The 56,693-nt window shown below is 72.4% G+C and carries 53 protein-coding genes and 1 tRNA gene (2 of these 54 running past the window's edge); 27 read left to right on the forward strand and 27 right to left on the reverse strand.

The window, feature by feature from the left end:
- Positions 1-363 carry the 5' portion of a cyclic-phosphate processing receiver domain-containing protein gene (locus GA0070610_RS18815; RefSeq protein ID WP_231925736.1) on the reverse strand. 6 nt of this gene lie to the left of the window's left edge, so only the first 363 of its 369 coding nucleotides appear in the window; its start codon is at positions 361-363; its stop codon lies beyond the left edge, outside the window.
- 564 nt (positions 364-927) lie between these two features.
- On the opposite strand from GA0070610_RS18815, the gene GA0070610_RS18820 reads away from it, so the two are divergent.
- Genes GA0070610_RS18820 through GA0070610_RS18830 form a run of 3 tightly spaced genes read left to right on the forward strand, consistent with a single transcriptional unit; the run spans position 928 to position 3,913 of the window.
- Complete coding sequence (locus tag GA0070610_RS18820) at positions 928-2,499, forward strand: replication initiator (protein ID WP_089001261.1); 1,572 nt, start codon at positions 928-930, stop codon at positions 2,497-2,499.
- A complete protein-coding gene (locus tag GA0070610_RS18825; RefSeq protein WP_089001262.1) occupies positions 2,496-2,693 on the forward strand; it encodes an excisionase family DNA-binding protein in 198 nt (65 codons plus the stop codon). The genes GA0070610_RS18820 and GA0070610_RS18825 overlap by 4 nt, the downstream gene beginning before the upstream one ends.
- Positions 2,693-3,913 carry a tyrosine-type recombinase/integrase gene (locus tag GA0070610_RS18830; RefSeq protein ID WP_089001263.1) on the forward strand — a complete coding sequence of 407 codons (1,221 nt, stop codon included), beginning with the start codon at positions 2,693-2,695 and terminating at the stop codon, positions 3,911-3,913. Before GA0070610_RS18825 ends, GA0070610_RS18830 begins: the two co-directional genes overlap by 1 nt.
- A gap of 77 nt (positions 3,914-3,990) precedes the next feature.
- Here GA0070610_RS18830 and GA0070610_RS18835 read toward each other — a convergent pair.
- Positions 3,991-4,062: transfer RNA gene (locus GA0070610_RS18835), tRNA-Val, on the reverse strand.
- Positions 4,063-4,166: 104 nt separating this feature from the next.
- The gene (locus GA0070610_RS18840; RefSeq protein WP_089003600.1) at positions 4,167-4,712 is read right to left on the reverse strand and encodes a TIGR02611 family protein; all 546 of its coding nucleotides are present in this window, start codon (positions 4,710-4,712) and stop codon (positions 4,167-4,169) included.
- Positions 4,713-5,015: 303 nt separating this feature from the next.
- On the opposite strand from GA0070610_RS18840, the gene GA0070610_RS18845 reads away from it, so the two are divergent.
- Positions 5,016-5,447 carry an SsgA family sporulation/cell division regulator gene (locus GA0070610_RS18845; protein WP_067311359.1) on the forward strand — a complete coding sequence of 144 codons (432 nt, stop codon included), beginning with the start codon at positions 5,016-5,018 and terminating at the stop codon, positions 5,445-5,447.
- A gap of 103 nt (positions 5,448-5,550) precedes the next feature.
- Here GA0070610_RS18845 and GA0070610_RS18850 read toward each other — a convergent pair whose 3' ends face one another.
- On the reverse strand, positions 5,551-6,327 hold the full coding sequence (locus tag GA0070610_RS18850; RefSeq protein ID WP_089003601.1) for a glucose 1-dehydrogenase: 777 nt from the start codon (positions 6,325-6,327) through the stop codon (positions 5,551-5,553).
- Between the two features lie 256 nt (positions 6,328-6,583).
- Between GA0070610_RS18850 and GA0070610_RS18855 the strand changes: the two genes are divergently transcribed.
- The 3 genes from GA0070610_RS18855 to GA0070610_RS18865 are packed head-to-tail and all read left to right on the forward strand — an operon-like array spanning position 6,584 to position 8,461.
- Positions 6,584-7,486, forward strand: coding sequence for a helix-turn-helix domain-containing protein (locus GA0070610_RS18855; protein ID WP_089001264.1), 903 nt, complete (start codon positions 6,584-6,586; stop codon positions 7,484-7,486).
- 7 nt (positions 7,487-7,493) lie between these two features.
- Positions 7,494-7,949: an RrF2 family transcriptional regulator gene (locus GA0070610_RS18860; protein ID WP_089001265.1), complete on the forward strand. Its 456-nt coding sequence runs from the start codon at positions 7,494-7,496 to the stop codon at positions 7,947-7,949.
- Complete coding sequence (locus GA0070610_RS18865) at positions 7,949-8,461, forward strand: GNAT family N-acetyltransferase (protein ID WP_089001266.1); 513 nt, start codon at positions 7,949-7,951, stop codon at positions 8,459-8,461. The genes GA0070610_RS18860 and GA0070610_RS18865 overlap by 1 nt, the downstream gene beginning before the upstream one ends.
- Positions 8,462-8,556: 95 nt before the next feature.
- On the opposite strand, the gene GA0070610_RS18870 is transcribed toward GA0070610_RS18865, so the two are convergent.
- On the reverse strand, positions 8,557-9,129 hold the full coding sequence (locus tag GA0070610_RS18870) for a flavin reductase family protein (RefSeq protein WP_089001267.1): 573 nt from the start codon (positions 9,127-9,129) through the stop codon (positions 8,557-8,559).
- A 325-nt stretch (positions 9,130-9,454) separates the two neighbouring features.
- On the opposite strand from GA0070610_RS18870, the gene GA0070610_RS18875 reads away from it, so the two are divergent.
- A complete protein-coding gene (locus GA0070610_RS18875; protein WP_007075522.1) occupies positions 9,455-9,634 on the forward strand; it encodes a DUF4236 domain-containing protein in 180 nt (59 codons plus the stop codon).
- A gap of 56 nt (positions 9,635-9,690) precedes the next feature.
- Here the strand turns inward: GA0070610_RS18875 and GA0070610_RS18880 are convergent, their stop codons facing one another.
- Both GA0070610_RS18880 and GA0070610_RS18885 read right to left on the reverse strand, forming a co-directional pair.
- Positions 9,691-10,581: a hypothetical protein gene (locus GA0070610_RS18880; protein ID WP_089001268.1), complete on the reverse strand. Its 891-nt coding sequence runs from the start codon at positions 10,579-10,581 to the stop codon at positions 9,691-9,693.
- 134 nt (positions 10,582-10,715) lie between these two features.
- Positions 10,716-11,237 carry a VOC family protein gene (locus tag GA0070610_RS18885; RefSeq protein WP_089001269.1) on the reverse strand — a complete coding sequence of 174 codons (522 nt, stop codon included), beginning with the start codon at positions 11,235-11,237 and terminating at the stop codon, positions 10,716-10,718.
- 50 nt (positions 11,238-11,287) lie between these two features.
- On the opposite strand from GA0070610_RS18885, the gene GA0070610_RS18890 reads away from it, so the two are divergent.
- Both GA0070610_RS18890 and GA0070610_RS18895 read left to right on the forward strand, forming a co-directional pair.
- Positions 11,288-11,749, forward strand: a complete 462-nt coding sequence (locus tag GA0070610_RS18890) for a MarR family winged helix-turn-helix transcriptional regulator (RefSeq protein WP_089003602.1) — start codon at positions 11,288-11,290, stop codon at positions 11,747-11,749.
- Positions 11,750-11,806: 57 nt separating this feature from the next.
- On the forward strand, positions 11,807-13,393 hold the full coding sequence (locus GA0070610_RS18895) for a tetratricopeptide repeat protein (RefSeq protein WP_089001270.1): 1,587 nt from the start codon (positions 11,807-11,809) through the stop codon (positions 13,391-13,393).
- Between the two features lie 141 nt (positions 13,394-13,534).
- Here the strand turns inward: GA0070610_RS18895 and GA0070610_RS18900 are convergent, their stop codons facing one another.
- Complete coding sequence (locus tag GA0070610_RS18900; RefSeq protein ID WP_089003603.1) at positions 13,535-15,001, reverse strand: sensor histidine kinase; 1,467 nt, start codon at positions 14,999-15,001, stop codon at positions 13,535-13,537.
- A 53-nt stretch (positions 15,002-15,054) separates the two neighbouring features.
- Complete coding sequence (locus GA0070610_RS18905) at positions 15,055-15,711, reverse strand: response regulator transcription factor (protein WP_089001271.1); 657 nt, start codon at positions 15,709-15,711, stop codon at positions 15,055-15,057.
- 96 nt (positions 15,712-15,807) lie between these two features.
- Here GA0070610_RS18905 and GA0070610_RS18910 point away from each other — a divergent pair, with 96 nt between their 5' ends.
- Positions 15,808-16,920, forward strand: coding sequence for a LolA family protein (locus tag GA0070610_RS18910; protein WP_089001272.1), 1,113 nt, complete (start codon positions 15,808-15,810; stop codon positions 16,918-16,920).
- A gap of 171 nt (positions 16,921-17,091) precedes the next feature.
- Positions 17,092-19,398 (forward strand): HelD family protein, encoded by a 2,307-nt coding sequence (locus tag GA0070610_RS18915; RefSeq protein WP_089001273.1) that lies wholly within the window; start codon positions 17,092-17,094, stop codon positions 19,396-19,398.
- Between the two features lie 69 nt (positions 19,399-19,467).
- Here GA0070610_RS18915 and GA0070610_RS18920 read toward each other — a convergent pair whose 3' ends face one another.
- A complete protein-coding gene (locus tag GA0070610_RS18920) occupies positions 19,468-19,875 on the reverse strand; it encodes a hypothetical protein (RefSeq protein WP_089003604.1) in 408 nt (135 codons plus the stop codon).
- 269 nt (positions 19,876-20,144) lie between these two features.
- Here GA0070610_RS18920 and GA0070610_RS18930 point away from each other — a divergent pair, with 269 nt between their 5' ends.
- Positions 20,145-20,534, forward strand: coding sequence for a hypothetical protein (locus GA0070610_RS18930; protein ID WP_089001274.1), 390 nt, complete (start codon positions 20,145-20,147; stop codon positions 20,532-20,534).
- Between the two features lie 80 nt (positions 20,535-20,614).
- On the opposite strand, the gene GA0070610_RS18935 is transcribed toward GA0070610_RS18930, so the two are convergent.
- The 3 genes from GA0070610_RS18935 to GA0070610_RS18945 form a co-directional block, all read right to left on the reverse strand.
- Positions 20,615-21,562 carry a sporulation protein gene (locus GA0070610_RS18935; RefSeq protein WP_089001275.1) on the reverse strand — a complete coding sequence of 316 codons (948 nt, stop codon included), beginning with the start codon at positions 21,560-21,562 and terminating at the stop codon, positions 20,615-20,617.
- A 174-nt stretch (positions 21,563-21,736) separates the two neighbouring features.
- Positions 21,737-22,513, reverse strand: coding sequence for a DeoR/GlpR family DNA-binding transcription regulator (locus GA0070610_RS18940; RefSeq protein ID WP_089001276.1), 777 nt, complete (start codon positions 22,511-22,513; stop codon positions 21,737-21,739).
- 22 nt (positions 22,514-22,535) lie between these two features.
- Positions 22,536-24,542: a beta-galactosidase gene (locus GA0070610_RS18945; protein WP_089001277.1), complete on the reverse strand. Its 2,007-nt coding sequence runs from the start codon at positions 24,540-24,542 to the stop codon at positions 22,536-22,538.
- A 273-nt stretch (positions 24,543-24,815) separates the two neighbouring features.
- On the opposite strand from GA0070610_RS18945, the gene GA0070610_RS18950 reads away from it, so the two are divergent.
- From GA0070610_RS18950 to GA0070610_RS18965, 4 genes are read left to right on the forward strand one after another with little or no spacing between them, the layout of a single operon-like run.
- Entirely contained in the window at positions 24,816-26,141 is a 1,326-nt protein-coding gene (locus tag GA0070610_RS18950) for an ABC transporter substrate-binding protein (protein WP_089001278.1), read from the forward strand.
- 21 nt (positions 26,142-26,162) lie between these two features.
- A complete protein-coding gene (locus GA0070610_RS18955; RefSeq protein ID WP_089001279.1) occupies positions 26,163-27,122 on the forward strand; it encodes a carbohydrate ABC transporter permease in 960 nt (319 codons plus the stop codon).
- The gene (locus GA0070610_RS18960; RefSeq protein ID WP_089001280.1) at positions 27,119-28,030 is read left to right on the forward strand and encodes a carbohydrate ABC transporter permease; all 912 of its coding nucleotides are present in this window, start codon (positions 27,119-27,121) and stop codon (positions 28,028-28,030) included. The genes GA0070610_RS18955 and GA0070610_RS18960 overlap by 4 nt, the downstream gene beginning before the upstream one ends.
- The gene (locus GA0070610_RS18965; protein ID WP_089001281.1) at positions 28,027-30,165 is read left to right on the forward strand and encodes an alpha-galactosidase; all 2,139 of its coding nucleotides are present in this window, start codon (positions 28,027-28,029) and stop codon (positions 30,163-30,165) included. Before GA0070610_RS18960 ends, GA0070610_RS18965 begins: the two co-directional genes overlap by 4 nt.
- A gap of 159 nt (positions 30,166-30,324) precedes the next feature.
- Here GA0070610_RS18965 and GA0070610_RS18970 read toward each other — a convergent pair whose 3' ends face one another.
- Positions 30,325-31,698: a cellulase family glycosylhydrolase gene (locus GA0070610_RS18970; RefSeq protein WP_089001282.1), complete on the reverse strand. Its 1,374-nt coding sequence runs from the start codon at positions 31,696-31,698 to the stop codon at positions 30,325-30,327.
- 239 nt (positions 31,699-31,937) lie between these two features.
- Between GA0070610_RS18970 and GA0070610_RS18975 the strand changes: the two genes are divergently transcribed.
- Positions 31,938-32,900, forward strand: coding sequence for a TIGR03557 family F420-dependent LLM class oxidoreductase (locus GA0070610_RS18975; protein WP_089001283.1), 963 nt, complete (start codon positions 31,938-31,940; stop codon positions 32,898-32,900).
- Positions 32,897-33,754, forward strand: coding sequence for an alpha/beta fold hydrolase (locus tag GA0070610_RS18980; protein WP_089001284.1), 858 nt, complete (start codon positions 32,897-32,899; stop codon positions 33,752-33,754). The genes GA0070610_RS18975 and GA0070610_RS18980 overlap by 4 nt, the downstream gene beginning before the upstream one ends.
- A 247-nt stretch (positions 33,755-34,001) precedes the next feature.
- On the opposite strand, the gene GA0070610_RS18985 is transcribed toward GA0070610_RS18980, so the two are convergent.
- The 11 genes from GA0070610_RS18985 to GA0070610_RS19035 all read right to left on the reverse strand — a co-directional run bounded on the left by GA0070610_RS18985 (position 34,002) and on the right by GA0070610_RS19035 (position 45,439).
- Positions 34,002-34,742, reverse strand: coding sequence for a hypothetical protein (locus GA0070610_RS18985; RefSeq protein WP_089001285.1), 741 nt, complete (start codon positions 34,740-34,742; stop codon positions 34,002-34,004).
- Positions 34,743-34,804: 62 nt separating this feature from the next.
- The gene (locus GA0070610_RS18990) at positions 34,805-35,656 is read right to left on the reverse strand and encodes an endonuclease/exonuclease/phosphatase family protein (protein WP_089001286.1); all 852 of its coding nucleotides are present in this window, start codon (positions 35,654-35,656) and stop codon (positions 34,805-34,807) included.
- 7 nt (positions 35,657-35,663) lie between these two features.
- Entirely contained in the window at positions 35,664-37,154 is a 1,491-nt protein-coding gene (locus tag GA0070610_RS18995) for a phosphatase PAP2 family protein (RefSeq protein ID WP_089001287.1), read from the reverse strand.
- 79 nt (positions 37,155-37,233) lie between these two features.
- On the reverse strand, positions 37,234-38,235 hold the full coding sequence (locus GA0070610_RS19000; protein ID WP_089001288.1) for a YihY/virulence factor BrkB family protein: 1,002 nt from the start codon (positions 38,233-38,235) through the stop codon (positions 37,234-37,236).
- Positions 38,228-39,232: a diacylglycerol/lipid kinase family protein gene (locus tag GA0070610_RS19005; RefSeq protein WP_089003605.1), complete on the reverse strand. Its 1,005-nt coding sequence runs from the start codon at positions 39,230-39,232 to the stop codon at positions 38,228-38,230. The genes GA0070610_RS19000 and GA0070610_RS19005 overlap by 8 nt, the downstream gene beginning before the upstream one ends.
- Before the next feature lie 145 nt (positions 39,233-39,377).
- Positions 39,378-39,956, reverse strand: coding sequence for a Clp protease N-terminal domain-containing protein (locus GA0070610_RS19010; protein WP_089001289.1), 579 nt, complete (start codon positions 39,954-39,956; stop codon positions 39,378-39,380).
- Complete coding sequence (locus tag GA0070610_RS19015) at positions 39,956-40,192, reverse strand: HTH domain-containing protein (protein WP_089001290.1); 237 nt, start codon at positions 40,190-40,192, stop codon at positions 39,956-39,958. The genes GA0070610_RS19010 and GA0070610_RS19015 overlap by 1 nt, the downstream gene beginning before the upstream one ends.
- Before the next feature lie 667 nt (positions 40,193-40,859).
- The gene (locus GA0070610_RS19020) at positions 40,860-43,052 is read right to left on the reverse strand and encodes an FtsX-like permease family protein (RefSeq protein WP_157747187.1); all 2,193 of its coding nucleotides are present in this window, start codon (positions 43,050-43,052) and stop codon (positions 40,860-40,862) included.
- A gap of 20 nt (positions 43,053-43,072) precedes the next feature.
- Entirely contained in the window at positions 43,073-43,798 is a 726-nt protein-coding gene (locus tag GA0070610_RS19025) for an ABC transporter ATP-binding protein (protein ID WP_231925737.1), read from the reverse strand.
- A 59-nt stretch (positions 43,799-43,857) separates the two neighbouring features.
- Complete coding sequence (locus GA0070610_RS19030) at positions 43,858-44,112, reverse strand: hypothetical protein (protein WP_089001292.1); 255 nt, start codon at positions 44,110-44,112, stop codon at positions 43,858-43,860.
- A gap of 85 nt (positions 44,113-44,197) precedes the next feature.
- The gene (locus GA0070610_RS19035; RefSeq protein WP_449288790.1) at positions 44,198-45,439 is read right to left on the reverse strand and encodes an IS256 family transposase; all 1,242 of its coding nucleotides are present in this window, start codon (positions 45,437-45,439) and stop codon (positions 44,198-44,200) included.
- Between GA0070610_RS19035 and GA0070610_RS19040 the strand changes: the two genes are divergently transcribed.
- The 5 genes from GA0070610_RS19040 (at position 45,434) to GA0070610_RS19060 (ending at position 50,390) form a co-directional block, all read left to right on the forward strand.
- Entirely contained in the window at positions 45,434-45,697 is a 264-nt protein-coding gene (locus GA0070610_RS19040; protein WP_089001293.1) for a hypothetical protein, read from the forward strand. The genes GA0070610_RS19035 and GA0070610_RS19040 overlap by 6 nt on opposite strands.
- A 38-nt stretch (positions 45,698-45,735) precedes the next feature.
- Positions 45,736-47,754: a Mu transposase C-terminal domain-containing protein gene (locus GA0070610_RS19045; RefSeq protein WP_231925739.1), complete on the forward strand. Its 2,019-nt coding sequence runs from the start codon at positions 45,736-45,738 to the stop codon at positions 47,752-47,754.
- Positions 47,751-48,839: an ATP-binding protein gene (locus GA0070610_RS19050; protein WP_089001294.1), complete on the forward strand. Its 1,089-nt coding sequence runs from the start codon at positions 47,751-47,753 to the stop codon at positions 48,837-48,839. The genes GA0070610_RS19045 and GA0070610_RS19050 overlap by 4 nt, the downstream gene beginning before the upstream one ends.
- 2 nt (positions 48,840-48,841) lie before the next feature.
- The gene (locus tag GA0070610_RS19055; protein WP_392567259.1) at positions 48,842-49,873 is read left to right on the forward strand and encodes a TniQ family protein; all 1,032 of its coding nucleotides are present in this window, start codon (positions 48,842-48,844) and stop codon (positions 49,871-49,873) included.
- A 64-nt stretch (positions 49,874-49,937) separates the two neighbouring features.
- The gene (locus GA0070610_RS19060; protein ID WP_089001296.1) at positions 49,938-50,390 is read left to right on the forward strand and encodes a VOC family protein; all 453 of its coding nucleotides are present in this window, start codon (positions 49,938-49,940) and stop codon (positions 50,388-50,390) included.
- 17 nt (positions 50,391-50,407) lie between these two features.
- On the opposite strand, the gene GA0070610_RS19065 is transcribed toward GA0070610_RS19060, so the two are convergent.
- Positions 50,408-51,052, reverse strand: coding sequence for an alpha/beta fold hydrolase (locus tag GA0070610_RS19065; RefSeq protein WP_089001297.1), 645 nt, complete (start codon positions 51,050-51,052; stop codon positions 50,408-50,410).
- A gap of 443 nt (positions 51,053-51,495) precedes the next feature.
- Between GA0070610_RS19065 and GA0070610_RS19070 the strand changes: the two genes are divergently transcribed.
- Positions 51,496-53,172 (forward strand): cellulose-binding protein, encoded by a 1,677-nt coding sequence (locus tag GA0070610_RS19070; protein WP_231925740.1) that lies wholly within the window; start codon positions 51,496-51,498, stop codon positions 53,170-53,172.
- A gap of 208 nt (positions 53,173-53,380) precedes the next feature.
- Here the strand turns inward: GA0070610_RS19070 and GA0070610_RS19075 are convergent, their stop codons facing one another.
- A complete protein-coding gene (locus tag GA0070610_RS19075; RefSeq protein WP_089001298.1) occupies positions 53,381-53,980 on the reverse strand; it encodes a hypothetical protein in 600 nt (199 codons plus the stop codon).
- Between the two features lie 1,114 nt (positions 53,981-55,094).
- On the opposite strand from GA0070610_RS19075, the gene GA0070610_RS19080 reads away from it, so the two are divergent.
- Together GA0070610_RS19080 and GA0070610_RS19085 are read left to right on the forward strand one after the other, a co-directional pair.
- Positions 55,095-55,952, forward strand: coding sequence for a universal stress protein (locus GA0070610_RS19080; RefSeq protein ID WP_089001299.1), 858 nt, complete (start codon positions 55,095-55,097; stop codon positions 55,950-55,952).
- A gap of 96 nt (positions 55,953-56,048) precedes the next feature.
- A protein-coding gene (locus tag GA0070610_RS19085) for a phosphoketolase family protein (RefSeq protein WP_089001300.1) crosses the window boundary here: on the forward strand, positions 56,049-56,693 show its beginning. It continues 1,758 nt past the right edge of the window; the window shows 645 of its 2,403 coding nt (coding positions 1-645); the start codon lies at positions 56,049-56,051; the stop codon falls past the right edge of the window.

Genomic DNA, 56,693 nt, shown 5'->3' on the forward strand with positions numbered 1-56,693 from the left:
GGCCTCAGCCAGGTAGCCGACGTACGGTGACCCAGCCGCAGAGCGCACGTTGTAGCCCCAGCGGCGCAACGCCTGCATGATCTTTCTAGCGCCGGCGGGGTTCGCTGAGTGGACGTAAACGACGCCGATATCGAACGGGCGCTCCACAAACGCGGCCCGCTCCAGCACCTCGACGACGGGCCAGATCGTGTCGTCCTCGCCGAGGTCGTGATCCAGCCACAGCTCGTCCAATCGCTGTCCGCAGTGTCGCTCCAGCGCCTCAATGCCGGCCCTGCTGGTACGCGCAACTTGTGCCACCCGGCCATCAACGAACGAGCGCAGGTCGTCAACCAGCACAATTCTTGGCAGCTTCTCGGTATCCACGGCACCATCCTTGGGCCAGCACCGCCGCCATCGCCACCGCTATTGGGGCCCGCACTTCGCACCGGACTACGGCGGGTTGACGTGTCGGTACCCGGTGCTACTCTGGCGCTCGTCGAGCACACCAGCGCGGCCTTCCTGCCGGATCGCTGGACTCGACGTCGGAGATGCTGAGCGGCCTTCCTGCCGCTGACGCGGGCCACGTCCCGCCGGCTCTCGATCGCACCGGCCACCATGCCGGTTCCCGAATCCGCTGAGCGGCCCCAACACGGTCTTCCCTGCCGTCCACGATGGCCCGGATTCGCACTGCTTCACGGTGGGGACAGCCTGCGGCAACCCGCCGGATGCCGACATCCCAGGCTCCCACCCGTGCCGGCCCATTCGGCAGGTTCACGAGCGTGAAAGGACATGACCCATCGGCGGGAAGTGGCATCACCGGCCATCCGCCCTCCGGCGTCAGCCGCCTCTCGGCGGTGCCAGGAGACACGACGAACACCACCAGCGGACCAGGTCCACGGCTGGTGGTGCTTCGTCTCCCGTCCCTGCCACCTCGAAGAGGAGACAGTCGTGTCCACCGCCCCGCTCACCATCTACCGGCCCGGTCTCGCCGTCGGCCGTGACGCCCAGGTCCTGCACCGCGCCGCTACGCCGGAGTTCTCCGGCTGGCTGGAGCACACCCGCCCCGCCGGCGGCTGCTCCCGCCCAATCCGCCTCACCGGCACCATTGCCGCCGTCGACCGGAACACCGGCCGCATCACCAACTGGCTACACACCGACGAGCTGCCCGACCGGGCGCTCTACAAGGCGTGCGGCAACCGCCGCGAATCGCGGTGCCCAGACTGCGCCTGGGTCTACCAGGGCGACGCCTACCAGGTCGTCTGTCGCGGTCTGACCGGCGGCAAGGGCGTCCCCGCATCGGTCGGCCAGCACCCGGTCGTCTTCTCCACCTTCACCGCCCCGTCCTTCGGTCCGGTCCACCACCGCCACGTCTCCCGCCACACCTGCGCCGCCCGGCAGCGCTGCGACTGCCGCCCCGCCCCCTGCCGCGCCCGCAGCACCGCTGGCACCTGCCCCCATGGGCAGCCCGCAGCGTGCTTCGTTCGCCACGACGCCGACGATCCGCGGCTCGGCCAGCCGTTGTGCCTCGACTGTTACGACCACGCCCACCAGGTCGTCTGGAACTACTTCTCAGGCGAGCTGTGGCGGCGTACCAAACAGGCCATCGAGCGACACCTCGCCGCCCTCTGCCGCAAGCGTGGCATCCCGCTCGTCCGGGTCGTCACTGCCTCGGGCAAGGTCCGATGGGTGCCGCCCGTGCGCATGTCCCACGGCAAGGTCGCCGAGATGCAGCGCCGGGCAGCCGTGCACTTCCACGTCCTGCTGCGCCTCGACGGCGTCGACCCGGACGACCCGGACGCTCTCGTGCCGCCACCGGCCGGCATCACCCTTGACGACCTGGAAGACGCGATCCACGTCGCCGCCCGACAGATCACCGTCATCACGCCCGCCCACCCCGACCGGCCGCGAGGTTGGCTGGTCGCCTGGGGTGAGCAGATCGACGTCCGCCGTCTCAACACCGCCAGTGGCGAGCTGACCGACGGCAAGGTCGCCGCCTACCTGGCCAAGTACGCCACCAAAGCCACCGAAGCCACCGGCCACTGCTCCACCCGACTCACTCCCGCCACCATCGATGACTACGCCGATCCCGAAGGCGACCACCTCGCCCGCCTCATCGACGCCTGCTGGCACCTCGGCCGCCTCATCCACACCGACACCAGCAGCGGGGCCGCAGCTGCCAGCGACCGTCAAGACAGCCTTGACGCCAAACCCAACACCTACGGCGGCTTGCGCCGCTGGGCGCACATGCTCGGCTTCGGCGGCCACTTCCTCACCAAAGCCCGCCGCTACTCCGTCACCTTCGGCCAGCTCCGCGACACCCGCGCCACCTACCGCCGCACGGAGGACGACCAACCCGCCGACACCATCACCGTCGGCATCCTCACCTACATCGGGTCCGGCTGGCTCACCGAAGGCGACGCCCTGCTCGCCAACACCGCCGCCCAGCAGCGACGCGAGAGCAGACGCATCGGCCGGGAAGAACTCGCCCACGAAGGCTGGCTCATCGGGGCCGCCGCATGAACCACGACCTCCGCCCCCGCTGGTACTCCCCCGCCGAGGTCGCCGTCCTGCTCGGCTTCGGCATCTCCAAGGTCAAGATGAAGATCGCCACCGGCGAGTTGCGCTCCATCAAGGACGGCAAGTACCGCCGCATCCTCCCCGAATGGGTCGACGACTACATCCGCGAGCAGGTCGAACGCCAGGAGGCCGCCTGATGCCCGCCCGTGCACGAGCCAACGGCGAAGGCTCCATCTTCCCCTACCGCAACGGCTTCGCCGCCTACGTCTGGGTAACCAAGCCGGACGGCCGGCGCACCCGCAAGTACGTCTACGGCAAGACCCGCGAGGCCGTCCACGACAAGTGGATCAAGCTGCACCAGCAGGCCAAGGCCGGACCGGTAGCAACGAGCGTCCCGACGGTCGGCAGCTTCCTCACCTACTGGCTGTCGGAGATCATCGAGCCGAACCGCGCACCGTTGACCTACGCCACCTACGAGACGTTCGTCCGCCGCTACATCGCCCCCGGCCTCGGGTCCAAGCGGCTCGACCGGCTCCAGTCACGCGACGTGCAGACCTGGATCAACCAGGTGGCCCGCACCTGCCAGTGCTGCGCCCAAGGTAAGGACGCCGCCCGGCCGAAGCACAAGCGGCGTTGCTGCGCGGTCGGCCGCTGCTGCCAGACCGTCCCGTCGACCCACACGGTCAGCGACATCCGGGCCGCACTGCGGGCCGCCCTCACCCACGCCCAGGCCGAGGACCTCATCGCCAAGAACCCGGCCGTGCCGGTCACCCTCGCCACCGTCCGTCGCCGCCGTGGCAAGTCGTGGTCGAGCGACGAGGCACGGAAGTTCCTGGAGTCCGCCAAAGAAGACGAGGACCCGCTCTACGCCGCCTACGCCCTGGTCCTCGTCACCGGCCTGCGCAAGGGCGAGGCGCTGGGACTGACGTGGGAGGACGTCGACCTCGACGCCGGCGAGCTGACCATCGGCCGCCAGCTCCAACGCGTGCGCGGGCAGCTCCTTCACCGCGACACCAAGACCCAGGCGTCCGACGCCACCCTCCCCCTCCCCGACATCTGCCTGACCGCTTTCAAGCTCAGACAGCAACAACGCGACGAGGCACGAGCAGCCGCCGGCAACGCCTGGCACGAGAACGACCTCGTATTCACTACCCGCTACGGCACACCCATCGAGCCACGCAACTTCCAGCGCTCCTGGCAGACAAGGTGTGAGAAGGCGAAGGTCACGCCGATCACCGTCCACGACGCCAGAAGAACCTGCGCCACGCTCCTGGCCGATCTCGACGTCCACCCGAGAGTCGCCATGCAGGTGCTTCGGCACGCCCGTTTCTCCGTGACGATGGAGATCTACACCCAGGTATCGACCAAAGCGACCAGAGACGCACTCAAACGCCTCGGTGACTCACTCGGCCGCTGACGGAACTGCTGTACTTCGCTGCTGTACGGGCAGCAGAAAGGCCATCCCCGATGATCGGGAATGGCCTTTGACCTGCGTGGGCGATACTGGGATCGAACCAGTGACCTCTTCGGTGTGAACGAAGCGCTCTCCCGCTGAGCTAATCGCCCTCAGCGCCGCTGACTCTACCTGATCGAGGGACCGGACCGGAAATCCGGGGTCCGCGTGCCGCGCGACGGGCGGTCGCACCGGCGACGTGCCAGGTCAGCCCGGATCAGTGCGTCGCCAGGTAGTGCAGCGCCTCGGCGACCACGTCGATGCCGAAGCTGTACTTGAGCGACAGCCAGACCACCGAGCCGACGAAGACCAGGCCGACGGAGCCGAGCAGGAAGCGTACGCCCAGCGACCGGTCCTTCACCCACTGCGTCCAGTTGTGTACGTGCCGGCGGGTGAAGCCGAGCAGTCGGCGGGCCCAGTGGAACTCGACGGCCCAGACGCCGAGGCCGGCGATCACGAGCAGCCAGCCGGGGCCGGGCAGCGGGATGAGGGCGATGCCGAGGGTGACGACGAGGGCGCCGGCGATGGCGATGAAGATCTTGAGCGCGACCCGTCCGGTGGGGTTGGCCCGGATCAGTTCGAGGGTGGTGCTCAGCCGCTGCCGCCAGCGCGGTCGCTGCCGCCGTTCGGCCAGCATCGTCCGGCCGGCGTCACCCCGGTCGGCTCCCGGCCGGCCGGGCCGCTCGTGCTGCTCCATCGGCACCCCGTACCCCCGCTTTTCGGCTGGTCGGGCCGCGACTTTCGGCGGGCCCGGCTCTGCCATCGGATCCACTGAGGATCGTTTCGTAACCATTTCCTCCCCCAGTGTGGCTCGCGCCCGTCACTGCAACGGCCGACTGGACGTTACCGGAGTAAGTCGACGACTGAACCACCCGATGCCGGGCGGGATCACGCACTGGGCAGAACCGGAAATCCTACATGAATCTTCACATTCACGCGGCCTTTCCGACCCCCTTCCCACCACTGGGTGAAGTCAGCGTATGGCGGAGCGTAGCCAGGAGTAGCACCTGAGTATGGGAAAAGCGGGACACGCGCGTTCCGCAGCGGTGCCGGGGGGAGATCGTCCATGAGTGTCATCCGACCGACGACCGTAGAGGTCGAGACGTCGCTAAGGCTCGTCGCACCTGATGCCACCGCCTTGCCGGTGCGTGCCAGTCTGCGTTACGACCCTGCTGATCCGTATGCGGTCCATGTCCTGTTCCACGCCGAATCCGCCGGCGGCGAGGCGGTCAGCTGGTCGTTCGCCCGGGAGCTGCTGGTCACGGGGCTCGACGAGCCGGCCGGCATCGGGGACGTGCGGGTCTGGCCCTGGGCCACCCCGCGCGGGGACTTCGTCGCGCTGGCGCTGTCGTCGCCCGACGGCAACGCACTGTTCGAGGTGCCGCGCAGCGTCCTGGTGCGCTTCCTGCGCCGGACCTACGTCGTCGTTCCGCGCGGCCGCGAGGCCGAGCACCTGGACGTCGACACCGCGGTGAGCCGGCTGCTCGCCGGTCGCTGAACCACCGGCCACTGCGGCCGTCCGGAGCCGCGCGGATCTGCCGAGTCCGCGCGGCTCCGGCCTACCAGGGGGTACGCGCACCGTCTCCCGCCTCCCGCCGTGCTCAGCCGTGGGTGGTGATGCCGCCGTCGACCGGGATCACCGCACCGGTGAGGTACGCGCCGGCGCGTGACGACAGGTAGATCGCGGTGCCGGCCATGTCCTCCGGCCGGCCGATCCGGCCCAGCGGCACCTGCTCCTCGATGGCGGCCCGGGACGCGGGGTCGTCCAGCGCGAACGCCATCATCTTGCTCTCGAACGGCCCCGGCGCGATCGCGTTGACGGTGATCCGCTCGCCGGCGAGCTGGTGCGCCAGACTGCGGGTGAGCATGTGCACGGCGGCCTTGGTCGCCGAGTACGCGTACACCTCCATCATCGGCACCCGGATGCCGTCGATGGAGCCGATGTTGATCACCCGGGCCGGGTCGTCGGCGCTGGCCGAGGCGCGCAGCGCGGGCAGCAGCGCGGTCGTCAGTCGGAAGACCGCCTTGACGTTGACGGCCCAGAGCTTGTCGAACGCGCTCTCCGGGTACGACTCCAGCGGCGCGCCCCAGGTGGCCCCCGCGTTGTTGACCAGCACGTCGAGCCGGTCGAACCGCTCCCGTACGGCGGCGGCCAGGCCCTCGGCGCCGGCGTCGTGGCCGAGGTCGGCGGGGATGGCCTCGCAGCGCCCCTCGGCGGAGAGTTCCTTGGCCACGGCCTCGCAGACGTCCGCCTTGCGGGAGGAGATGATCACGTGTGCGCCGGCCCGGACGAAGCCCTGGGCGATCATCAGGCCGATCCCCCGCGAGCCGCCGGTGACCAGGACCGTCTTGCCTTCGACCGAGAACAGATCCGTCATGCCCATCCCATCGCGAGTCGGCCGGGGCCGCCGGGGCGGGGCGGCCCGACCGGCGCGGACCGGCTCCGGCCGTGCCTCGACCGGACGGCGCTACCGCTCGGTAACGTAGCCCGGCCCCGGTGACCTCGACAACCCCGCCGGCCCCCGGCGCGCCGTCCGGCGACGACCGGGAGCCGCAGCGTGCCCGAACCGCCGCCCGGCCTGGGCGACCGTCCCGGGATGCGTTGATCGTCGCCCCGGGCTACCGTCGCAGGCGATGGTCTCTTCCGGTCAGCTCTCCCCCGCTCCGCCCGGCAACCCGGCGACCGCCTCCGCCGAGATCGACACGGTGGCCCTCGGTGACCTCGCCTCCGAGCCGCGTTGGCGGCGCCCGGTGCTGCTGGACAGGGACCTGCTCGTGCTGACCACGGGCGGACACGGCACGGCCGAGCTGGATTTCCGCGCCCTGCCCTGCCGCCCCGGCACGCTGCTGCGGGTGCGCACCGGGCAGGTGCTGCGCTGCGCCGGCCCGCAGCTCGACGCGACGGTGGTGCGCTGGGACCCGGCGGCGCTGCGCGGGCTCGACGTCGACCCGGACGCCGTCGGGCCCTGGTTCCAGCTCGCCGGCGAGGACGAGGACGCGGTCATCAACGAGGTCAGCCAGCTCGCGGTCGACTGCCAGCGGCACCGGGGGGTGGCGACGGCGCGTGGCCTGCTCCGCCACCAGCTCGCCGTGCTGCTGCTGCGGCTGTCGCTGCTGCCCGAACGCGCCTCCCGGGCCACGCGGGCGGAGGCGGCCACGTTCCACCGGCTCTGCCGGGAGGTCGAACGCGGCTACCAGCACACCCGCCGGGTCGAGGACTACGCCGACCGGCTGGGCTGCTCGGTGCGTACGCTCACCCGGGCCTGCCTGGCGGTGACCGGGCGCAGCGCCAAGCAGGTGGTCGACGAGCGGGTGGCCCTCCAGGCGAGCCGGCTGCTGGCGGCCACCGACGAGCCGATCGCCCGGATCGGCCGGCGGCTGGGCTTCTCCGAGCCGACGAACTTCGGCCGGTTCTTCACCCGCGAGGTCGGGGTGAGCCCGGGCGCCTTCCGCGCGGCCCGCGAGCAGCCGCTACCCGGGCCGCTCGTGCGGCCCCGCCCGCCCGCCGACGCGACCGGCCGCCCGTGCGGGGCATGATGGCGGGGTGCAGATCTCCGCGCGCGGCGACTACGCGGTACGGGCGGCGCTGAGCCTCGCCACCGCGTACCCCCGGCTGCTCTCCACCCAGGCCATCGCGGCGGAGCAGGACATGCCCCGCAAGTTCCTGGAGGCCGTCCTGGCCGACCTGCGGCGGGCCGGCGTCGTGCGGGCGCAGCGCGGCGCGGAGGGCGGCTACACGCTGGCCCGGCCGCCGCGCGAGGTGACCGTCGGCGCGGTGCTGCGCGCCGTGGAGGGTCCGCTGGCCGGGGTCCGCGGGCTGCGCCCGGAGGAGACCAGCTACGAGGGCGCGGCGGAGAACCTGCCGGGGCTGTGGGTGGCGGTGCGGGCCGCGGTGCGGCGCGTGGTCGACGAGGTGAGCCTCGCGGAGATAGTCAGTGGCCGCCTGCCCGCCCACGTCCGTAGGTTGACGGCGTTGCCCGACGCCTGGGAGCCACGCTGATGCCCACCCCCGTCCTGCGCACCGCGCGCCTGCTGCTGGAGCCCTACCGGCCCGACGACGCCGAGGACTTCGTCGCCCTGCTCGCCGACCCGGAGGTCGGCCGGTTCATGGGCGACGGGCCGCTGAGCGCCGAGGAGGCCGGCGCCCTCTTCGGACGGGTGTTCACGAAGGTCTACGCCGAGGACCTCTTCGAGGTCTGGGCGGTACGCCGCGACGGCCGCTACGTCGGGCACGCCGAGGTCAAGCGGACGGACCAGGTCGACGGGCATGAGATCATCTACGCGTTGGCGAAGCCGGCCTGGGGCGTGGGACTCGGCACGGAGCTGGCCCGGGCCCTGGTCCGTCACGGCTTCGACACCCTCGGCCTGCCCCGCGTGTACGCGACCGTCGCCGAGGCCAACTACGCCTCACTGGCGCTGCTGGACAGGATCGGCTTCGTCCACGAGCGCGACATCGCCGAGGACGACGGCAGCGTCACCCGCGTGCTCGTCGCCGACCGCGCCATCGCCTGACGATCCGCCCGTCCCCGCCACCGGCCGGCGTGCCGCCATCCCGTGGACCGCACGACGGTGCCGCCGGCCGACGTGCCGGCGGGGCACCGGCCGGGTCACGCCCGCGTCGGCGGGCCGGTGGTGGTGTAGCCGCCCCGGTGGTAGACCAGCGGGTCCCCGTCCTCGCCGCCGCCGAGCGCGAGCGGCTCGGCCACGAAGAGCGTGTGGTCGCCGGCCGGCACCCGGTGCGCGACGCGGCAGAGCAGCCGGGCCAGCACGCCGGACAGCAGCGGCACGTCGAACGGCCCCGGCGTCCAGTGCGGATAGGCGGCGAACCGGTCGATCCCGCCGGTGGCGAAGACCCGGGCGGCCTCCCCCTGCTGGGCGCCGAGCAGGTGCACGGCGACGTGCTCGGCTTTGGCGAACACCGGCCAGCTCGACGAGGCGGTGCCGAGGCAGAACGAGACGAGCGGCGGGTCCAGCGACACCGACGTGAAGGACGTGGCGGTGAAGCCGGCCCGCGCGGGCTCGCCGGAACCGTCGGCGCGGGTCGGCCCGGCGGCGTCCGGGGCGGCGGTGGTGACCACGGTGACGGTCGCGGCCTGCCGGCGCAGCAGCGCCCGGAACAGGTCCCGGTCCACCGGCAGCAGGTCGGCCGCGTCGGGCCGGGACCACTCCACGGTGGTCACGCCGCCACCGCCGGGCGGACGTGGGGCAGCCCTGCGGCGACGGGCGGGCGAGCCGCGTGGAGAGGATCGTCCCGCTGCGTCATCGCCCCATGCTGCCGCCGGCCGCATCCCCGGTCAATGCCCCTATCGAGGGCGGCATCGGCGTCGGCCGACGTCGGCGTCGACCCCTACCCCGGCGGCCGGGCCGCGCAGCGCCCGGCGGCGTAGGGGTTACCGGCGGCCCCTGGGTTCGTTCCACCCCGGACGGAGCGGGTTTCCCGATCCGGTCATCCGGGAACGTTCGGTTTCGACAGGGCAGGGAAGGGATTCGAAGGGAGCTTGAGCGATGGGTCTGATGTTCCGTAAGCGCAAGAAGTACGGCCCGATCATCCTGAACTTCACCGAGAACGGATTCTCGTCCTGGAGCATCAAGATCGGTCGCTGGTCCTGGAACTCGCGGGCCAAGGCGCACCGCGTCGACCTGCCGGGCCCGCTGTCCTGGAAGCAGGACAAGTCCCGGGCGTGAGGTCCCGAGGTCGAGCGGGGTGCCGGTGATCCACCGGCACCCCGCTCGGCGTCGGGTCAGGGGGCCGTCGCGGCGCCGTGGGCGGCGACGACCACGTCGCCGCCGAGCCGGCCGTGCTCCGGCTCGCGGGTCGCCTCCCCCGCGTCGAGCAGCCCGGTCAGCGCGCGGGCGGCGTCGGAGGACCGGTAGGCGGTCGCGGTGAGGGCGTGCCGGCGCAGCTCGGTGACCGTACGCGGGCCCGAGCGTCGCAGCTCGGCGAGCAACTCCTCGCGCAGCGGGCCTGCGTCCGGGACCTCGACGACGTCGAGCAGCCTGCCCGCCGGGTCGCGGTAGCGCATGCCGGAGGCACCGTCGCCCGCCCAGAGCGCCTCCTTGAACGCCTCCAAGCTCTTGTCCGACCCGGTCGCGAAGGCGAACAGCCGCGCCGCCTCACCGTCGGCGGTCACCAGTTCCACCTCGCTCGTCAGCGGGAACCCGGCGTCGGCGAGGGCCGCCCGCGCCGGGGTGCCGACGGCGGTGGCGAGCAGCACGTCCGCCGGCTTGCCGGCCGCCGCGGCGGTCAGCACGGCGGGATCGGCGGTGTCGTCGTCCACGACGGACAGCAGGGGCGCGCCGGCCGCGCCGGCCGCCTTCACCGCGACCGATAGCCGGGCCGGACCGCCGGGCACGAGGTGCACGGCGACGCCCGCCGGCAGTTGCGCCTCCACGGCGCCGAGCCGGGCCGGCAGTTCCTCGGTGCCGTCGGCGAGCACCAGCACGGTGAGCTGCCGGCCCCGCAGCCGGTCGGCGTGTCCGGCGACCACCCGCAGCGCGGCCTCCGCGCAGCCGGCGTCGCCACCGGCGTACGCCAGGGCGAGGGTGGCCCGGCGGGCGCGGTGCAGCGCCCCCGGCAACCAGGTCTCCAGGTGTCGGACGAGCAGCTCGCGCAGGACGGCGTCGGTCGGCATGGTGTCGTTCTACCGCACGCCGCCCCGGGCCGGGCACGGCTCCCCCGACCGCAGGGGGCGTCGCGGCCCTCGGGCGGGCGTCGTCGGCCCTGCGGTCGGTTCGCAAGACACCGGTGCCGTCGGCCCGGGTGCGGTCAGGCCGGGACGGAGATGCCCACGCCGCCCCGGGTCTGGCCGCCGTAGCGCCGCCGCTCGGCGTCCAGGTCGAGCCGGCCGATCCGCTTGCGCGCGGCCAGGGCGGTCTCGTCGAGCCGGTCGGCCGGCACCAGCCAGACGATCTCGAACTCCAGCCCGTCCGGGTCCTGGCCGTAGAGGCTCTTGGTGGTGCCGTGGTCGGACGCGCCGACGAGCGCGCCGGCGGCGGCGAGCCGCTGCGCGGTGGCGTCCAGCTCGTCGAGGGTGTCGACCTCCCAGGCCAGGTGGTAGAGGCCCACGGTGCCGCGGCCGGCGGTGGAGCGCCCGGCGCCCGCGCCGACCTCGAACAGGCCGAGGTCGTGGTCGTTGGTGGAGCCGGGCGCCTGGAGGAAGGCGGCGCCCCGGAAACCGTCCGGCGTCATCGGGATCGGCCGGAAGCCCAGCATGTCGCGGTAGAACTCGACGCTGCGGGCGAGGTCACTGACGTAGAGCACGGCGTGGTTGAGGCGGTGGATTCCCATGCCACCGACGCTAGCGCGGTTTCGTTGAACGTTCAACTACATGCGGTATGATGGGCGTCATGACCCGCTGGCTGGATCCCGACGAGCAGCGCACCTGGCGCGCGTACCTGACCGCCTCCCGGGCGCTCATGGAGGCGCTCGACCGGGAGCTGCAACGCGACGCCGGGATGCCGCACGCCTACTACGAGATCCTGGTCCGGCTCTCCGAGGCACCCCAGCGGCGGCTGCGGATGAGCGAACTGGCCCAGGTCAGTGGCTCCTCGCGCAGCCGGCTCTCGCACGCCGTGGCCCGGCTGGAGGCCGAGGGCTGGGTCCGCCGCGAGGAGTGCCCCACCGACCGGCGCGGGCAGATCGCGGTCCTCACCGACGAGGGATTCGCCACCCTCGCCGCCGCCGCGCCCGGCCACGTCGAGGGGGTACGCCGGCACCTGTTCGACGCGCTGCCCCCCACCCAGGTGGACCAGTTGCGCCGGATCAGCGAGGCGCTCGCCGCGCACCTGACCGGTTCTTGACCAATACACTCCCACTCGGGTCTTGTACTTACCGTCGTCGGATGAGCACGATGGGGCGTGCCTTCCGGCTTCGGTGATCTGACTGACCAGGCGCACCACCTGGTGTCCTCCGGCGACCTCGCCGGCGCCCAGCGGCTGCTCGCCGACGCGCTGACCGACGCCGACCCGAGTCCGGCCAACGCCACGCCCGAGCTGGCCGAGGCCGCCAGCCTCCAGGCCCGCGTACTGGTCGCCCTCGGCGAGCCGCACTCCGCCCGGGGCTGGGCGGCGTTCGCGTACGCGGCCACGACCCGGTTGCACGGGCGCGCCGACCAGCGCACGGTGGCCGCCGCGGCCACCCTCGCGGCGGTGCTGCACCGGGTCGGCAGCTGGTCGCGCGCCGCCCGGCTCTACCAGGAAGTGATCATCGAGCTGACCGCGCTCGACGGGCCGGAGTCGCTGCGGGTGCTCGCCGCCCACGCCGACCTGGCCACCGTGGAGTACGCGCGCGGCCAGTGCCAGGTGGCCCGCGACCGCTTGCAGGACGCCTGGGAGCTGCACCGCGAGGTCTACGGCGACGGGCACCCCAGCGGCATCAAGATGCTGGCGCGGCTCGGGGCGATGCAGCGCGACTGCGGGCAGTTCGCCGAGGCCCACGACAACCTCGCGCTGGCCAGGGAGCTGTGCCGCCAGCACCTGCCGGCGGACGATCCGCTGGCGGCGCAGGTGGCGGGGCTGGCCCGGGCGGCGGCCAACCCGGACCACGTCTGCGCCGACACCGCACCCGTCGGCCGGGACGGCCCGATCGTGCCGTCCGCGCGCACCCCGCCCCCGGGCGACGGGCCGACGACGGCGCAGCACCCCTCGCAGCCGGGTTACCGCCCGGCGGAGCCGGACCCGTACGCCGCAGCGGCACACACCGACCCGTACGCCGCGCCGCCGCACCCGGTGCCGACGCCCCGGCAGCCGACGGAGGATCCGCCGCCCGGCTGGTGGCCCCCCGACGCCGACGACGGGCCGGCCGACAGCGCCGTGCCGCCGACGGTCGTACCCCTGGCCGGTGGCGCCGCCACCGAGGAGGCCGACGGGGTGCACCGGGTGCACCGGCCCGACGCGCCCGAGGAGCCCTACCAGCCGTCGCGGCTGCTGCCGGTGCCGGTGCACCGCGCGCCGGCGCGGCGCGGCAACCGGCTGCTGCCGCTCGCCGTCGGTGGCGTCGCGGTGGTGCTGCTGGGCACGGTCGCGGTGATCACCGGGGTGGCCGCGATGGACGGCGCCCCCGATCCGGCGCCCCCGGCCGCGACCGGCGCGCCGGCCTCCACGCCGGCCGGCGGATCGACCGGCACGGGCGCCCCGCCCGCCGCCGGCCCGACGAGCGGGGCCGCGGCCTCCCCCGGCAGCCCGCCGGGGGCCGTCACGCTGCGGGACAACCGGGACAACGTGGCGCTGCGCTGGACGTACCCGGCCGGCGGGGAGGGTCCCGTGGTCATCTCGGGCGGCCGGGCCGGCCAGGCGCAGACGGCCTTCGCCAACCTGCCCGCCGGCACCACCACCTTCGTCGTCTACGGCCTGAACCGCAGCACCGACTACTGCTTCACGGTCGCGGTCGTCTGGTCGACGGACACGATCGCCCGCGCGCAGCAGGTCTGCACCCGTCGGGGCTGACGGCCCGTCGGGGCTGACGGCCACGTCCCGGCTGCCGGCCCGACGTGGCTGACGGCGCGTCGCGGGCCCCGGGCGCGGCGACGCCGATCGCGGGCGTGCCGGATGGCCCGATCGGGGCCCCGCCCGGCGTGGCGTCCTCCGTCAGGGTCGCTCCGGGTCGGGCAGGGCCGGCAGCAGCAGCCGTACCCGCAGCCCCGGCCCGTCGGTCCGACCGGGGTGGGCGTCGGTCAGCTCGATGCCGCCGCCGGCCCGGCGGACCAGCTCGCGCACGATGGCCAGGCCGAGGCCGGCGCCGCCGTCGTCGCGGGCGCGGGCGTCGTCGAGCCGGGTGAACCGGCCGAAGACCCGCTCCCGGTCCGCGGCCGGGATCCCCGGCCCGTCGTCGGTCACCGTCACCAGGTGGTACGCCCCGACGCCGCTGCCGCCCGCTCTCCGGCCGGCCGTCCCGCCGCCTGCCGCTTCCCGGCCGACCGGCCCGCCTGCGGCCTGGCCCCCGCCGGACGTCCCGCCGTCGCCGCTCGCCTCGCCGGCACCCGGGCCGGCGGCCAGCACCACCTCGCCGTGGGCGTGCCGGACGGCGTTGTCGACCAGGTTGGTCAGGATGCGGCGCAGCTCGTCGGGATCGCCCTCGGTCCACAGCGGCGCCGCCGGGGCGTCGAGGCGAACCGACGGCGACGGATACCGGGCGGCCACCGCCGCCAGCAGGGCCCCCAGCTCGACGGGCCCCGTGGCCCGCGCTGGCAGCCGCTCGTCGAGTCGGGCCAACAGCAGCAGGTCGTCGACGAGCCGCCCGAGGCGCTCCGTGTCGGCGAGCAGGTTCGCCGACACCGCCGTCCAGTCCGTCCGGTCGGCCAGCCGCCGGGCGACCTCCAGCTCGGTACGGATGTTCGCCAGCGGGCTGCGCAGCTCGTGCGCGGCGTCCGCGACGAACGCCCGTTGCCGGTCCCGGGCGGACTCCAGCCGGCCCAGCATCCCGTTGAGCGTCACCGCGAGCCGGTGGATCTCGTCCCGCGACGCCGGTACGGGCAGCCGCCCGCCCCCGTTCCGCCCGGTGATCTCCTCGGCGCCCCGGCGCAGCGCCTCCACCGGGCGCAGGGTCGCGCCGACCACCCGCCAGGCGACGGCGGCGAGCACTGCCACCAGCAGCGGGAAGCTCACCAGCAGGATGGTCCGTACGACGTGCGCGCTGTGCCGTACGTCCGCCAGCGACCGGGCCACCAGGACGGTGCGCGGGTCGGCGGCGGTGCCCGCCGGTACGGCCACCACCCGCACCGGCCCGGTCAGGCCGACCCGCTCCCCCGACACCGTCAGCCGCTGCCGCACGCCGGCGTCGAGGCTCCCCGGCGACACCATCGGCACCAGCCGGTCGGCGTCGATGGAGGCGGCCCGCACCCGGCCCGCGGCGTCGATCACCTGCACCCGGACCTGCCCGCCGGCCACCGGCAGCGGATCGGGCAGGACCTCCTCGTCGGCGAGCAGCGCGACCGCGTCGGCGGTCCGGAACGCCTCGGTGTCGACGGCACGTTGCAGGGCCCAGCCCAGCACGGCGAGCAGGACGAGCCCGCCGACGGCCAGTCCCCCCGACACACCGAGTACGCCGACCGCCATCAGCCGCCCGCGCAGGCCGGGACCGGCGCGCAGCCGCCCGCGCGTCCCCCGCGTCACGGGGCGAGCCGGTAGCCGGCGCCCCGGACCGTCTCCAGGCGCTCCCGGCCGATCTTGCGGCGCAGGTAGCCGACGTAGACCTCGACCGCGTTGGGCGCCGTCTCGACGCTGGCGTCCCAGACGTGGTCCAGCAGCTCGGTCTTGGAGACCACCTCGCCGGGACGGCGCATGAGGTAGTCGAGCAGCGCGAACTCGCGGCTGGTCAGCGCGACCTCGGCGTCGGCGCGGGTCACCCGCCGCCGCGCCGGGTCCAGCCGGAGGTCGCCGACCGCGAGCACCGTCGGGCGTTCGGGGGCGCCCCGGCGCAACAGGGCGCGCAGCCGGGCCAGCAGCACGACGTACGAGAAGGGCTTGGTGAGGTAGTCGTCGGCCCCGCAGTCCAGCCCGTCGGCCTGGTCGTACTCGCCGTCCTTGGCCGAGAGCATGAGCACCGGCAGCCAGTGCTCCTCGGCGCGCAGCCGGCGCACCAGCTCGTAGCCGGAGAGGCCGGGCAGCATCACGTCGAGGACCATCGCGTCGTACCCGCCGTGGCGTGCCGCGTCGAGCCCCTCCGGGCCGGTCGCCGCCACGTCCACCGCGAACCCCTCGGCCTGCAATCCCCGTTGCAGGGCGGACGCCAGCCGCGACTCGTCCTCCACCACCAGCAACCGCACGCCTCCAAGGGTGCCACCCGGGCGCCCGGGGTCGTACGGCCGTCCTCAGCGCCCTCACAGCGTCGAGGAGGCAGGATGTCCGGCAGGAGGTGTCACATGTCCGTCCTGAAGAGCCGTCCCGTCCTGCGCTGGCTGGTCCCGGTGACCGCCGTCGCGACCGTCATCGGCGGCGGCGCCGCGCTCGGCACGTTCGCCGCCCAGGCCGAGCCGAGCCTGCCACCGCGTACCGCCGCCCAACTCCTGGTCGACCTTCAGACCTCCCAGCTGGAGGGGCTCTCCGGCACGGTCGTGCAGCGTGCCGACCTGGGCCTGCCGCCGCTGGCCGGCCTGGTGGGCGGCGGCGGCCTGACCGGCCTGCTGACCGGCACGCACACCCTGCGGGTCTGGCACTCCGGGCCCGACCGGCAGCGCGTCGCCCTGGTGGACACGCTCGGCGAGCACGACATCGTGCGCAACGGCCGGGACGTGTGGGCCTGGAACAGCCGGTCCAACACCGCCACGCACCGCACCCTGCCCGCGGGCACCGCCGGGGCCCCGACGCCGGAGCTGCCGGTCACCCCCGGTGAGGCGGCCGACCGGGCCCTCGCGGCGATCGGCCCGAGCACCGAGGTGAGCGTCGGCCGCTCCGCCACGGTCGCCGGCCGCGACGCGTACGAACTGGTGCTCGCCCCGCGCGACGCCGCCTCGTTGGTACACCAGGTGCGCATCGCCATCGACGCGCGGCAGCACGTGCCGCTGCGCTTCGAGGTCTTCGCCGACGGCAGCGACAAGCCGGCCTTCGAGATGGCCTTCACCCAGGTGTCGTACGCCCGGCCCGACGCCGACCAGTTCACCTTCAACCCGCCGCCCGGCGTGAAGGTGACCGAGGAGACCACCGGCAGGCGGCCCGCCGACGCGCCCGGGAAGCGGCGCGGGGACGGCGAGCGGCCGGACGTGCGTACGGTGGGCGAGAGCTGGGCCACGGTGGTGGTCGCGCGGCTCGACGGCGCCGGCGCGCCCGCGGACCGACCCACCGCCCCCGGCCGCGCCGGGAACGGACCGGCCGGCGACCCGGCGGCGCTGCTCGGCGCGCTGCCGAAGGTCAGCGGCGACTGGGGCAGCGGCCGGCTGCTGACCGGGAAGCTGTTCAGCGTGCTGCTCACGGACGACGGCCGGCTCATCGCCGGCGCGGTGACGCCGGAGCGGCTCTACGAGGTGGCGAAGGGCTGAGAATCGGCAGTCCGGGGGCCCGCCACGCGGCGGGCCCCCGCTGTCTGCGCGGGACGAGTCGCGGTGTGGCCCGGCGCGCTTGGTCGAGGCGACCGGCGCACGGTATCTTTCTCAGTTCAGGCAACAAAAAAGAACGGCTGACATAGCCGTTCCGAGAGAGATGCTACTCGAATGGGAGACGGCTTGTCAAGGCATTCCGCCGATTCCGCCGAATTGCAGCCCGATGACGAAATCGGCCGCGAACAGGAATACGTCTCGATGCTCTACCGCCGGCTGGACGAGCTGCGTGAGCAGGCCTCCCGCCGGCTGAGCGACGAGCTGCGGGCGACCGGCGGCACCCGCCAGGCACTCTCCCAGCGCGACAGCACGGTGCGGATGTACGCCGACCAGGTCGAGCAGTTCTCCGCCGTGGAGAGCGGTCTGTGCTTCGGCCGGCTCGACACCGACGACGGCGGCCCCCACTACATCGGCCGCATCGGGATCTTCGACACTGACGGCGACTACGAACCGCTGCTGATGGACTGGCGCGCCCCGGCCGCCCGCGCCTTCTACCTCGCCACCGCGGCCAACCCCCAGGGCGTACGCCGCCGCCGGCACCTGCGCACCCGCGAGCGCAAGGTGACCGCGCTCAACGACGAGGTGCTGGACCTCGCCACCGCCTCCCCCACCGCCCACGAGGAGCTGACCGGCGAGGCGTCGCTGCTCGCCGCGCTCAACGCCGGGCGCACCGGCCGGATGCGCGACATCGTCGAGACCATCCAGGCCGAGCAGGACCGCATCATCCGCGCCGACCTGCCGGGCGTACTGGTCGTGCAGGGTGGCCCCGGCACCGGCAAGACCGCCGTCGCGCTGCACCGCGCGGCGTACCTGCTCTACACCCACCGCGAGCAGCTCTCCACCCGCGGCGTGCTCCTCGTCGGCCCGAACGCCACGTTCCTGCGCTACATCTCGCAGGTGCTCCCGGCGCTGGCCGAGACCGGCGTGCTGCTGCGTACGCAGAGCGACCTCTTCCCGGGCGTCAGCGCCCGCCGGGCCGAGCCCGCCACGACCGCCGCGCTCAAGGGCCGGGCCGTGATGGTCGAGGTGCTGGCCGCCGCCGTCCGCGACCGGCAGTGGGTGCCCGACGAGCCGCTGGAGATCGAGCTGCCGCAGCAGGAGGTGCTGCGGCTCGACCCGGAGACCGTCCTCGCCGCCCGCGACCAGGCGCGCCGCTCCGAGCGGCCCCACAACCTGGCTCGGGCGCTGTTCGACGTCGAGATCGTCCACGCCCTCGCCGCCCAGGTCGCCGAGCGCATCGGCGCGGACCCGCTGGGCGGGGAGAACCTGCTCGACGAGGCCGACGTGGCCGAGATCCGCCGCGAGCTGCGCGAGGAGCCCGAGGTGCGGGCCGCGCTGGACCAGCTCTGGCCGGTACTCACCCCACAGCGCCTGCTCGCCGACCTGTACGCCAGCACCGACCGGATCGCCGCCGCCGCACCCATGCTCAGCGACGCCGAGCGGGCCATGCTGCACCGCGAGCCGGGCGGCTGGACGCCGGCCGACGTGCCGCTGCTCGACGAGGCGGCCGAGTTGCTCGGCGAGGACGAGCGGGCCGCCGCCGCCCGCCGGGAACGGATCCGGACCTTGCAACGGGAGTACGCCGAAGGCGTGCTGGAGATCGCCCGGGGCTCCCGCTCCATCGACGTCGAGGACGAGGCCGACGGCGGTGAGATCCTCGGCGTCACCGACCTGCTCGACGCCGACCGGCTGCTCGAACGGCAGGAGGAGGCCGACCGGCTGACCACCGCCCAGCGGGCCGCCGCCGACCGGCGCTGGGCGTTCGGGCACGTGATCGTCGACGAGGCGCAGGAGCTGTCGCCCATGGCCTGGCGACTGCTGATGCGCCGCTGTCCGAGCCGCTCGATGACCATCGTCGGCGACGTGGCGCAGACCGGCGCGCTGGCCGGCACCCCGTCCTGGGCCGACGCGCTGGAGCCGTACGTGGCGCAACGCTGGCGGCTGGAGGAGCTGACCGTCAGCTACCGCACCCCGGCCGAGATCATGGCGGTCGCCGCCGAGGTGCTCGCCGAGATCGACCCGACGCTGCGCCCGCCCCGCTCCGTACGCTCCAGCGGGGTGCCGCCGTGGGACCACGCGGTGCCGGCGGAGCGCCTGGCGGCGGAGCTGGTGGCCGCCGCCACCCGGGAGGCGGCCGGCCTGGACGACGGCCGGCTCGGGGTCATCGTGCCGGCCGGACGGGTCGACGAGCTGGGCGGCGCGCTCACCGCCGCCCTGCCCGAGGCGGCCGTCGGCGAGGACCCGGAGCTGGAGAGCCGCGTGGTGGTGCTCACCGTCGGCCAGGCCAAGGGGCTCGAGTTCGACTCGGTCCTCCTGGTCGACCCCGACCGCATCGTGGCGGAGTCGCCCCGGGGTCGCAGCGACCTCTACGTCGCCCTCACCCGCGCCACCCAACGCCTCGGCATCGTCCGCCCCACCTGAACCACAGGCCCGCCTGACCCGGCCGGCTCCCACCCTCCCGGTAGGCGCTGCGGTAGATGGGTCGGCGGGTCACTCCGGGGTGAAGTCGCCGACCTGGCTGGCGGGGCCGGACTGGTCGCTGGTGGAGCCGCCCGCCGGGGTGCTCATGCCGCCGGTGGTGGCGTCGCCCGTGGTGGTCGGCGCCACCTTGCCGCGGTGCCGCTCCGGCTGGCGCGCCAACCGGCGCACGCTGGCCGGGCCGGCGGTGCCGCCGGTCGTGGTGACGGCGCCCTGTCCCCTGGTGGGGCCGCCGTCGCGCAGCACCTCCGGATCGACCGGAACGTGGGCCGGATCGTCCGGGTCCTCGTCCTGGATCACCCGCTGCACGTCGGTAGGAGGCACGGTCACCTCGTCGAGAGCGCCCTCGCCGTACACGCCACCGGCGATCCGCTCCTCGGCACGCCGGGCGGCGTCCTGCCGCATGTCGTCCTCACGCATGTCCATCACCTCGCACGAGTCGTAGTCCCGAGACGCGTGCCCACCACCCCCACCACCAAACCCCTGCCCAGGCCCCGGTCGAGCACGGGTACGGGGACGGTGGTGGGGGGCGGGCAGAGGATTCCCGGCTGGGCGTGGGTGTTACTGCCCCCGTCGGGTCGGGTAGACGGCGGGTGCCCCCGCCATGAACGCGAACCGTGCCGTGGCCGACACGCGGTAGCGGGGCGAGGGAACGCAGGTACGACTCATCGCATCCTGAGGAGGACAAGATGAGCACGCAGGCTGCTTCCACCAGGCCGATGAACCGGCCGACGCAGGACATGCCCAACCGGGCGATGCAGGACAGGGCCATGCAGGAGACGCCCACCCGTCCGATGCCGATGATGCACGACGGGCACCGGGAGGCCATGCAGGCGCCCGGCACGGAGACCAAGCCGTCGCTGCGGACGACCGAGTTCTGGGTCTACATCGCGGCCGTGATCGGCGTGCTGGCCGCCTCGCAGCTGGTCGGCCGGAACTCGGCCGGGGTGGACATCTTCCGGGCCGACAACGCCTGGTTCATGATCACGCTGCTGACCATCGGGTACCTGGGTAGCCGTGGTCTGGCCAAGGCCGGCAGCAACTGGCGCAGCGGCGAGGAGCGCAAGGCCCGGCACTGACCGGCACCGCGTAGCCGCGCACCACGGCAGCGCAGTGGCCCCCGGGACTGTCGTCCCGGGGGCCACCGTCGTGTGTGGTCCTACTCCTCGAAGCCGCCGAAGTCCTCGCCGTCGCCCTCGAAGGCGTCGCCGATCATGTCACCCACGATCATGCCGCCGACGGCTCCCACCGCGGCGCCGGCGACGACGCCGCCCATGCCGACGCCCCGGCCGTGCCCGTGCCCGCCGAAGCCGTGCGCGCCACGCAGGCTGCCGTAGCGGGACGTCGTCTCCCGCAGCCAGCCGTCGACCACCTGGACCCAGTCCGTCCCGTCGGCGTCGGTGTGCGCGACCCGGTAGTGACCGAACGCGTCGTGGCCCGGGGTGAGGAACCCGCCGCGCTTGTCGCACTCGAGGATGACCTCGACGCCGTGCGGGCTGGTCACGAAGGTCAGCTCGACCTCGTTGATGGTGCTCGCGTACTGGGGTGAGGCGAAGAACTCGATCTCCTGGTAGAACGGCAGCGTCTGCTGCGTGCCCCGGATGTGGCCGCGCTCCAGGTCGGCGTGCTTGAACCGGAAGCCGAGCCGCTGGAACGCCTCCAGGATCCGCTCGTGCACCGGCAGCGGGTGCACGTTGACTTGGTCCAGGTCGCCCTTGTCCACCGCCCGGGCGATGGCCAGCTCGGTACGCAGGCCCATCGTCATGCCGCGCAGCCGCTGACCGTAGACGTCGGTGATCGGCGTCTCCCACGGCATCGGGAGCTGGAACGGAATGGCGAGCTGCTGCTTCGCGGCGAGCTGGAGCGGGCCGCTGACCGGCAGCCGGTGGAACTCCATGACCCCGGCGTACTCCGTGTCGTGGCCCTCGATCTCGACCCGGGTGACCAGGCCGACGACGACCTGCTCGATGTTGGCCGGCGCGTCGCCGCCGAGCAGGTTCACCTGCCCCTCGAGGGTCAGGCCGGGCCGGGTGTTCGGGTTGGTCAGGACGGTGTCGACGCTCGGCCCGCCCACGCCGAACGCGCTCAACATCTTCTTGAAGACCATCTGAACTCCCGCGCAAAGACACCGCGCTCCACCCTGGAGCCGGTCGCTGACTTCCCGGGACCCTATCCGTGGGCGCTGTGAAGTGCCTGTGAAGGCCGCCGTCCGACGTGGAGACGTCCGGCCCGCGCCAGGACACGGGCTGAGGGTCACGCCCCGTACGGCGGTAGACACCGGTCAGCCGCACTCGACGACGACCAGTTCGCCCACCTGGTCGGCGAGCTGAGCGCGCGCCTGGGCGGGCAGGCCCGCGTCGGTGACGAGCACGTCGGCTGCGGAGAGCGGGGCGATGGTGGCCATCCCGACGGTCTCCCACTTGGTGTGGTCGGCCAGCACCACCAGCCGCCGCGACGCCTCGATCAGGCACCGGTTCGTCCCCGCCTCCAGCAGGTTCGGCGTGGTGAACCCCGTACGCGGGCTCATGCCGTGCACGCCGAGGAAGAGCACGTCGACGTTGAGGGAGCCGATCGCCGCCTCGGCCACCGGGCCGGTGAGGGCGTCCGACGGGGTACGGATGCCGCCGGTCAGCACGACCGTCCGGTCGGCGCGGGGGTGCTGGTGCAGGGCGTCGGCGACGGGGATCGAGTTGGTCACCACGGTCAGGCCGCGTACGTCGGCGAGCAGGGTGGCCAGCGCGGCGGTCGTGGTGCCGGCGGAGAGCGCGACGGCCATGCCGGGCTCGACGAGGGCGGCGGCCCGCTCGGCGATGGCCCGCTTCTCGGCCTGCTGGCGGACCGACTTCGCGGCGAAGCCGGGCTCCTCGGCGGAGCCGGGGCCGGGCAGGGTCGCGCCGCCGTGGACCTTGTCGACCAGCCCCAGCTCGGCCAGCACCTCCAGGTCGCGCCGGATCGTCATGTCGGAGACGCCGAACCGGCTGACGAGGTGGCTGACCCGCACGCCGCCGTGCTGCCGGATCAGTTCGAGGATCGCGGTCTGCCGTTGTCGGGCCAGCATCCGGATGTCCTCCTTCGCACCGTCACCGGGCCGCGCCGGCGGCCGGTTCCTCGCGGACCACCGCCACCTCGCCGGCCGGCACGACCAGGTGGCCCGCGCAGGGTGCCCCGGTCAGCAGCTCCACGCCGGTCGCGTCGAGCCGGGCGTCGGCGTCGGTGTGGTTGATGACGAAGAGCCAGCTGCGCTCGCCGGCGCGCCGCCGGACCACCTCCACCTCGGCGGGGACCTGCGCCGCCGGGCGTACGCCCGCCTCGGCGACCAGCCGGGCGACCAGCCGGTCGGTCGCCGCCGCGTCCAGCCGGGTGCCGACGTACCAGGCCGCGCCCGCGCCGACGGCGTGCCGGGTCAGCGCCGGCACCCCCGGCAGGGGCCCGTCGGCGTACGCGGCGAGCACCCGCGCGCCCTCGGGGTGCAGCCACTCCGTCCACACGTCGGCGCCGGAGCCGTCGTCGAGGGTGACCCGCTCCCCCGCCCGCAGCGGGAAGAACTCCTCGACGCGTACGCCCAGCAGCTCGCGGAACGCCCCCGGGTAGCCGCCGAGGCGGATGTGGTCGTGCTCGTCGACGATGCCGCTGAAGTACGTCACCAGGGCGGTGCCGCCCCCCTCGACGTACGCGCGCAGCGCGGCGGCGTGCGCGTCGCGTACCAGGTAGAGGGTCGGGACGAGCACCAGCCGGTAACGGGCGAGGTCGGTCGACGGGTGCACGACGTCGGCGGTGATCCCGGCCCGCCACAGCGCGTCGTGCAGCGCGCCGAGGCGGTCGACGTACGCGACGTCGACGCTGGGGTGCGAGTCCAGCTCGGCGCCCCACCACGCCTCGTAGTCGAACAGGATCGCCACCTCGGCCTCGACCCGGCTGCCGCGCACCTCGGCGAGGGCCCGCAGGTCCGCGCCGAGGCGGCACACCTCGCGGAACACCTTGGTCTCCGGGCCGGCGTGCGGGACCAGGGCGGAGTGGAACTTCTCCGCCCCGGCGCGGGAGGCCCGCCACTGGAAGAAGAGCACCCCGTCGGCGCCCCGCGCGACGTGCGCCAGGCTGTTGCGGCGCAGCTGCCCGGGGGCCTTCGCGACGTTGCGCGGCTGCCAGTTGACGGCGCTGGTGGAGTGCTCCATGAGCAGCCACGGCGCGCCGCCGGCGACGCCCCGGGTGTGGTCGGCCGCGAGGGCGAGGTCGACGTGGGCGCGCGGGTCGGCGGCGGTGAGGTAGTGGTCGTTGGCGACCAGGTCCACGTCGGACGCCCACGAGTGGTAGTCGAGGTGCTTGATGCCGGTGCCGACCATGAAGTTCGTGGTGACCGGCTGGCGCACGAGCCGGCGCAGCACCTCGGCTTCGGCGCGCAGCTGGGCGCGCTGCTCGTCGGAGGAGAAGCGCAGGAAATCCAGCTGCTGGGTGGGATTGGCGAAGGTCGGCGCGGTGCGCGGCGGGTTGATCTCGGCCCAGTCGCCGTAGCGTTGACTCCAGAAGGCGGTGCCCCAGGCGTCGTTGAGCCCGTCCAGGTCACCGTGGCGCTCGCGCAGCCAGCGGCGGAACGCCTCGGCGCTGACGTCGCAGTAGCAGTGCACGTTGTGGCAGCCCAGCTCGTTGGAGACGTGCCACATGACGACGGCGGGGTGTTCGGCGTACCGGGTGGCGAGGGCCTCGACCAGGGCCAGCGACCGCTGCCGGAACACCGGCGAGCTGGGGCAGTACGCCTGCCGTCCGCCGGGCCAGAGGATCGCGCCGTCGGCGCGCCGGGGCAGCGTCTCCGGGTGCCGGTGGGCCAGCCACGGGGGCGGGCTCGCGGTGGCGGTGGCGAGGTCGACGGAGATCCCGCCGCCGTGCAGCACGTCGAGCACGCGGTCGAGCCAGCCGAACTCGTACGCGCCGGGGGCGGGTTCCAGCAGCGCCCAGGAGAAGATGCCCACCGACACCAGGTTGACGCCAGCGCGGCGCATCAGCTCGACGTCCTCGGCCCAGGTCGACTCGGGCCACTGCTCGGGGTTGTAGTCGGCGCCGAACCACATGTCGTCGCCCTGCCATCGCCGCATGAACGCAGAGCGTGCCCGGCGAAGCCGGCCAAGTCAACACGTTCCAACATCGATCATCTTTACAACGTTTACCTCCCAATGCCCTTGTCGTGACCGGATTGGCAGGCTCTCACCGCCCTCTTGACAGCGCCCGGAGGACGAGTAGCTTGGGGCGCCACTGGCAATTCGTGTTCGCCAATGTGGATTCGCGATGGATCCGGATGTGTGATCACGGTTGCCGGGGCACCGCCACCGCCGGCCCTCGGGCACTCCTCTTCATCCGCAGGAGGCACCATGTCCCGTCCCCGCACCCGAGCCGAGTACCTCGCCCGGCTCGTACCCCCCTCCGTGGCCGGCCTCGGCCGTCGTTCGCTGCTGGCCGGCGCCGCCGGCACCACCGCGCTGCTCGGCACGGGCCTGCTCGCCGGCTGCGGTTCCGACTCCGGCGGCGCCGACGCCAAGACGGTGTCGCTGGGCTCCAACCAGTCCGACCCGAAACCCAAGGAGGTGGTCGCGAAGGTCGTGGACGGGTTCCAGACCTCGTCCGGCCTCCAGGTCGCGGTCAACACCGTCGACCACAACACGTTCCAGGAGAACATCAACAACTATCTCCAGGGCAAGCCGGACGACGTGTTCATGTGGTTCGCCGGCTACCGGATGCGGTTCTTCGCCGCCCGGGGCCTCGCCGGGGACCTCAGCGACGTCTGGGGCAAGCTCTCCGGGATGTCCGACGCGTTCCGCAAGGCGTCGACCGGGGACGACGGCAAGCAGTACTTCGTGCCGTCGTCGTACTACCCGTGGGCCGTCTTCTACCGCAAGTCGGTCTGGCAGCAGAACGGCTACCAGGTGCCGAAGACCCTCGACGACCTGACCGCGCTCGCCGGGGAGATGAAGAAGGACGGCCTCACCCCGATCGCCTTCGCCGACAAGGACGGCTGGCCGGCGATGGGCACCTTCGACATCCTCAACCTGCGGATCAACGGCTACCAGTTCCACATCGACCTGATGGCCGGCAAGGAGTCCTGGACCTCCGAGAAGGTGAAGAAGGTCTTCGACACCTGGCGCGGCCTGCTGCCCCTGCACCAGCCCGACAGCCTCGGCCGGACCTGGCAGGAGGCCGCCCAGTCGTTGCAGCAGAAGAAGAGCGGCATGTACCTGCTCGGCCTCTTCGTCGGCCAGCAGTTCGACGGCGACGACCTGGCCGACCTCGACTTCTTCACCTTCCCCGAGATCGACCCGGCGATCGGGGCCAAGGCCCTGGACGCGCCCATCGACGGCTACATGATGGCCCGCAAGCCGAAGCAGGAGGCCAACGCCAGGAAGCTGCTGGAGTACGTCGGCTCGAAGGCCGCCGCGGACATCACCATCAAGAACGACCCGAGCACGCTGGTCGCCAACGGCGAGGCCGACACCAGCGGCTACAGCGCGCTGCAGAAGAAGGCCGCCGAGCTGGTCGGCTCGGCCACCGAGATCGCCCAGTTCCTGGACCGCGACACCCGCCCGGACTTCGCCTCCACGGTGATCATCCCGGCGCTCCAGCAGTTCATCAAGGACCCGAAGGACATCGACGGGCTGACGTCCAGCATCGAGAACCAGAAAAAGTCGATCTTCACCGACTGACGGCGAGAGGGTGAGGGCACCGTGTCCGACCTGCCCCTGATCCAAGCGGATCGCGCCGCGCCGCCGCTGGCGGCGGCCGCCACCCCCACGGGTGGCCGCCGCCGGCGCGTACGGCTGCTGTCCCGCACCGACCGCGTGGTCGTCGCGCTCATGGTGGCCGTACCGCTGCTGCTCGTCGTCGGCCTGGTCTGGCTGCCGGCGGGCGCCACCGTGCTGCTCTCCGGCACCGACTGGGACGGCATCGGCCCGGTCTCCGACATCGAGTGGGTCGGCGGTCGCAACTACGCCGACGTGGTCCAGAACTATCCGCCGTTCGTGCCGGCCGTGCAGAACAACCTGCTCTGGCTGGCGGCGCTGTTCGCGGTGGCCACCCCGTTCGGCATGTTCCTGGCCGTCCTGCTCGACAAGGAGCTGCGCGGCACCCGGTTCTACCAGACCGCGCTCTACCTCCCGGTGGTGCTCTCCCTGGCATTGATCGGCTTCGTCTGGCAGCTGCTCTACTCCCGCGACCAGGGCCTACTCAACGCCGTCCTCGGCACCGGCGTCGACTGGTACGGCGACCCCGACGTCAACATCTGGGCCGTGCTGGTGGCCGCCGGCTGGCGGCACGTCGGCTACATCATGCTGCTCTACCTGGCCGGGCTCAAGGGCGTCGACCCGTCCCTGCGGGAGGCCGCCGCCGTGGACGGCGCGTCGGAGGGCCGGACGTTCTTCAAGGTGATCTTCCCGGTCCTGCGGCCCATCAACATCATCGTGCTGGTGGTGACGGTGATCGAGTCGCTGCGCGCGTTCGACCTGGTCTGGGTCATCAACAAGGGCCGCAACGGCCTGGAACTGCTCTCGGCGCTGGTCACCCAGAACGTCGTGGGCGAGGCGAGCCGCATCGGCTTCGGCTCCGCACTGGCGACGATCATGCTGGTCGTCTCGCTGCTCTTCATCACCGTCTACCTGGCGACCGTGCTGCGGGAGGGACGCCGATGAGCACCGCTACCGTGACCCGGGAAGCCGGCACCGCCCCCGCGCCCCGGCGGCGCCCGCCGCCGCGCCCGGCGCGGATCGTGCTGCACGTCTTCCTCGCCGCGGTGTCGATCGGTTGGCTCTTCCCGATCCTCTGGGCCGTGCTGACCTCGCTGCGCTCCTACGAGTACACGGCCACCAACGGCTACGTCTCGCTCGGCGGGTGGACCCTCGACAACTACGTCACCGCCTGGCGGACCGCCGAGTTCGGCAAGCACTTCCTCAACTCCGTCTACATCACCGTGCCGGCGGTGCTGCTGACCCTCTTCCTCGCCTCCTGCGTGGCGTTCGTCATCGCCCGGTTCAACTGGAAGACCAACATCGTCCTGCTCGGCCTGTTCACCGCCGCGAACCTGCTGCCCCAGCAGGCCCTGCTCATCCCCCTGTTCCGGCTCTTCACGCAGGTGCCGCTGCCGGCGTTCATGAGCGACTCGGAGGTGCTCTACGACAGCTACTGGGGGCTGATCCTGGTCAATGTCGCCTTCCAGTGCGGCTTCTGCGTCTTCGTGCTCAGCAACTACATGAAGGCCCTGCCGCACGACCTCTACGAGGCGGCGATGATCGACGGGGCGAGCGTCTGGCGCCAGTACTGGCAGGTCACCATGCCGCTGTGCCGACCGGCCCTCGCCGCGCTGGCCACCCTGGAGGTGACCTGGATCTACAACGAGTTCTTCTGGGCCACCGTGCTCATGCGTACCGGCGACAAGTTCCCGGTGACCAGCTCGCTGAACAACCTGCGTGGCGAGTTCTTCACCGACAACAACCTCGTCTCGGCCGGCTCGGTGCTGGTCGCCGTACCGACCCTGGTGGTGTTCTTCCTGTTGCAGAGGCAGTTCGTCCGGGGCCTGACCCTGGGAGCGTCGAAGGGATGAGCGTCGTCCACCTGCGGCGTGCCCGGACCAGCCTGGTGCTCGACGCGCGCGGCCCGGGGCTGCCCCGCCTCGCGCACTGGGGCGCCGACCTCGGCCCGGTCCCGGCCGACGACCTGCCCGCCCTGCTCGCCACGACCGTCGCGCCGGTCGTACCGAGCAGCTTCGACGCGCCGACGGTGCTGACCCTGCTGCCCGAGGCGTCGGCCGGCTGGGGCGGCCGCCCGGCGTTGGCCGGGCACCGCGAGCGCCGGGACTGGGCCACCGCCTTCCGGCTCGACGGCGTCGACGTGGCCGACGACGGCAGCGGTCCCGCCCGGGTCACCGTACGGGCGGCCGACGCCGCCGCCGGGCTGTCGCTGACCGTCGAGCTCACGCTCGACGCGACCGGGCTGGTGCTGCTGCGCCACCGGCTGCGCAACACCGGCGACCACCCGTACGAGCTGCGGGAGCTGACGCCGGTCCTGCCGGTGCCGGCGGTCGCCACCGAACTGCTCGACCTGACCGGCCGGTGGTGCCGGGAACGGTCCCCGCAGCGGCACCCCTGGCCGATGGGCACCTGGGTACGCGAGGGCCGGCACGGCCGCACCGGGCACGACGCGACCCTGCTGCTGGTCGCCGGTACGGCGGGGTTCGGATTCGGCCACGGCGAGGTGTGGGCCGTGCACACCGCGTGGAGCGGCGACCACGTCACCTTCGCCGAGCGGCGGCCGACGGGCGAGTCGGTCCTCGGCGGCGGCGAGCTGCTCGCCCCCGGCGAGGTGGTGCTCGACCCTGGCGGGGAGTACGCCACTCCCCTGCTGTACGCCGCCTTCTCCGCCGCCGGGCTGGACGGGATCAGCGACGTCCTGCACACCCACCTGCGTGCCCGCCCGCAGCACCCGGCCACGCCCCGCCCGGTCACCCTCAACGTCTGGGAGGCCGTCTACTTCGACCACAACCTGGAGCGGCTGCGCGCGCTGGCCGACCACGCCGCCGAGGTCGGGGTGGAACGCTTCGTGCTCGACGACGGGTGGTTCCGGGGGCGCCGCCACGACCGCGCCGGCCTCGGCGACTGGTACGTCGACGAGACCGTGTGGCCCGACGGCCTGCACCCGATCGTCGACCACGTACGCGGGCGCGGGATGCAGTTCGGCCTCTGGGTCGAACCGGAGATGGTCAACCCGGACTCCGAGCTGTTCCGCGCCCACCCCGGGTGGGTGCTGTCGACGCCCGGCCGGATGCCGCCGACGTGGCGGCACCAGCAGGTGCTCGACCTGGCCCACCCGCCCGCGTACGCCCACCTGCTGGAGCGGCTCGACGCGCTGCTCACCGCGTACCCCGGCATCGACTACCTCAAGTGGGACCACAACCGGGACCTGACCGAGGCCGGCCACCAGGGCCGCCCGGGGGTGCACGGACAGACCCTCGCGGCCTACCGGCTCCTCGACGAGCTGCGCCGCCGCCACCCGCGGGTGGAAATCGAGAGCTGCGCGTCCGGCGGCGCGCGGGTGGACCTGGAGATCCTGCGGCGCACCGACCGGGTCTGGGCCAGCGACTGCAACGACGCCCTGGAACGGCTGGCCATCCAGCGCTGGACGGGGCTGCTGCTCCCGCCCGAGCTGGTCGGCAGCCACATCGGGCCGGAGCGCTCGCACACCACCCACCGCGTGCACGACCTGGGTTTCCGCGCCGCGACCGCGCTCTTCGGCCACCACGGCATCGAGTGGGACATCGGGGCGATCGACGCGGGGCGGCGCCGCGAGCTGGCCGGCTGGGTCGCGCTGCACAAGCGGCTGCGCCCGCTGCTGCACGCCGGGCGGGTGGTCCGGGTCGACCACCCGGACCCGGCCGTCTGGGCGCACGGCGTGGTCGCCCACGACGGCTCCCACGCGGTGTACGCCGTAGCCCGGCTGGCCACCTCGGTGGCCCAGACGCCCGGGCCGGTCCGGCTTCCCGGCCTCGGCCCCCGCCGCCGGTACGCGGTGCGGCCCGTCACCGGCGTGCCGGAACCCGCGACCCTCGAACTGACCGGGCCGGGTTGGCTGGCCGACGGCGGCGTGACGCTCGGCGGCGCGGTGCTGGCGACCGTCGGGCTCCAGATGCCCGCGCTGCATCCCGAGCAGACCGTGCTGCTGGAGGTCACCGCCGTCGACTGAGCGTATCGCCCCTGTCGAGCTGCCCGTACAGACGGGGCAGGATGTTCCGGGTCCGCGGCGGCGGCCGGTCCCACGGACGGGGCAGCTCGACAGCGCGCACGGCAACGCCCGCCGGTGGCCGGGCCCGCGCGGGCCCGGCCACCGGTGGTACGCCGGATCTCAGCTCGCGGTGCAGGTCACCGCGGGCGTGGCGTTGGTGCCGTTCCAGCTGGCGATGAAGCCGAAGCTGGTGCTGGCGCCGGCGCCCAGCCGGCCGTTCCAGTCGGCGTTGCGGGCCGTGACGGTCGCCCCGCTGCTGCTCAGGACGGTGCTCCAGGACTGGCTGACGGTCTGGCCTCCTGCGAACGTCCACCTCGTCGTCCAGCCGGTGATCGCGGCCGAGCCGGCGGTCACCTTCACCTCACCCTGGAAGCCGCCCTGCCACTGGTTGGTCACCGTGTACGTCGCCGTGCAGCCGCCCGGCGGCGGGGTGGACGGCGGCGGGGTCGTGGGCGGCGGGGTGGTGGGCGGGGGCGTCGTCGGCGGCGGGGAGGTCGGCGGCGGGGTGCTGCCGTAGACCGTCGCCTCCTTCGCGGTGGCCTTGATCCCGTTCGCCCCGTTGAAGATGCGCTGGCCCCACGTGGTCAGGGCGGCGGGGTTGAAGCTGGTGACCATGTCGAGGTACTCGACGCCGCCGCCGTTGCCGCTCCACGACCAGCCCAGGTAGCCGATCCCGTTGGCCTGGGAGTAGGAGAGGATGGTGTCCTCGTCGGGGTTGCCGTCGGAGTGGTCGAAGCCGAACTCGCCGACCACGATCGGCAGCTTGGCGGCGCGGAACCGGCCGAGGTAGTCGCTGATCTCGGCGGCGGTGTCGAAGACGCCGTACATGTGGATGGAGAAGACGGTGTTCTTCTGCGGGTCCGCCGCGAAGACCGACGCGGCGTTGTCGCGCATGGTGAACGACCAGTCCTGGCCCCAGTTGGGGGCGTCGACCATGATGGTGTGCGTCAGGCCGCCCGCCCGCAGCCGCTTGATCGCGTTGGCGGTGTCGGTCGCCCAGGTGCCGTAGCCCTGGTTGCCGTACGGCTCGTTGCCGATGTTGACGATGACGTACTTCTCCTGGCCGGCGAGGGCGCTGGAGACGCTGAGCCAGTAGTCGGCCGCCTGGTCCAGGGTGGCCGCCCCGCTCTGCTCGCCGTAGCCGGTGGTGTCGTGCACCTCCAGCACGCAGATCAGCCGGTTGGCCTTGCACAGCGAGATGACGTTGGCGACGTCGGCGGTGTCGTTCTTCGCCCACCGCTGGCCGCTGGCCAGCACCACGCGCACCGTGTTCGCCCCGAGCGCCTTGATGTTGGCGAAGGAGCTGGTCTGCTGCTGGTACCAGGTGTGCGCGTGGTTGACGCCGCGCATGACGAACTCGCTGCCGTTGGCGTCGTAGAGCTTGCCGTCGGCGACGGAGAAGCCGGTGGCGGCCCGCGCGGGCTGGCCGAACGCCAGTACGGCGACCAGCAACGCGAGCAGGGCCGCACCGGCGGCGGAGAGTCTCTTCTTCATGGCCTTCCTCAGAGGGAGGACCCCCACTGCCCAGGTGGGGGTGGGACGTCACAGGGGATGGCGGCTGCAGCCCGGCAGCCGCCGCCCGGCTCCCGGCGGCGCAGGGATCAGCGTAGGCGGGTCGGGCCGGTCACGCAATGAACCGGTTAAGCAGCGGTCGGTCGACACCGGACGCGGGGGTTGACCGGGGTTGGCCGGGGTACCCGGGGATGATCCGCCCAGGTCGGAAGGAGACATCCATGGTCAACGTCGGCTACACCCTGATGTGCGAGCAGGCCGGTCCGAAGCAACTGGTCGACTACGCGGTACGGGCGGAGGCGGCCGGCTTCGACCAGCTCGTCATCTCCGACCACTACTACCCCTGGCTGGACTCCCAGGGCCACTCCCCGTACGCCTGGTCGGTGCTCGGCGCGGTCGCGCACGCCACCAGCCGCGCGGAGCTGATGTCCTTCGTCACCTGCCCGATCCGCCGCTACCACCCGGCGGTCTTGGCGCAGAAGGCCAGCACGGTCGGGGTGCTCTCCGACGGCCGGTTCACCCTCGGCCTGGGCGCGGGCGAGAACCTCAACGAGCACGTCGTCGGCGGCTGGCCGCACGTGCAGCAGCGGCACGAGATGTTCGAGGAGGCGCTCCAGATCATCCGACCGCTGCTGAACGGGGAGACGCTGACCTTCTCGGGCAACCACTACGACGTGCCCGACGCCTACGTGTGGGACCGGCCGGCCCGGCCGGTGCCGATGGCCGTCGCCGCCTCCGGCCGCCAGTCGGTCACCCTCGCCGCCGAGTACGGCAACGGCCTCGTCGCGACCGAGCCGGACCCGCACATCATCGAGATGTACGACGAGGCCGGCGGCGCCGGGCAGCCCCGCTACGGCCAGGTGGCCATCTGCTACGGCCCGGACGAGGCGGAGTGCCGCAAGATCGTGCACGACCAGTTCCGCTGGTTCGGGATGGGCTGGAAGGTCAACGCGGACCTGCCCGGGCCGGAGTCGTTCGCCGCCGCCACGCAGTTCGTCCGCGAGGAGGACGTGGCCGAGGGGATCTCCTGCGGGCCCGACCTGGACCGGCACGTCGAGGCGTTCCGCAAGTTCGTCGACGCCGGCTTCACCCACGTGGCGATCGTGCAGGTGGGCGGCGAGACGCAGCCGATGTTCCTGGACTGGGCGCAGGAGCAGCTCCTGCCGAGGCTGCGCGAGCTGTGAGGACCACACCGGCCCGGCGGCCCCGGGTGAGCCCGCCGGGCCGGTTCGGTCCGGCGGAGCTGCGCGTCGCGCTGGCCGCCCCGAGACCGGCCGCCGGGCTGACCAGCGAGTGGCGGCTGGTCGACGGGCTGCGTACGCACACCCGCCGCGCGGGCGACCCCGGCACCGCCACCACCCCGGTCGTGCTGGTGCACGGGCTGGCCGTGTCCCACCGCTACCTGACCCCGCTAGCCCTGGCGCTGGCCGACACCCATCCGGTGTACGTGCCCGACCTGCCCGGCTTCGGGCTGACCGAGCGCCCCGGCCGCGCGTACGACGTGCGCGAGCACGCCGCCCACCTGGCCGCCTGGCTGGCCGCGTACCGGATGCCGCCCGTCTGCCTGCTCGGGCACTCGTTCGGCGCGGAGGTCGTCGCGGCGCTGGCCGCCCGGCACCCCGACGCGGTCGCAGCGGTGGTGCTCGCCGGCCCGACCAGCGACCCGGCCGCCCGGTCCCGGCGGGCGCAGTTCGGACGCTGGCTGGTGGACACCCTGCGGGAGGCGCCGTTGCAGGCGCCGATCCTGCTGCGGGACGTCGTCGACGCCCGCCCCTGGCGGGTGCACGCGACGCTGTCGCACTCGGTACGCAACGGCATCGAGGCGGACCTCGTCCGCATCGCCGCACCCACCCTGGTGGTCGCCGGCTCCCGGGACCCGATCGTGCCGCCGTCCTGGCGTACGCAGGTGGGCCGGCTGGTGCCGCACGCCCGTACGGCCACCGTGCCGGGTGCCGCGCACAACGTCGCCACCACCGCGCCGACGCAGCTCGCCGACGCGGTGCGCGCCCTTCTCGCCCCCTCGCTGACGAACAGGTGATCACATGCGTATCGGCAACACGGAGATCCGGCCGGCCGGCGGCGGCCTCGGCTGCCTGCTGATGATCCTCTTCTCGATCGTCGCGTCGGTCGTCCTGACCGTCCTGCTCAACCTGCTCCTGTAAGCCCGCCCTGCTCGCGCTCCCGCTCCGCTCGCGCTCCGGAGATCTTGGTACGGGAGTGCCCCTGGAGGGGCCGTTCCGCGCCAAGATCTCGCCCGGGCACCGCTCAAGGGGCGGCGTGGGCGGTCAGCCGCGCAGGCCCAGGGCCGCCAACACCTCACGGGTCGCCTGGCGGACCGGGTCCACGACGGCGCGGCGCACCCGACGCACGGCCGGCGACACCGTCGCCCGCCACGCGGCGGCCACCGCCCGGCCCACCGGGCGGACGGCGTTCCGCCACAGCCAGCCCGCCGCCAGCACGAAGGGCCGCAGCGTGAGCGCGTAGCACCACCACAGCAGCCGGCCGGCGGCCCACCAGGCCCAGGCGAGCGCGTGCAGCAGCACCCGGCCCGCCGCCGCCAGCCAACGGCGGACCGCCGCGAGCCCGGCCAGGAGCAGGCGTCCGAGCGGGGCGAGCACGCGGCCCAGCCAGCGCAGCGGCGCCCAGATCAGGTGGTACGCCAGCCAGGCCAGCGGCACCCACACCACCGTCCGGGCCAGCCACGCCAGCCCGCGCCCCAACCAGACCAGCGGCACCCAGACCAGCGTCCGGAACAGCCAGCCCAGGCCACGGCCGAGCCACACCAGCGGCACCCACAGCAGCATCCGCAGCAGCCAGCCCAGCGGGCGCAGCAGCCAGCGGTCCAGGAACCGGCCGACCGGCGCGAGCAGCCAGCGGTGCAGCCAGCCGCCGACGGCGGCGACCAGTTCCCAGATCAACCGCAGCGGCACCACCACGACCAGCGCGATTCCCCGGGCGACGGCGACCAGCAACGGAGCGGGTGGCGACCCGGTGTGCCCCGGCTCCGGACTCGGCGAGTCGATCACCAGCTCACGGTAGTCCGCACCGGCAATGCGCCGCCGTCGCGGCCCTCGGGACGGCCAGGTGGTCAGGCCGGGTCGAGGTCGAGGTCCGCGACCACCGGGTAGTGGTCGGAGGCGTACTCGGTCTCGCCGCCGCGCAGCACCCGGCAGTCCCGCACCCGCTCGGCGAGCGCGGCGGTGCCGAACAGGTAGTCCAGCCGCATCCCCGAGAACTCGGCCCCGCCGCCGTGTCGGGTGGGGGCCGTCAGCCCGTCGTCCGGCCGGCCGGCCGCCGCGTACAGGTCGACCAGGCCGGCGGCGAGCAGCCGGGCCACCGCCCGGGTCTCCACCGTCCGACCGTCGCAGCGCAGGTGACGACGGCGGTACGCGGCCGGCAGCCGGGCGATGCGGTCGGTGTGCTCGGCGACCGGGTCGAGGGTGTTCAGGTCGCCGGCCAGCAGCCCCAGTCGCCCCGGCGCGCGGCCTAGCGCGGCGGCGGCCCAGCCCGCCTCGACGCGCCTCCGCAACCCCGAGTACGGGTCGAGGTGCACGCTCAGCACCGTCAGCGCGCCCGCGGTGGTGGCCACGCTGACGCGCTGCGCGGCGTGGTGGAACGGCCGGCGAACCGGGGCCGCGGCGAGCGCCCGTAGCGGCGGGCGGAGCAGCACCGCCACCGGCTGACCGAAGCAGGACCGGGCCAGGTGGGGACGCATCCCCACCCGGCCCGCGAAGTCGGCGAGCACGCCGCCCGCACCTGCGCGGCGATCACCGACGGGGGCAGGCGCGGCGGCCGGCCGGTCGTCGAAGTCCCGCAGCTCCTGCAACGCCAGCACGTCCGGCCGCTCGGCGGCGACGACCCGCACCAGCAGGTCCCGCCGGTCGGCGCCGCCCCGGTCGCGCCCGCCCGTGCGGATGTTCCAGGTCATCGCCCGCAGCATGGGCGGGTCAGTCCGTCCGGCCGGCCTTGGCCAGCTCGTCGTCGAGGGTGTCCACGTCCTCGGACTCGATGCTCGGCCGGTTGCCCTCGCGCAGGTCCTCGTTGGGACGTACGACCCAGTAGAGCAGCCCGATCCAGAGGGCGGTGAGGATGATCGCGCCCATGAAGTCGGTGGGGTGGTGCATCCCCCGGTACATCCGGCTGATCGCCACGCCGGCCGGCATCACGACCGCCAGCGCCACGAAGATCCAGCGCCACCACCGGTCGGTACGCGGAAAGACGATCACCGCGATCGCCACCCAGACGCAGAGCGTGGCGGCGATGTGGCCGGACGGGAAGGAGGAGGTCGGCATCGGCCCGTCGAGGTTGCCGACGGGCGGGCGCGGCCGGTCGACGGCGGCGGCGGAGGCGAGGAAGAGGCTCAGCTCGCCGAACATGGTCAACGCGACGAAGAGCACCGGCCGCCAGCGCCGCCACACGGCCAGCACGAGCGGGCAGAAGACCAGCGAGATGAGCAGGATGGCGTGGGTGTCGCCGGCCTTGCTCCACCAGTAGCTGAAGTCGTCCCGGCCCGGCGTGCGGTGCTCGGCGAACCACCGTGGCACGTCGGTGTCGAGGGTGGCGAAGAAGGTCCCGTCGGCGTAGTAGCTGACGAACATGCCGAAGCCGTACAGCGCGCCGAGGACGAGCACCCAGCCGACGATCAGCTCGAACACGGCGGCCCGGGGGTGCGGCAGCAGGTGCGCCTCGTCGGGGGCGGGCGCGACGTCGTGCGCGGCCTCCGGCTCCAGCCCGTCGGTCAGCGCCGGCACCGGACGGCCCCGCTCCAACCGCCAGAGCCGGAAGGCGTACGCGGTGACGCCGAGCCAGGCGGCGCCGAGCAGCCAGGCCCCCAGCACGTCCGAGACGAAGTGCACGCCCAGCGCGATCCGGGTCAGGCCGATGAGGAACACGACGACGGCGACCAGGGCGATCGCGGGCTTGCGCCAGCGGCGCGACATGGCCGGCAGGAAGACCAGCAGCAACGCCCCGTACGCGACCATCGAGCCGAGCGCGTGGCCGCTGGGGAAGCTGTCCCCGGCGTACGTGCCGATGGGCACCTCCACCTCGGGGCGCAGCCGGTCCACCAGGGTCTTGAGCGCCGGGTCGAGGACGAGGGCGCCGACGCCGGTGACGATCAGGAACACCGCGAGCCGGCCCTGCTTGCGGATCAGCAGGCCCACCACGGCGACCGACACCAGCCAGATGATGACGGCCCGCCCGCCGAGGTCGGTGAGCGCGTTGAGCACGGTCACCAGTGGTCCGTGCGGGGCGACCAGGTCGTTGAGCCATTGAGCGACGCCGTGGTCGACGTCGTAGAGGGGGGTCCACCGGGTCCGGACCAGTACGAGGAGCACCCCGAAGCCGACCCCGGCACCGAGCACGATCGCCAGACCGGCGAGGGTCCGCTCGGTGAAGTGACCCAAGGGTCGTCGCAACGCCTCTTTGACCGCACCCACGGCAGCCTCCCTCTCGCTTCTGGCGTGCCGCATTACCCGATCGGCGCTCCGCGTACACCGGGGGGTGTCCGATGCGGAGCTACAGCGAGCTCATCTCGCCCGTGTCGTGGATCTCCTCGCGCTGGGCCTCGGGCTCCCAGAGGTCGGGCTGGGCGGGCTCCCGCACGCCGATGCGCAGCGCCTCGAGCTGGGCGGCGAAGGAGAGTCCACCGAACAGCGCCATGCCCGTCAGGTTGGCCCAGAGCAGCAGCGCCATCATCCCGGTCAGCGCCCCGTACGTCTGGCCGAACCCCCCGCTGAAGCGCACGTACGCGGCCAGTAGCAGGCTGGCCAGCCACCACAGGGCGGTGGCGATCCCGGCGCCGAAGAAGAGCCAGGACAGGCCGGGCTGTTTGCGGCGGGGGGCGTGCCGGAAGATCACGGCGACGGCGAGGACGGTCAGGCCCAGGCTCAGCGGCCAGCGCACCACGTCCCAGACGCCGTTGGCGAGCTCGCCCCAGGCGTAGTGCCGTTGCACCGAGTCGCCCATCGGGCCGCCGCCGACGAGGATCAGGAACCCGGCCAACGCCGGTACGCCGGCAGCGAGCGCGAGGATGGTCGCGCGGACGTACTTCCACAGCGCGGGCCGGTCCCGTTCCACGCCGTAGATGCGGTTGGCCCCGCGTTCGATCTGGGCCATGGTGCTGGTCAGCGCGACCAGGCCGGTGAGCATGCCCAGGCCGAGCGCCAGTTCGCCGGCGCGTTCGGTGCGGTCCCCCTCGCCGAGCAGCTCGGCCACCATCGGCTCGCTCGCCCCGGGGGTGAGGGCCAGGACCGTGTCGGCGACGACGCGGCCGCCCTCCTCCACGCCGAGTTCGCTGATCAGGCCGGTCAACGCGATCAGGAACGGCACCACGGCGAGGCAGAGTTGCAGCGCGAAGGCGCGCGAGTGGCTGAACCCGTCGCCGTAGCGGAACCGGATGAACGCGTCGCGCAGCAGGTGCCAGCCGCCCTGCCGGCGCAGGGTGTGCCAGGCGTCGTCGGCGTTGAGTTCCTCGTCGGACATCAGCCGGGTCTCCGGCACGATCCGGGTGCTACTCACGGCGGGCTTCCTCGATCAACTGCTCACCACGCTCCGCGGCCGCCTTCGCGTCCTCGGCCAGGTCGGGATCCTGCTCCGGCTGCGGCACGCAGAGCCACAGCGCCCGCCGGCGGATCTCGGCCTTGAGGGTGCGCCCCGGCTCGATCAGATCGCCGTCGAGCTCCCGGGGCTGGGCCCGGTTGCTGGTGATCTCCACCCGCCGGGCCCGGAAGACCTCCATCCGGGGCACGCGGTCCTGCTTGCGTACGACCGCCCAGCCGAGCGCGAGCCAGTGCCGCAGCGTACGCGGCGTGAGCACCGCGACGTCGAGGTAGCCGTCGTCCGGTTCGGCCTCGGTGAGCAGGCGTACGCCGCCCTGGAGGCGGCCCACGTTGGCGACGAGGACGGAGCGGGCCCGGCGGCGCAGCGGCTGCTGGTCGTCGATGCGGATGGAGACCCTCATCGGCCGGTCCCGCAGGTGCCGGGCGGCCCCCACCACGTACGCCGGCCAGCCGATCCGCTTCTTGGTGGTCTCCGAAGTGTCGGCGAGCATCTGGGCGTCGAAGCCCATGCCGGCCATCACGGTGAAGTAGTGGTCCTCGACCGCGCCGACGTCGAGCAGCCGGCGGCCACGCTCGACGGCGACCTCCAGCCCGCCGGCCAGGTCGACCGACAGCCCCAGGTTGGCCGCGAGCAGGTTGCCGGTGCCCTGCGGCAGCACGGCGAGCGCCACGTCGGTGCCGACGAGGCCGCTGACGCAGGCCATCACGGTGCCGTCGCCGCCGCAGGCGAAGACGACGTCCACGCCGGCCGCGACCGCCTCCTCCGTCTGGCCCCGGCCCGGGTCCTCGACCGTGGTCTCGAACCACAGCGGCTCGGGCCAACCGGCCGCGGCGAGGGCGTCGTGGACCGTACGACGCAGCTCGTCGAGGTCGGCCACCTTCACCGGGTTGACCACCACGGCCGAGCGCAGACCGCCGTCGTGCGCCGGGCGTCCCTTGTCCTGTCCAGCATCCACGGCGCCAGTGTGCAGCAGATCCGGCACGGCAGCGACCCGGCGGCGCGGTGACGTTACGCGCAGCGCAAACACGTTTGCCGCGCCCTTGCGCCCCTCCCGCCGCCTCCCCCGCCCCGCCGCGACCCGTCGTCCAGGGGACGGGCGGTCAGGCGGGGGTGCGCAGGGCGGTCTCCACCCGGCGGCGCAGGTCGTCGAGGTCGGCGCCGGCCTCGGTGAGCACCAGCGCGCCGAGGCCCTGCCCCTCGCGGAGGACGCCGAGCAGGATGTGCTCCGTGCCGATGTGCCGGTGGCGCAGGCGCAGCGCCTCCCGCAGGGCCAGCTCCAGCACCTTCTTGGCGCGCGGGGAGAAGGGGCCGCCCGCGTACCGTCGACGGCCCCAGCGGCGACGCGGCGCCGGCGCGGCCTCGCGCAGCGCGTCGGGGCCGAAGGACTCCTCGATCCGGGCCACGATTGCAGCCAGGTCGATGCCGATCTCGCGCAGGGCCGCGGCGTCGGCCTCGCCGAGGCCGGTGGCTCCCCGCTCGGTGTGCCGGCGGATGCGGGCCCGCAGGTCGTCGGCGCGCAGGCCGGCCTCGACGAGCACCCGGGCGGCGAGGCTGTCGCCGTCGGAGAGCAGGGCGAGCAGCAGGTGCTCGGTGCCGACGGGTCGCTGGCCCTCGGTCCGGGCCTCGTCCCGGGCGTCGCGCACGACAGTGCGGGCCCGGTCGGTGAACCGTTCGAACATCACGCCTCCCAGGAGGATCCGACCGCCGGACGACCGGCGTGCTTCTTGTGGACCGCCTGCCGGCTGACTTCCAGCTCGTCGGCGATCTCCTGCCAGGACCAGCCCTGTCGACGGGCGTTGTCCACCTGGACCACCTCGAGCCGCTCGAGCAGCCGGCGCAGCGCGCGGACGGCGCGCAGCCCGACCCGGGGGTCGGTGCTGCCGGCTGCCGCCGCGAGTTCCGTTGCCTGACTCATGTCGTCAACCTACGTTGACATCGCGTCTAATGTCAACCCATGTTGACAGCCGCTATGGTGTATCGATGGCGTCGGTGTGGGTTCTCAGCGGGGTTGATCTGTTCTCACTGAACCTGATCCGTACCTGATCCGTTCTCACGGAACTTGATCCGCCCGACTGCGTGCCGCCGTCCGGGGGCCGTCGCTGTCCTGTCCACGTGAGGCTGCAACCGTCCGGCTGAAGTTGGATCAATCAGGGGGCGGTGTCGGCGACCGCCTGAATCTGTGGTGAGCAGTCCGGCTCTGGCTCGGACCTGCGTCTGCCCGAGGTCACAGGCACCGGGGTCCTTGCATGGCCCTGCGCATGGGTGGGCTGGGACAGCCCACTAAATATCTGATCTCGATCTGGGTCGTGTCGATCGTGGGGTGTTGTTGCCGACCCTCAAAGGACACGCGGGCAGACTCTACGCCGATAGATGGCGCGCGTCAGGGTCGGGTAACAGTGCCTCCTACATCTTGACGGGCCCATCACATGACGAGAGCCTCGCCGCAACTGCGAGGCTCTCGTGGTTTGTGATCAAGGGCGGTGTCGCCGGGCGGTAGGGCGTGTTGACCGGGCGTAGTGAGATGGAAGCTGCCGGGTCTCCGCCCTCACGTTCGCCGGATGTTTCGCCGGCCGAGGTTGTTGTCAGTCAGCGGTTGGTCGCCAGCGGCGTACTGCGCGGCTCGCGGTCTCTCCGCAGAGCAGACCGAGCGCGATGGCGGTGATCGTGACGGTGAGGACGGAGCCGGTCAGTAGTGGCCAGGAGAGGCGTCCGAAGCCGCGGGTGAGACTGAAGGCGTATCCCAGGGCGGCAGCTGCGGCGCCTCCGACGACGCCAGCGAGAATGAGCGGCACGGTGATGTTCCATTGAGCGATGGCGGTGTAGAGCCTTCGGCGGGTGTACATCGCGCCGAGCGGTCCGAGGGAGCGGGTCTGTAGCAGAAATGTGTCTATCGCGCCGATGGCGGTGGTCAGTGCCAGCACGAGGACACCGAGTAGTCCGAAGGCCCAGACCCAGGAGTATAGGTGTGCCTGGTCAACGGCACCGGAAATGCTGTACTGCCCGGAGGTGTGCACGTCCGGGAAGGCGAGTGTGGCGTAGGCGGTGCGGGCGATGGCTTGCACACCTGAGATGCCCTCGTCATTGAATACCAGGAAGCCCACGATTTGGTATCCGTTGGGCACGGTTGGGCCGACGAGTGGGTCCGTCCAGAGGATGGTAGATGCCGCGCCGGAGCGGATGGCGTCGCCGGTCGTGTTGAAGGTGCGGTACGCCGCAGGTGCAGGGGTGGGCGTGGCCATGCAGGTAGTCAAGGTACCCAGGTGGGCCAGGGCTTCGCAGGTGCCGACGAGGGCCTGGTTGTTGTTCCTGTCGGTGGCGACCCGAACGGTGCGATCGGTGCCGAGTGTGGTGGTGAAGCGTTCAGCCTCGATGGCGGGGTTGTTGGCGCGTACGGTGACGATGCGGTCGCCGAGTAGCTGTCGCTGCGCGGACCAGGTGCCCGCGTCGAGGGCCTGGTTGAGGTAGACCTGCAGGAAGGTCAGTACCGCCAAGCCGACGACGACGGCGGCGCACATGCGAGCGATCGCTGCGGAGCGGTCCAGTAGCCAGCGTCCACCGATGAGTGCGGCAGGCCAGCCTCGGCGCCGTCCGGTGCGGGCTGCGAAGCGCGCGACAGGCACAGCGAGGCTGGCGACGGCAGCGGGCAGGGTGAGAATGGCCACCAGCATGGCCGCTTGAAACACGCGCATCTGCAGGGCGTTGGGATACACCCCGCCGGCTTCGGCGGCTGACCATGTGGCCAGGGCCAGGAGCATCACGGCCACCGCGAACACAACTCGAGGCCATGTTCTCAGTCGAGCTGTTACGGCGCGGGGCCTCGTGCCCTGCACCGCGCGGCGCCGTAGCTGCGCGGCGATGGTCAGCGCCAGCATCAGCATGGCGGTGCCGACGGCTAGCAGCGCCAGCGCTGGACGGCCAGCCGACAGGTCGACCGAACGTACTCGGTAGTCCACGAACGGTACGGTGACGTCGACGACGGTGGTCAACGCCGCGGTCACGCCCCCGAGCAGGATGCCAACGGCAACCGGCAGGCCGGCTTCCCCGGCGAGCACCCAGGACTTGGCTCGTGCGGGTGCGCCAAGGGCATCAAGCATCGCCAGGCGTCGGTCCCGCTGCTCAGCGCCGGAGCGCACCGCAACCGCGATCAATACCAGGGTCGGTACGCCGATGACGAGCAGCATGAGCAGGTACATGTCGTGGGCGGTGCGGCCGGATAGACCCGAGGTGCGGTAGGTCAGCGGGGTGACCTGCGGATTGCCGAAGCCGCTGATACGGGTTTCGGCGCCGGAGCGGTCCAGCCAGGTGGGATCTGTCGGCTGCAGGTATACCAGCCACTCGGCGGGCTCGGCCAGACCATCGGCGTCGATCTCGCCGGCGAAGCGGCCGTAGCGTTGCTGAAGCTCTCCGTCGGTGTCGGCGGCCAGCAGCGCCGGCGACAGGAACGCTTCCCCGGGGGCTGGCCAACGCGGCAGTCCCGGTGGCGGCGGTGCGTCGGCGCGTTGTGGAACCACGTTGATGACGATGAACTGGCTGTCATGATGGAAGTCGCCGCGTTCGGCCCACTTGGCCATCGGCGCGCTGGTGTCGCCGCGGTCGAGGAAGACTGGTTCGCGGGAAACGATACGAGCGTCGCGAGCGGTGAATACCGCGTCCGCGGCGATGAACAGCCATCCACTCAGCAGTGCGACTATCGTCGCTGAGGCCAAGGCCACCCGGTGGGTCAACGCCGTCATGCCGCCGTGACGGCTACTGCGGTGACCGAGTACGGCGAGCATCGCGGTTGGGCCAGGACGCCTCATGCTGCCACCGTCGCTGGCACCAGTGCCCCGCCCTGCAGAACGACTGTGGAATCGGCGCGGGCGGCCACCTGAGGGTTGTGAGTCACCACTACCAGGGCATAGCCATACTTGCGAGGCAGCGCGTAGAGCAGGTCGGCAACGAGATCGGTGGCTGTTTCGTCCAACGCGCCCGTAGGCTCGTCGGCGAGGACTACCGCCGGACGCGTCACAAGCGCTCGGGCGACCGCCACCCGTTGGCGTTCTCCGCCGGACAGTGTCGCGGTCTGCGCCTCTGCAAGTTCGGCCACGCCCAAGTCGGCGAGCAGCTTTCCCGCCCGCTCGTATGCCTCGGCGGTTTTCACTCCCGCCAGCAGCGCCGGCAGGGCCACGTTCTCCACCGGCGCGAGCTCCGGCAGCAGCTCCCCGAACTGGTACACCACCCCGATGCGTGACAGTCGCAGCGCCGCGCGATCCCCGGCACGCAGCCCGGTCAACTTGGTGGCCGAGATGTGGATGCTTCCCTGCGCTACTGGCAGCAACCCGGCCAAACACAGCACGAGGCTCGTCTTGCCACTGCCGCTGGGCCCGGTGATCGCCACCGACTGCCCGGAGGCCACCGTCAGGTCCGCGCCAGCGAGCAGGGTGCGGCCCGCCACCTCGTAGCGAATCCCGCGCGCTATCAAGGCCATCTCCGAAGCGCTGCTGGCAGGTGTGCTTGTCGTCATCTGAACCCCGTCACTCATCGGGCATCGGTGCAACGGAACGCGGGCCGACGAAGCGTCGGCCCGCGCACCCCATCGGGTTACGGCTTCCATTCCCAACCGGAGTAGGAGTCCGGACCGGTGTAGTTGGCTGCGGCCCTGTGCCTGTAGACGTAGTTGGACGTGTCGGAGCCGCTGTTCACCGACGTGTTGCAGCCCTGGTAGTTGTTCACCGTCTGCGTGGTGCCACTCTGCTGGGTACGGCGGTACTCACCATAGACGCCCGTGGAGTCGCAGGCCGTGTCCTGGATGGTGACACCACCGTAGCCGTCGTAGAACAGGGTGCAGGCGGACATCTCGTCCGTGCACACCTTCGCCGCCGCAGGAGCGGCAGGGAGTGTGTTGATTTCCGTGTTTGGGCCTGTGGTGTGATCGAGGTTGTTAGATGGTGATCCGGTCGCCGTAGGCGAGGATCAGGGCGTTGAGGGCCTTGGCCCAACCGTAGACCCTGCCGGTGATGCTCCCGCCGCCCTTGCGTTTCTGCTGGACGACGAGGTAGAGGACCTTCATCGCGGCCTGCTCGGTCGGGAAGTGCCCGCGCCGGCGGGCGGCCTGCCGGAACCGGGCGTTCAGACTCTCGATGATGTTGGTGGTGTAGAGGACCTTGCGGACCTCGTGGTCGTAGTCGAGGAAGGGCACGAACTGCGGCCACGAGGTCCGCCACAGCCGGATGACGGCCGGATATTGGTCGCCGAACTCGGCGGCGAAGGCCTCGAAACGGGCCTCGGCGGCGGCGACGGTGGGGGCGGTGTAGATCTCCCGCAGGGTGGGGGTGATCTTCTGCCAGTCCTTGCGGTTCGTATAGCGCAACGACGCTCGCACCAGGTGCACGACGCACTGCTGGTGCACCGCCTGCGGCCAGACCTGTTCGATGGCGTCGGTCATGCCCTTGAGGCCGTCGGAGCAGACCATGAACACGTCCTCGACACCGCGGTTGCGCAGTTCAGTGAGGTAGCCGGCCCACTGCTTGGCGCCTTCCCCGCCGGTCCCGGCCCACATACCGAGCACGTCGCGTTCCCCGTCGAGGCTGATGCCGACCACGACGTAGACGGGCCGGTTCGCGACCTGCCCTTGGCGGATCTTCATCACCAGGGCGTCGATGAACACCACCGGATAGATCCGGTCGAGTGGCCGTTGCCGCCAGGCTTCCATCTCGTCGAGGACGCTGTCGGTGACCCGGCTGATCAACTCCCGAGACACGTCGGCGTCATACACATCCGCCAGATGCGCGGAGATCTCCCCCGTGGTCAACCCTTTGGCATACAGCGACAGGATCGCCTCGTTGAACCCGTCCAACCTGCGGACATGCTTGGGCACGATCCGCGGGGTGAACGACCCGGCTCGGTCCCGCGGAACCTGGATGCGCACCGGCCCGACCTCGGTCTGCACCGTCTTGGCCCCGTGCCCGTTGCGAATGTTCGTCCGCCGGCCGGTCTCCTCGTCGACGCCGACCTCGTCGAGGTGCGCATCCAGCTCCGCATCAAGCGCTGATTCCAGGACGGTGCGAGTGATCCCGACCAATAGCCCACCCGGCCCGACCAACGAGACTCCGTCGGCCTTGGCCCGTTCGAGACGACCGGCCGGGCCTGCGCCGAGGTTGGTTGGGAGTATCGGCTGGTGCACGAGCCGGATCCGGTGGTGATGGCGAATGTGCGGTGGCTGGCAGGGTATCGGTATCCGCGCTGCCTGCGCCCGGCCGTCGCCGCTGCCGCCCCGGCGGTGTTCGCGGAGCCTACGCCGTTGATGGACGGCGCGACACGGTTGGGTGACCCGCTGGCCAGTCTGCCGACGGTGTTCCACCTGCTGTGGCGCGGCCGGTTGGGCATCGACCTGACGGTTCCGCTGTCGGAGTTGTCGATCGTGTCGGCGGCGGGCCGGTGAGTGGCGCCGGCCGGGCGGTGCTGGGTGTAGGCGACCGGTTGCAGTTTGACGGTCGGTCGTGGGCGGTCGGCGGCTTGCAGGGGGTGCGGGTACGCCTGGTCGATGACGCCGGTGATGCCCAGGTGCTGCTGTTGGCGCATGTGCTGGCGTCGCCGGGCTTCGAACTGTTGGAGGCCGGTCCATCGCCTGCCCGGCTGGATCCGGTCGGGTTGATCGACGCGCTGCCGGCGACGGTGCTGGAGCGGGCCCGGCAGTGGGAGCGGCATGTCGTGGAGGTGCAGACCGGGTTGCCACCGGACGCGCCGGCAGGTGTCCGGCCGCGCGAGCCCTACGATCCGGCCCGGCACACTCTCGCGCAGCGGGAGGCGGTCAAGGCTGCCGAGTTGACCGAGGCGGGACAGCCGACCAGCGCGGTCACGGTCAAGCGGATGCGGCTGCGCTACCGGTCTGAAGGGTTGTGGGGCCTGGTCGACCACCGGGCCACCCGCCCGGTGTCCTCCTACGGTCGGGTCGACGACCGGGTGGTCGCGGCGGTCGAGGCTGTGATGGTGACCGAGACCGGGGAGTCGACCGGCACCCGGTCGCGGTTGCGGCACCGGGTGGAGCAGTTGCTGGCCGTCGAGCACGGGCCGGGTGTGGTGCCGATGCCGTCGACGGCGACGTTCTACCGCCTGGCCGCCGTGATGGACGCTGGCCGGCACACCTTCGGCGAGGCGACCACCCGCCGCAGCCTGGCGAATCGGCCGGCGCGGCCGTTCACCCGCGCCGTCGCGGTCCGCCCGGGCGAGCTGGTGCAGGTCGACACGTCCCCGCTGGACGTGATGGCGCTGCTGGACGACGGCGTGACCGGACGGGTGGAGCTGAGCGTCGTGCTGGACGTCGCGACTCGCTCGATCTGCGCGGCGGTGCTGCGTCCGCAGGGCACCAAGGCCGTCGACGCGGCACTGCTGCTGGCCAAGATGTTGGTCCCGGAGCCGATGCGGCCCGGCTGGGCGGACGCGCTGGCGATGGCCCGCTCGCGTATCCCCCACCGGCGGCTGCTGGACCTGGACGCACGGCTGGAGCACGCCGCCGCCCGGCCCGTCATCGTCCCGGAGACCATTATCACCGACCGAGGCGCGGTGTTCGTCTCCGAGACGTTCGTGCGGGCCTGCGCCCGGCTCGGGATCTCCGTCGAGCCGGCCCGGCCGGGCACCCCGACCGACAAGGGCCACGTCGAGCGGACGTTCGGCTCGATCCGCACCCTGTTCTGCCAGCACGTTGCCGGCTACGTCGGGCCGAACGTCACTCGTCGGGGCACGGCGGCTGCCACGGAGGCGGTGTGGTCACTTCCCCAGCTTCAGGAGTTGCTCGACGAGTGGATCGTCGCGGGGTGGCAGCCCCGCCCGCACGAGGGACTACGTGACCCGGATGCTGGTGGCCGGGTGCTGTCGCCCAACGAGATGTTCGCTGCCGCGATCGCGGCGGCCGGGTACGTCACCCTGCCGCTGACCGGCACCGACTACCTGGAGCTGCTGCCGGTCGAGTGGCGCACCATCGGCGATCACGGCATCCAGATCGACTACCGCCACTACCACAGTCCTGACCTGGGCCGTTACCGCCACGGGTCCTCCGGTGTGGTCGGCAAGGGCAAGCAGTGGGAGGTCCACTACGACCCCTACGACCTGTCGCACGTCTTCGTCCGGGACCACCAGTGCGGCGGCTGGATCACGGCCACCTGGACCCACCTGCCGATGGTCGGGCAGCCGTTCGCCGACTTCACCTGGCGGGCCGCCCGGCAGATTGTCGCCGCCCGCGGCGGCGACGACACCGACGAGACCGCCGTTGCCCGCGCCCTGGACGACCTCCTCACCCGGGCCGGTGCCGGCCCCGGCGGCGATGCCCGCCATCAGCGGGTGGCCGCCCGGACCCGCGCTGCGGCCCGGCCGATCCCGTCCACTCCGCCGGCCGACCCGGAAGAACCCGCCGACGCCGAAGAGGAGGGCCAGGACCTGCCGCTGGCGAAGGTGATCCCGTTCGGGGTGTTCGAGCCTGGCGACGAGCGGCGCTACCGGTGACCCGCACCCCGGCGGAAGATCTCGTCGACCCGCCTGCCCACGAACCGCCCACCACGAAGGAAGGCTGGGCGGCGTTCATCGAGCAGCAGCCCTCCCGGATAGAGGTTCTGGCGACCGCCCGGCTGGCCGCGCTCACCCCGGCCGAGCGGGACACCTACGACGATGCGCGGATCGCCCACCACGCCCGGCTCATCATCGTGGCAACCCCAACCGTCGACCAGATCGTCAACACCGGCCGGCGGCTCGTGCTGCTCAACCGCGGCACCGACACCGCGCGGCGGGGCCTGGTCGTCACCGGCGACTCCGGAACCGGCAAGAGCACCGCGATCAAGCAGCTCGGCAAGCACCACGAACTGCTGGCCCGGCGTCGACGCACCGCGCCCGGCCCGTTCCTGCCAGTCGTCTACGTCACCGTCCCGCCAGCGGCCACTCCGAAGGTCCTCGCCGCTGAGTTCGCCCGGTTCCTCGGCCTGCCGCTACCCCGCAATCTCAACCAGGTCAACATCACCAACGCCGTCTGCGACGTGCTCTCCCAGCTCGGCACCGACCTCGTGCTCGTCGACGAGATACACAACCTCAACCTGGCCACCAGAGTCGGCGCGGAAGCCTCCGACCAGCTCAAATACCTGGCCGAGCGGCTCCCTGCCACGTTCGTCTACGCTGGCATCGACGTCGAGCGCGCCGGCCTGTTCTCCGGCGTCCGTGGCCGGCAGATCGCCGGCCGTTTCGCCTCGATCACCACTACGGCGTTCGCGTACGGCACCCGCACCCAGCGCGAGCAGTGGGCCGCCCTGGTCAGCGCTCTCGAACACGCGCTACGCCTGCACCAGCACCGCACCGGTTCGCTGTTGCGTCTCTCCGGCTACCTGCACGAACGCACCAGCGGCATGATCGGCAGCTTGTCCCACCTGATCCGCGACGCCGCGATCGAGGCCATCTTCGACGGCACCGAACGCATCACCAAGACCGCCCTGGACCGGGTCGTCCTCGACCACGCCGCCGAACATCCCCGGCCGGGCGCCGCCGCATCACCGGCTCGGCCACGCCGGATGCCCGCACACACCGCCAGCAGCGGAGCCGCCTGACCATGCCCGACCCGCGCGACCCCTACTGGCAACGCCGCCTGCGCCCGTTACCGATCCCAGTCCGGCCGATGCCGCGCGAACTCATGATCTCCTACCTGCGACGGCTCGCCAACGCCAACCGCGTCGACCGCCCCCTGCTGATCCGCCACATCGCCACCGACCACGCCCACCACATCGGCCCGCTCCACACACATGACCTCGCGCTCAACCGGCCGGCGCTCGCGCGACTGGCCATCCTCAGCGGCTACCCCGAAGCCGTCCTACTGGCAGCCATCTCCACCCGCACCCTCAAGACACCTGGGCCGGAGCCGCTGCGCGACTGGATACCGCTGGGCGGCACCGGCCCCACTTTGCTACGCCCCTGCTCCCACTGCACGGCCCGCCATGGGATCCGCGTCCCGGCCATCATCCAGCTCGAACCGGGCCCGCCACCCATCTGCATCCGACACCGCCGCACGTTGGTGCCCTACCACTATCGATCCGACCGCGGCAACGAACAGCCCCTCGGGGCAGCACCCGAGATCGTCACCGCCGCGCACCGCTACAAGATCCTTCGCCGCCGCCATCGAAACACCATCGGCGAGGCGTTCGCCGCAGCCGCCAACATCACCCGCCTCTGGGGGCGAGGCCGGGTCGGTCACTACAGAGACAAGTCGGAGCAGATCAACGCCCGCTGGAACGCCCGAACCGAGCACCTCCCACACGTTCCCGACACCGTCATCCGCTACCCGGAGACCATCGCGCTCACCAGCCTGTTCGCCTCGGCCCCCACGCTGATGCTCACCCCAACCGAGGACCGCGAAGCCCCCTCCACCATGCAGTTCCTGCTCGCCGTCGCTCGATGCCTTGATCATCCAGCGCCCGAACAGCTACTCCGCCCCGCCCATCCGCTGTTCCGCTGGGCTGGCGGCTGGGGCATGCCCACCTGGTTCTGGCGCAACATCCAGGAGCCAGACCGGACGATCTACCGAACCCTGGCCCAAGGCTCAACCCAACTCAACCCCCGGCCGGCAAGAAGAGATCAAATCCAGTGAGAAGGCGACGGCCTGAGGCTTCTCACCGAAACTGACCCGCTGCTGGTCGGCTGGTCGCCCCTGGATCACCTTTGCTGAGAACCCACAGTCGGTCAAGCAGGTACAGATCACCTTCGACTGCGCGGAACCCGAGCGCGTCGCCCGCTTCTGGTGCGAGCTGTTGGACTACGTCGTACCGCCGGCACCCGAGGGGTACGCCACCTGGGACGATTTCGATCGCGCGCTGCCGCCCGAGCGACAGGGTTCGGCGTTCGCATGCGTCGACCCCTCAGGCGTGGGCCCGCGACTGTTCTTCCAGCGCGTCCCCGAGGGCAAGGTCGCCAAGAACCGGCTGCATCTCGACGTACGCGTCGGCACCGGGCTCGTGGGCGAGGAGCGCCTGGCCGCACTTGAGGCCGAATGCGCGCGGCTGGTCGCGCTCGGCGCGGTACGCGTGCGACTGCTGCGCGCCGACGGCTACAACGAGTCCTGCCTCGTGATGCAGGACATCGAGGGCAACGAGTTCTGTCTCGACTGAGTGGCCGCTGACGCCTCTCAGCCGAGCAGGTACGCGGTCAGCCGGTCGGCGAGCCCCTCCGGATGGCTGAGCGCCACCGAGTGCCCCCCGTCGATCTCGTCCGGGACGACGCCGAGCCGCTCGGCGGCCACCCGGCGCTGGAAGTCCGCCAGGAAGAACTGGTCGTCGCGGGCGATGAGCACCTTCGTCGGCACGGCCGGCCAGGCGTCCAGAGGCCACGGCTCGTTCCACTCCACGCTGACCTGCGCCCGGCTGTGCGCCGCGGCCTCCGCGACGACCTCGGTCGGCAGGCCGTTGTAGAACTGCTCCTCCTCGCTCAGCCCCTCCGCGACCCGGTGACCGGTGTCGTCCCACCAGTCCCCGGGCCTCTCACCGGGCTTGGGCACCATCGGCGCGAGCAGGACGATCAGCCGCACCGGCAGCCTGTCGGCGACCAGCGGCGCGGTGAACGCCCCGTACGAGTGCCCGACGACCACGAGATCGCCCCGGTCGCCGATCGCGTCGACGACCGCTTCGCAGAAGTCGGCGAACCCCGCCGAGACGTCCTCGATCGGCAACTCCGGCACCACCACGTCGTGGCCACGACGGATCAGCTCAGGGGCCAGGAGATGCCAGTCCCAGGCGCTGCCCCCGCCGCCGTGGATCAGAACGAAAGTCGCCACGCACCGAAGCCTCACACACGGGTACGACAGCAAGCCGGACACCCGGCCCGCCACGCCAGGCCTGCCGCCGCCGCCCCGGCTCGCCAAACCAGGCCAGGCCAGCCGCCGCCGACCCGGCTCGCCACGCCAGGCCTGCCGCCGACGACCCGACCCGGCACACCAGGCCTGCTGCCGCCGAACCGACTCGGCAGGATGGCCGCCGCGCCGTCAGCGCCTGGCGCCCCGGTCGCGGGGGCGGTCGGCGTCATGGTGGTGCGCGCGTCGCCGGCTGCAACAAACCTGCATGTCTCCGCTCTTGCCTCACCGGCAAGCGCTTTCCTAGCCTGTGTTTCATCGATGTTTCCGATTCTCGACCGGGCCGAGGGTGCGGACACGAAGCCACCTGCGGTGCCGGGCGGCAAGGCAGCGCCCCGCGCCGTGCCTACTCCTGAGGAGTCCCAACAGTGAGAACCGCAGTGCGACACAAGCTTCTCGCCGGCGGCACCGCCTTGGCCGCCGCAGCCGCGGTCGCCGCGGCGCTACCGATGGCCCAGGCGTCGGGTGCGTCCGGCGGCCCCAGTCCCGCATCGGTCAGCGCCAACGCGACCAACCTCAGCCTCGGGGGCGACTCCGACGGCTCCAGCAAGGCCAGCGGCACCAGCTACGGCAACGTACGCGACGGCGACATGAGCACCTACTGGTCACCGGCAGGCTCGACCGGCCGCATCTCGATCAAGTGGGATTCCGCCACCACGGTGGCCTCGATCAACATCCGGGAGGCGGCCGGCGCCGTCGGGGCCATCGGCTCCTGGCGGGTCGTCAACAACGACACCGGCACCACCCTGGCCAGCGGCGCCGGGGCGGGGGCCATCAGCTTCGCCGCCACCTCGCTTCGCAAGATCAACTTCGAGATCACCAGCTCGACCGGCACCCCGAGGGTCGCCGAGTTCGAAACGTACGCCTCGGGTACGACGACCCCGCCGCCGACGACCGGGCCGACCACGCCCCCGCCGACCACGCCCCCACCCACCACACCGCCGCCGACCACGCCCCCGCCGTCGAGCAGCACGCTGTACGTGGCACCCACCGGCACCGACAGCGCGGCCGGCACCGAGGCGAACCCGACGACGCTCACCTCCGCGATCACCCGGATCACCGCCGGCGGCACGATCTACCTACGCGGCGGCACCTACCGCTACTCGCAGACCATCACCATCGGCCAGGGCAACAACGGCACGTCGAGCGCGCGCAAGAACATCTTCGCCTACCCGGGCGAGACCCCGATCCTGAACTTCTCGGCCCAGAGTGAGGACCCGGCCAACCGTGGCCTCGCGGTGGGCGGATCGTACTGGCACATCCGCGGCATCATCGTCGAGCGGGCCGGGGACAACGGCATCCTGCTCGCTGGAAACAACAACATCATCGAGCGTACGGTGACCCGCCACAACCGGGACTCGGGGCTCCAGCTCTCGCGGCTGGTGGCCAACGCGCCCCGCGACCAGTGGCCCGCCAACAACCTCGTGGTGAGCACCGTGTCGCACGACAACGTCGACTCCGACGGTGAGGACGCCGACGGTTTCGCCCCGAAGCTCACCGTGGGCCCGGGCAACGTCTTCCGCTACACCGTGGCCCACAACAACATCGACGACGGCTACGACCTCTACACGAAGAGCGACACCGGGGCCATCGGCGCGGTGACCATCGAGTCCTCTCTCGCCTACAACAACGGCACCCTCAGCAACGGCGGCCAAGCCGGGGCCGGCGACCGCAACGGCTACAAGCTCGGTGGCGAGGACATCGGGGTGAACCACATCGTCCGGGGCAACATCGCCTACGACAACGGCAAGCACGGGTTCACCTACAACCGCAACCTGGGCACCATGCAGGTGTCGAACAACGCCAGCATCGGCAACACCGAACGCAACTTCACCTTCGACGGTGGCTCCTCGGTGTTCCGGAACAACACCTCGTGCGACGGCGGCTCGAACGACAAGATCGTCGGCAACTCCGACAGCTCGAACCAGTTCTGGTCCGGCACCAACGGATCCCGGTGCTCCCAGTACTCCGGCGCCCTGGGCTGGTCCTTCGCGTCCGACGGCCGCCTCGTCGTGACCTTCGGCGGCAGGGTGGTCACCCCGTAACGAGCAGGACGACGTCGGCGTCACCACAGCGGTGACGCCGACGTCCTGCTGCCGCGCCGGCCGAGGCGACAGGAACGACGGCTGGTCACCGGCACAAGGAATGGCGATCGTCCGCTCCGGTTCACCCGATCGGTGCCGCCACACAGACGCCGCTGGCCGGCACCCCGGGTGGGGTACCGGCCAGCGGCAGTCGTTCACACTGCTCAGGTCAGCTGTTCCAGTGCTCGGCGACCAGGTCGGCGGCCTGCTGCTCCCACTGGGCGTAGTGGTCCGGGTACGCCGACACCTGCACCGTCTGCGCGGCCTTCGTCAGGGGCATGTCCTGCCACCCGTCGACCTGCTTCAGACCCTTCAGGAACGCCGTCGTCGAGTACTCCGGGTCGGTGATCTGCTCCACCGTGCCCCAACCACTGGACGGACGCTGCTGGAACAGGCCCTGCGAATCATGGTCGTTGCGGTCACCCAGGTGACCCAGGTTCTCCAACTTCGACTCCTGCAACGCCGTCGCGATCGACACCACCGCGGCCCGCTCGTCCATGCCGGCCTTCTTCGTCGCCGCGATGATCGCCTTCACGTTGCCGACCTGCTCATCGGACAGGTCGATACGCGACTGGGTGCCCTGCAAACCATGCGGCACCAGCTTGCCCATGTCGGGCTTGTCGGCCTGCACCGCGGCGACGGCGACAGCCGTCGTGTCCACGCTCGGGGCGCTGGTGTGGGCGGTGTCGGTCATCGGACCGGCGGCCACACCACCGGCGAACGCGAGACCGGCGATACCGAGAACGCTGTTACGAATGATCGTGTTCATCGCAGATGCTCCATTCGGGGGTCGGCACCCACAATGCCGAGGGGGATCGGCTTCACGCGGGTGCAAGCACCGTCCGGCGCCCAAGGAACTCAGGGGATCTCCAGTCGAACCGGGGGAGATTTCTCCGGCGTCGTACCGGAGGAAAGGTCTCCCGAGTCGCGCTGGAGGAAAGATCAGATCGGCCGTGTCGGCCGGATGTCCGACCTGTGCGGGTCGGAAGGACCCGGACTGTTTCGCGGGGGCGGGGGGTGCCCTCACGTCGGCCGGACCATGTGTAACGACCACCGGCCCGCCGTCATTCCGGGACCCCGGTCCCGCCACCCCGTCGGGGCGGTCCCGCCATCCCGGCGGGGCGGCATCGCCTTGGCGCTTGCCCGTCGGGGCGGCGTGGCCTGGCCTCGGCGCGTGACCTTGCTCGGTCGTACGCAGGGTGTAACGACCCCGCCCCCGCCACGATTCCGCCCCCACGATGCCCCCGACCACACCCCCAAACCGGACAACCCGGCGGCGGGTCGCCCGGGAGGGACCGGCCCCAGCCATCCGGAAACCCGACACCCCAGACCCGACCAAGCCATCCGCACACCCGCCACGACACCGGACACCCCACGCAGTCGGATGCGGCGACGCCTCGGCAGCAGATCTTGGTAGATACCGGCCCCTGGAGGGGCACGTTCTTACCAAGATCTCCCCGGCCCCGGACCCGACCCCGACCAGGAGCCGGAGCCGGAGCCGCCGGACGTGGGAGGGGGCACCGTCGGAGTGTGGCCCGTCGTGCCCGGCGCAGGGATCAAGCCTGACCGCCCGGAGCCGGGCACGGCGGGCCACACCCCCACCCCCACGCAGCGCAACCGACCCCACCCCGCCGCACCCGCTACCGATCCCACCCCAACGCCGCACACCCACCCCGGACGCCGTACGACCGACCCCACCCAAGACGCCGCGCAACCCAAACGCGAAGCCACACCCGCCGAGCCGGTACGACGCAGCACGACCCACGCGGCACCAGCCACGGCAGAGACCAGCAGGCCGCGACGCGCGATCCCGCCCCACCCACGTACGGACGCGACTAGCCTCGACAGGAGGGCCGGGCGCGACGCCTGCGGAGGTGATTCGGATGGCCGCACCCACCGACGCGGCGGTGCTGGTCGGGCTCGGCGCGGAACGCAACCTGCCGGTGGTCCGACTGGCGGCGCAGGAGGCCGCCGCGCACGGGCGTCCGCTGTGCCTGTTGCACGCGTTCGACTGGGCGGCCGCGCTGGAGGCGCCGTCGGTCGCGGGGCCGCGCGTGGACGCCGAGGACCTGATCTCCCAGGCCACGCAGGTCGCCAACGAGGTCGAGCCGGCGCTGCCGGTGAGCAGCGAGATCGTCGAGGGTGCCCTCGTCCCCACCCTGGTCCGCCGGTCGGAGTCGGCGTTCCTGCTCGCCGTCGGGGACGGCGGCATGGCGGCCAGCGGCGAGTGTGTGTCGGTCGACGCGCCGGCGGTGCAGCTCGCCGCCCGGGCCGGCTGCCCGGTGCTGGTGGTCCGCCGGGATCCGCCGCCGCAGGGGCCGGTGCTGGTCGGGGTGGACGGCTCGGACAGTTCACGGGCCGCGCTGGAGTGGGCGTTCGAGTGCGCGGCCGGGCGGGAGGCGCGACTGTTGGCGGTCCGCGTCGTCGAGCCGGAGGACGGCGACGAGGATGCCGGGCCGCTGGTCGAGATGGTGGCGCGCTCGGCGCGCCGGTTCCCGTCGGTGGCCACGGAGTGCCACACGATCCGGGGTGACCCGGGCGCCGTCCTGGTGGAGCAGTCCCGCTCGGCGCAGGTGGTGTTGGTCGCCTCCCGGGGCGACGAGCCGTGGCGGGGCATGCTCGGGGCGGTGAGTCAGGCGCTGCTCTACCACTCCCCCGCGCCGCTGATCGTGGTGCGCGGGCTGACGGGGATTCCGGTGGACGGGCGCAACGCCCGCCACCCACGGGACCAACGGCCCTGATCCACATCGGCGTCGACCGGCGATGATGGGGCCGGCCCGGATGAATCCGCCCTCTGAGGATGCAGGATTCCCCTACCCGCGAGAGGCTCTTGCAGTATGGACACCGCTCTCGACCTGCACAGCCCCCTGACCGAAGATGAGCTGCGCCGGCTGGACGCCTACTGGCGGGCGGCGAACTACCTGACCGTCGGGCAGATCTATCTGCTGGACAACCCGCTGCTGCGCGAGCCGCTGGCCCCCGAGCACGTCAAACCGCGCCTGCTCGGCCACTGGGGCACCAGTCCCGGCCTGAACCTGCTCTACGCCCACCTCAACCGGGTCATCGTCGCCCGTGACCTGTCGGCCCTGTTCGTCACCGGCCCCGGTCACGGCGGCCCGGCGGTCGTCGCCAACACCTGGCTGGAGGGCACCTGGAGCGAGGTGTACCACCACATCGGCCGCGACGAGGCCGGCATGGCCAGGCTGTTCCGCCAGTTCTCGTTCCCCGGCGGCATCCCCAGCCACGTGGCGGCGGAGGTGCCGGGTTCGATCCACGAGGGCGGCGAGCTGGGGTACGCGCTCAGCCACGCCTACGGCGCGGCGTTCGACAACCCCGACCTGTTGGTGGCCTGCGTCATCGGCGACGGGGAGGCGGAGACCGGTCCCCTGGCCGGGAGCTGGCTCTCCAACGTCTTCCTGAACCCGGCCCGGGACGGGGCGGTGCTGCCGATCCTGCACCTCAACGGCTACAAGATCGCCAAC

The organism is Micromonospora echinofusca (genome assembly GCF_900091445.1).
Lineage (GTDB): Bacteria > Actinomycetota > Actinomycetes > Mycobacteriales > Micromonosporaceae > Micromonospora > Micromonospora echinofusca.

Bases quoted from the DNA above. Each gene is read 5' to 3' on its own strand.
- GA0070610_RS18825 (WP_089001262.1), top strand. From the start codon at position 2,496: ATGAACCACGACCTCCGCCCCCGCTGGTACTCCCCCGCCGAGGTCGCC.
- GA0070610_RS18830 (WP_089001263.1), top strand. From the start codon at position 2,693: ATGCCCGCCCGTGCACGAGCCAACGGCGAAGGCTCCATCTTCCCCTAC.
- GA0070610_RS18840 (WP_089003600.1), bottom strand. From the start codon at position 4,712: ATGGCAGAGCCGGGCCCGCCGAAAGTCGCGGCCCGACCAGCCGAAAAG.
- GA0070610_RS18845 (WP_067311359.1), top strand. From the start codon at position 5,016: ATGAGTGTCATCCGACCGACGACCGTAGAGGTCGAGACGTCGCTAAGG.
- GA0070610_RS18850 (WP_089003601.1), bottom strand. From the start codon at position 6,327: ATGACGGATCTGTTCTCGGTCGAAGGCAAGACGGTCCTGGTCACCGGC.
- GA0070610_RS18855 (WP_089001264.1), top strand. From the start codon at position 6,584: ATGGTCTCTTCCGGTCAGCTCTCCCCCGCTCCGCCCGGCAACCCGGCG.
- GA0070610_RS18865 (WP_089001266.1), top strand. From the start codon at position 7,949: ATGCCCACCCCCGTCCTGCGCACCGCGCGCCTGCTGCTGGAGCCCTAC.
- GA0070610_RS18875 (WP_007075522.1), top strand. From the start codon at position 9,455: ATGGGTCTGATGTTCCGTAAGCGCAAGAAGTACGGCCCGATCATCCTG.
- GA0070610_RS18880 (WP_089001268.1), bottom strand. From the start codon at position 10,581: ATGCCGACCGACGCCGTCCTGCGCGAGCTGCTCGTCCGACACCTGGAG.
- GA0070610_RS18885 (WP_089001269.1), bottom strand. From the start codon at position 11,237: ATGGGAATCCACCGCCTCAACCACGCCGTGCTCTACGTCAGTGACCTC.
- GA0070610_RS18890 (WP_089003602.1), top strand. From the start codon at position 11,288: ATGGGCGTCATGACCCGCTGGCTGGATCCCGACGAGCAGCGCACCTGG.
- GA0070610_RS18900 (WP_089003603.1), bottom strand. From the start codon at position 15,001: ATGGCGGTCGGCGTACTCGGTGTGTCGGGGGGACTGGCCGTCGGCGGG.
- GA0070610_RS18910 (WP_089001272.1), top strand. From the start codon at position 15,808: ATGTCCGTCCTGAAGAGCCGTCCCGTCCTGCGCTGGCTGGTCCCGGTG.
- GA0070610_RS18915 (WP_089001273.1), top strand. From the start codon at position 17,092: ATGGGAGACGGCTTGTCAAGGCATTCCGCCGATTCCGCCGAATTGCAG.
- GA0070610_RS18920 (WP_089003604.1), bottom strand. From the start codon at position 19,875: ATGCGTGAGGACGACATGCGGCAGGACGCCGCCCGGCGTGCCGAGGAG.
- GA0070610_RS18930 (WP_089001274.1), top strand. From the start codon at position 20,145: ATGAGCACGCAGGCTGCTTCCACCAGGCCGATGAACCGGCCGACGCAG.
- GA0070610_RS18935 (WP_089001275.1), bottom strand. From the start codon at position 21,562: ATGGTCTTCAAGAAGATGTTGAGCGCGTTCGGCGTGGGCGGGCCGAGC.
- GA0070610_RS18940 (WP_089001276.1), bottom strand. From the start codon at position 22,513: ATGCTGGCCCGACAACGGCAGACCGCGATCCTCGAACTGATCCGGCAG.
- GA0070610_RS18945 (WP_089001277.1), bottom strand. From the start codon at position 24,542: ATGCGGCGATGGCAGGGCGACGACATGTGGTTCGGCGCCGACTACAAC.
- GA0070610_RS18950 (WP_089001278.1), top strand. From the start codon at position 24,816: ATGTCCCGTCCCCGCACCCGAGCCGAGTACCTCGCCCGGCTCGTACCC.
- GA0070610_RS18960 (WP_089001280.1), top strand. From the start codon at position 27,119: ATGAGCACCGCTACCGTGACCCGGGAAGCCGGCACCGCCCCCGCGCCC.
- GA0070610_RS18965 (WP_089001281.1), top strand. From the start codon at position 28,027: ATGAGCGTCGTCCACCTGCGGCGTGCCCGGACCAGCCTGGTGCTCGAC.
- GA0070610_RS18970 (WP_089001282.1), bottom strand. From the start codon at position 31,698: ATGAAGAAGAGACTCTCCGCCGCCGGTGCGGCCCTGCTCGCGTTGCTG.
- GA0070610_RS18975 (WP_089001283.1), top strand. From the start codon at position 31,938: ATGGTCAACGTCGGCTACACCCTGATGTGCGAGCAGGCCGGTCCGAAG.
- GA0070610_RS18990 (WP_089001286.1), bottom strand. From the start codon at position 35,656: ATGCTGCGGGCGATGACCTGGAACATCCGCACGGGCGGGCGCGACCGG.
- GA0070610_RS19010 (WP_089001289.1), bottom strand. From the start codon at position 39,956: ATGTTCGAACGGTTCACCGACCGGGCCCGCACTGTCGTGCGCGACGCC.
- GA0070610_RS19015 (WP_089001290.1), bottom strand. From the start codon at position 40,192: ATGAGTCAGGCAACGGAACTCGCGGCGGCAGCCGGCAGCACCGACCCC.
- GA0070610_RS19020 (WP_157747187.1), bottom strand. From the start codon at position 43,052: ATGCTCGCCGTACTCGGTCACCGCAGTAGCCGTCACGGCGGCATGACG.
- GA0070610_RS19025 (WP_231925737.1), bottom strand. From the start codon at position 43,798: ATGAGTGACGGGGTTCAGATGACGACAAGCACACCTGCCAGCAGCGCT.
- GA0070610_RS19030 (WP_089001292.1), bottom strand. From the start codon at position 44,112: ATGTCCGCCTGCACCCTGTTCTACGACGGCTACGGTGGTGTCACCATC.
- GA0070610_RS19055 (WP_392567259.1), top strand. From the start codon at position 48,842: ATGCCCGACCCGCGCGACCCCTACTGGCAACGCCGCCTGCGCCCGTTA.
- GA0070610_RS19075 (WP_089001298.1), bottom strand. From the start codon at position 53,980: ATGAACACGATCATTCGTAACAGCGTTCTCGGTATCGCCGGTCTCGCG.
- GA0070610_RS19080 (WP_089001299.1), top strand. From the start codon at position 55,095: ATGGCCGCACCCACCGACGCGGCGGTGCTGGTCGGGCTCGGCGCGGAA.